This is a genomic window from Blautia sp. DFI.6.71 (assembly GCF_020593585.1).
GTDB lineage: Bacteria > Bacillota > Clostridia > Lachnospirales > Lachnospiraceae > Blautia_A > Blautia_A wexlerae.
Map to the genome: position 1 here is coordinate 1 of NZ_JAJDMJ010000028.1, position 48,765 is coordinate 48,765.

Below are 48,765 nucleotides of genomic sequence, written 5' to 3' on the forward strand. Positions count from 1 at the left end.
TTCTACAGGTATAGAATTTACTCTTGCAAGGTAGAATTTAAAAATTCATTTAACCCCAGAAATGAATGAAATGGAGTTTGAAGATGAATGAAAGAAAATATGTTCGATAAAATTTGGAAAATGTATTGACTTCCGTATATATGTTCTGTATAATACAGCTATCAGAAACGTATCGTTTCTGATAGAAAGGTAAGGTGAAAAGATGCGGCATAAGAGCGAAGAGTTAATGCAGCAGATATTGAATTACGCTGAGAAGTTTTTATTGCTGAATCATCGTTCACCTTATACCAGCGAAATTGCAGATGCGCTCGGTATAGTCAAGAGTACAGTATACAGATACCTCGTTGAGATGAACGAAAGAGGAATGTTGAGCTACCATAACGGGGAGATTGTTACTGAGAGGACGGAGAAGTTATCTCCGGATACAAAACCGGCGGCAGTGCTTGGATCAGTGTCCTGTGGTATGCCGCAGCTTGAGGAGGAATATGTCGAAGAATATGTTTCTCTGCCGGTTTCACTATTTGGGGATGGAGAGTTCTTTATCTTGCGGGCGAATGGAGATTCTATGACTGGAGCAGGAATCAACAGTGGAGATATGGTTGTCATCCGGAAGCAGAATACAGCTTCAGACGGTGATATTGTTGTTGCCCTGGTAGAGAATGAATCAACACTGAAGCGATTTTTTCTTGATACGGAAAGAAGGTGTGTACATTTGCATCCGGAGAATCCGAAGTACCCGGAGATTTACACGCAGAATTGCAGTATTCAAGGTGTTGCTGTTCATGTGATTAAGTCATTGCAAAAGTGATGACAGAGTGACAGCAACAGGTGTAAGTTGCGATGAGATTGTCAGAGCAGATCCCAGTGAAAACAGGATATAACAGGTGGCATGGCTCGATGCTGCGGAATCGCCTGTTATTTACTCATCAACGGTTTTCAATTTCCCTTATCCGTTTGAGTGATAGTATGTGTAGATATTACTTGGAGGATTGATTGATGAGCGAAGAAGATGTATTAGTTGTAACCTGCCCGGTATGTGGCAAAGTAACTCAGAAAAGTATTTTTACCTATTCAGAAGTGAGATGTCAGAGATGCCATAGAGATCTGACGGCATTTGCAGACCTTGGTGTTGTAGTTGGCATTGATATGAATAAGAAGCGTTCTAAGGAAGATGTAGACCGTCTGGAGCGTTATATGACACATCTGGTAGGCGTGATTCGGAACTGTAAGAGTTCTGATTGAATGACAGCATGGATGGTCAGAAGAGAATATTGGATGCAAAGAATGAGAGTATTTATGAACTGTAAGATTGGACGGCAGAATCCTCAGATACAGCGTAGATATTCAAGAGTTTGCTGAACGTGTTGGAGATGGCACAGAATCATCAGGAACCCGGCAAAACATATGCAGCTATCTGTAAAAAGACAGGAACATTGTCTTTTTACAGAAGAAGCATGATGTTTTGCCGTTTTTTTATGTTTAAAAATGGAAATTTATGTGAAAAAACTGTGTATTTGTGGACAAAAAGATTTTAAATGTGTTAAAATTCATTTGCATTAATCGTAACAATTATTTGACTTCACAGACATTTAGAGGTTCGATACTTTTGGTTTATTTCGTTTGATACAGGTGTAGTGTCCTGCCGGAATAAACGGTAAATGTATTTTACACAGACATCATAGGCAGAGGATGACAGAAGTTGTGCCTAATCAAGCCTATGATGCATGGAATGTAAAATCTTTGCTGTTTATTCCGGTTTTTTTGTTCTCAGAAGATTATGTCAGAAAGGGGGTATTGCACGATTTGAAAGAGATACGATCAGAAGAACGGATTGCCTTTGGAAATTCGCTGAGTGAGAAGCGTAGGGAAAGTGGTCTTTCTCAGGAAGAACTTGGACAGATCATTGGCAAAAGTTCTAATGCAATATCCCGATATGAGAATGCGGAGAACACTATGGATGTACATACTTTTGCAAAGACAGTGAATGCCTTGAAAATAAGCCCGTATGAGTTGTTACTGGAATTGGAAGAACCGGAGAGAAATCCAGAAGTCGTATCTCTGATTTTTGAACTGGGGAGGCTGGAACATAAGAAACAGAAAGTGGTACTGGAAACAATGAAAGCGATGATAAACAGCTTGTCCTCGATGGAATAGAAAATTTTATGCCGTTGCAGATTCTTTTTTATAAAGAGTTTGCAGCGGTATTTTTTTGCTTTTTTACAGGTTCCACAGATGTGGGGTGGAAAGCATGAAGATTCCCCACATCTGATGAGGTATAGCAAAAATGTTTATTTTATAATCATTTCATCAACAGCAGACAGGCTGATAAGAACAGGAGGACAGAAGATGACACTGGAAGAAGAACTGAGGTTTCGCCGGATGTGTCCCTATGATGCTTTTGGAGATTACTCGGATGTATTGAAGGAAATTCGTCAGAAAGAGAAGGAGAAAAAGACGGATACCGTATCAGTAACAAATAGAAATAAATAAGGCTGGATAAATATGGTGTAACACTTATGCCATAGGTTTCCATAGAGAAGGCAGCAGGCCGGAACTTCGGTTCCGCTAATAAAAAAAATTAGCGGAATCGGGGTCTATTTAGCTTAGCTGCCTTTCTTTTTGCCACCGATTCTGGCAGGAAAGGTGGCAAATTATGCTGACATTAAGAGAGTTAAAGAAAATGATCCAGACACCGGAGAAGAACGAAAAGATACCTACGGATAAGCTGCTGAAGGAGAGAAAGATTCCTGTAGTTGTTTCTAAGAAGATTGGAAATGGAGAGAGAATGGCACTCGTAGCTGTGTATCAGAATGGGTATGCGATGTATCAGACAGCAGGAAGGGTAACGGTTTTTCCAGTGAGTAGCTGTCGATATGAGTATGAATCGGTAATGAACGGAAAAACAGTCCGGATGGAAGAAAGTTTCTTCGATGAAAAGGAATGGTATCTGAGTCTGCTGATGATCGGGGAGGACCGTATTGTCAGCAATAGTTTAAGTCGTGACCGTAATCATAAGTGTTTTTCTTATCATGCGATTGCAGAAGATTATGGGGAGCTGGAAGACAAACTTACCAAAATAGAGGAACAGGTCAGTCAGGAGCAGATGGTTGAACTGCTGATGAGTGTATTGACGGAAAAGCAAAAGGAGATATTGAAAAAGGTTTACTGGGAACAGAAAACGCATAAGCAGATTGCGAGTATGTATGGAATGAGCAGAAGCAGCGTGTCTGATGCAGTGCATAAAGCATTAATGAAAATATCCAGGAGTTTTGATGAAAATGGAGAACCGAGATGATTTTGAGAAAAAAATAAAAAAAATTCAATTTTTGCCGTCCAAACACCCTCTGAAACTTGCAATTAGTGGAGAGGTAAACATCTGAAAGAAAATCTTTAAGATAATCCCAATCCGGCGAACCTTGATAACTGAATAAAAGGTCAGAAGGGAGCGGATGCTCAGTTACGCATTCTGCGACCAGCAAAAGTTTTCTTCTGATCGGAAAATGCTCAATCCTTATTTTTGTTATGCCCGGTTCGCCGGGCGATGACAGTAGACTATGCGCCGGAACTTTTGCATGATGCAGGCTCCGGCGTATGACTGTGCTGTTATCAGAAGTGATGTTCGCACAAATAATTTAAAACGGAGTGATGCTTATGATTGTATCAGACAGGTGAAAGCCTGTAAATCAGCAACAGAAAAATAAAACAAAGTGAGGTATTGAGAAATGAAAGGATCTTGGAAAAGAGTAATGTCTGGTGTACTGTCTGTTCTTACGATTGCAACCACAGTATTTCAGCCGATTACAACTTATGCAGCGGAACCGGATAATACGGCTTCTTCTTTTGAATCTCAGTATCCGGAACTGGAAACGGTGAAGGATAAACTGGCAGAGGATGAGATTGTGACAGCCAGTGATTATACGGTGGAATATGGTTCTGATTTTGACATTAAAGTTGATTTTTCCGGTATAGAGGGAATCAATGATGCTAAGGTAAAGATAGAATTTTATGAAGCGAAGAATGAAGCTGGTGAGGATTTTGATACAGGCAGGGCAGATACCTATAAAGCAGTTTATAAAGTAGAGCCAGTCAGTGGAAATCCGTCTTATCGTGTCAGCAGAAATGTGACAGTAAGGGAAGCGGAAACGGAAGCCGTAACAATGTCAAATACTTCTGAAAATACTACGGGAGAAGGTAATGCCGGAGGAACGGAGGATATTGGAACTGCAGATGATGAAGAGACGGACAGGCAGACAGAAACAACGACAGACGAAGAAACTGGACTAACAGTTTCTGATGTGATGGAACAGGCTGACGAGGAAGGGATTGACCTTTATTCCTTAGATGAAGGGGAATCAGTTACTTTTATGGCAAGGGTAGCATCTACGACAAGCACCAAGAAAGTAACAGTGACAAGAGGAGCCTGCTATCAGTATTCTGATTATGGTTACGGAAGTTATCTGACTTATCAGTACACTGTAAAGTTTGGAAGTGTTTCTGCTACTGCTTACTGTATTCAGCCGGAAAAATCCAGTCCAGGAAGTGGAACTTATGATATTACCAAGCTGAGTGATGGTAAGAAACTTGCGAAAGTCTGCTATTACGGAACAAAGGCATCCGGTGATGATGGATTTTTTACAGAAGAAAATGGCTATGGAAATCTGAGTACAGGAGCAAGATTTATCCTGGTACATCTGGCAGCATCTTATGCCAACAGTGGAGATTCTGCTTTTTCCGGTGCAAGCAGCAAAGCAAAAACACTTGCTATGAAACTGTATAATTACTGTATTTCGCAGCCAAATATTCCAGATGTTGAGATGAGCTTTTCAGATGCGAATGTGACTGCCTATGTGGATGGCAGCAGCCAGAGAACAAAGGAGATTACTTTTAAGGCAGATGAACTGCAAAGTATCACAATGAAACTTCCAAGTGGAGTAAAGCTTCATAATGTGACAACAGGAAAGACAAGCAAGGCAGGAGAATCCGTAGTGATCAGTGGCGGAACAAAGTTCTATCTGTCTGCACCGCTTACTCAGGTAAGTGATGTAGCAGGAAGCTGGTCCGCTACAATGAAGGGAAGTATCACAAAAGATTATTCTGCTTATAAGATCAGTACTGGTTCTGGTTCACAGGATCTGGCATTGGTGTTTGGCGAAGGTGTCGATGATGAAAAGTATGTGGACTTTAAAGTGACATGGGTACAGTATGCCAGTGTGAAAGTCATTAAAAAGGATTCCAAAGCAAATGCAAAATTGTCCGGAGCTGTATTTGGCTTATACAGTGATGCAGACTGTAAGAACCTGATTACAAAACTGCCTGCAACGGATGCGAATGGAGAAGCATCTGCACAGATCGTTAAGACACAGGATACAGTTTATCTGAAAGAGATTACTGCACCAAGCGGTTATCGTATTAATGCTACAGCCTACAATGTGAAGCTGGAAGTCAGCAAGACGACTACGGTAACTGTTCCGGATGAAGAACAGCTTGGACAGCTTACTGTATATAAAGAGGGTGAAGTTCTCACAGGTGCAGATGTGACAGAAAACGGAACAACATTCCGATATGAAAAACGCCGACAGAAAGGTGCTGTTTATAATGTTTATGCCGGAGCAGATATTACAACTGCTTATGGTACAAAAGTTTACAGTAAAGGTGATCTGGTAAAGGAGAATCTGACAACAGATTCCAATGGTGCTGTGATTCTTAAAAATCTGCATCTTGGTACATATGTTGTAAAGGAAGTACAGGCTCCGTCCGGTTTTTATAATGCAGGGGAAGAAAAGACAGTAAAACTTGCTTATGCAGGACAGAATGTAGAAGTGGTATTTTCTGAAACAACTTTTACGAATGACAGACAGAAAGCAGAAGTTATTGTGACAAAGCAGGATAAGGATACAGAAAATCCTCTGAACGGAGGTATTTTTGGAATTTATGCTGCCAGTGACATTACAAATGTGGACGGTACTGTAGTTGCAAAGAAAGGCACACTGATTGAAAAGGCAACCACTGGAACAGATGGAAAGGCAAAATTCAATGCAGATCTTCCGCTTGGATTTTCCTATGAAGTTAAGGAAGAACAGGCTCCAACAGGATATGTGAGAAATACGGAAGATGTTTACCAGTTTGCTTTTTCATATACAAACGATAAGGAAGCAAAGGTGACATTTAACCATACTTTTAAAAATGAACGTGTGACAGCAAAGATCTCTTTACAGAAGCTGGATGCAGAAACAAAGAAAGCAGTTCCGCAGGGAGATGCGACTCTGGAAAAAGCAGTTTATGGACTGTATGCCAGAGAGAACATTGTCCATCCGGATGGTGCAACCGGTGTGATGTATAAAGCAGGAGATCAGGTGGCAACACTTACTACGGATGAAAATGGACAGGCTTCCGTCAGCGGGCTGTATCTTGGAAGTTATTATGTGAAAGAGATTACACCACCAACCGGTTATCTGGCAGATGAGAATGAATATGACCTTTCCTGTGATTATGAGGGGGATATGACTGCTGAGGTGAAGCGTGAGTGTACTTCGCTGGAACAGGTAATGAAACAGCCATTTCAGATCATCAAAGCAGCCAATAATGGAAAGACCGATGCGGATTTACTGAAAGGGGCAGGATTTAGTGCTTATCTGGTATCTTCTCTGAAGGTGAAAGAAGATGGCAGTTATGATTTTGATTCTGCAAAACCAGTAGTGATCGGAGATAATGGTGCAACGGAAATCTTTACAGATGAAAAAGGATATGCCTGCAGTATTGCAATCCCATATGGAACATATGTAGTGCGTGAAACAACAACACCGCATAATTATACTCCGGTAGATGATTTTACAGTCAGCATTACAGAAAATAATCCAAACACACCGCAGACATGGCGTGTGCTTTTAGATGATGAATTTGAAGCCAAACTGAAAATTATCAAAAAGGATGATGAAACAAAGAAAGCGGTACTCCAGAAAAATACAGAGTTCAAAATCTATAACATGGACACTGGAAAATATGTGGAGCAGGTAACGACTTATCCGACTACTGTGAAGCATAAGTCTTATTTTACAGATGAGGATGGATATTTGATCCTTCCACAAAATCTGAAAATCGGGCATTACCGCATTGAGGAAGTAAATGCACCTTATGGATATACGCTCAATGAGAATTACTATGAGGTTGATGTGGATTCCAATACAGCATATCAGATGGACGGTACTTCCGGGGATGTGATCATCGAGGTTTCCTATGAGAATCATCCGGTAAAGGGTGAATTGAATATTGTGAAAAAAGGTGAAGTTCTTGATGGTTTTAAAGACGATTTTACTTACCAGAGTGAGAATCTGGAAGGTGCAGTCTTTGAGGTTTATGCGGCAGAAGATATTTATACTGCGGATTTCCAGAAAGATGACAATGGAAACCGTATCTTAGAGTATGCTGCCGGAACACTGGTAGGAACGGTTACAACTGATAAAGATGGAAAGGCACAGATTGCGGATCTTCCTCTTGGAACTTATAAAGTTGTCGAAAAGACAGCACCAGATGGTTTTGTGTTAAATGAGGAAGCACAGACAGTTACTTTCTCTTATAAAGACCAGGATACAGCAGTGATCGAGCAGACAGCAGCCTTTGACAATGACCGTCAGAAGGTAGAAGTATCTGTTGTAAAAAAAGATGCAGAAACGGATGCGGTTATTGCTGGTGCAGAGTTTGGTCTGTATGCGAAAGAGGATATTCTGGCACATGAAAATGTGCTTGTGAAAGCAGATACACTTCTTGGAAAAGCAGTTACTGATGAGGATGGCAAGGCAGTCTTTGACCTAGACCTGCCATTTGGCAAATATTATATCAGAGAACTTGCAGCACCGGCAGGTTATGTATCTTCGGATGAAACACTGGATGTCACTGCAGCTTATCAGGGACAGGATGTGAAAGTAATAAAACTTGCATCTGAATTTAAAAATCAGCCAACCAAAATCACAGTGAAAAAATCTGACATTACAACAGGAGTTGAACTTTCCGGAGCAACACTGACAGTTCTCGATAAGGATAAAAATGTAATAGATACATGGAAATCTGTAAAGGGTGAGGAACATCTGATTGAGCGGCTGACTGTGGGTGAAACATATACTCTTCGTGAAGAAATGGCTCCTTATGGTTATCTGAAAGCGGAGGAGATTACCTTTACTGTAGAGGATACTGCTGAAATCCAGAAAGTGGAAATGAAAGATGATGTGCCGACTGGAACTCTGATTATCAATAAGAAGGGTGAATTTCTGGAAAAAGTATCTGCACTTGATTCCGTAGGTGGATGGTTCAGCCATTTATTTGAATATATTTCCGGTTCCCTGAAAGAAGTTACTTTTGAGGTTTATGCACTGGAAGATATTAAAGCTGCGGATGGTGAGAGTGAAGATTATTACAAGAAAGATGATCTGATAGCAACGATCACGACAGATGAAACAGGAGTGGCAAAACTGACAGATCTTCCGCTTGGCAAATATTATGTCAAAGAAAAGGAAACGGCAAACGGCTATGTACTGGATGGTACAGCTCGTGAGATTGACCTGACATACCGGGATCAGGATACTGCCGAGGTAACTTATTCTTCCGACTGGCAGAATAACCGTCAGAAAGCGGAAGTAAAGGTGCTGAAAAAAGAAAAGGATTCTGACAGGGTACTGGAAGGTGCAGTATTCGCTCTTTGCAATAAAGAGGACATTGTAAATGCAAATGGTGATGTCATTCTGAAAGCAGATACCGTTATTGAGGAGCAGGCTACGGACAAAGAGGGAAAACTGACATTTACGGCAGATCTTCCGATTGGTTACACTTACTATGTCAAAGAAACTTCCCCGGCACCGGGATTCGCAACAACGGATCAGGTACAGGAGTTTACTTTTGAATATGATGGTGCAGATAAGGAAACACTGTCTTATGAGTTTACCTTTGAAGATGAACCAACAGTTGTGGAGATTACAAAAACTTCTTTGACTGATGGAAAGGAACTGGAAGGGGCGAAACTGGAAGTGACGGATGAAGATGGCAAGGTGGTAGATTCATGGACTTCCGGAAAAGAGGCTCATATTATTAAAGAGCTTGTTGCAGGAAAGAAGTACACTCTGACGGAGACAAAACCGGCAGATGGTTATGTGACTGCGGAGAGTATTACTTTTACAGTAGAAGATTCTTCTAAAGCACAGAAAATCGAGATGAAAGATGATGTGACGAAAGTGCAGATTTCCAAAACGGATATTTCTGGGAAGGAACTTCCAGGAGCGAAGCTGACCATTCTTGACAAAGACGGAAAGGTCGTAGAAAGCTGGACTTCTGAAGAGAAAGCACACTATATCGAGATGCTTCCGATCGGAGAATATACACTTCGTGAAGAAACAGCACCGGACGGTTATCTGGTGGCAGAGGATGTGAAGTTCACTGTAAAAGATACCGGGGAAATTCAGAAAGTTGTGATGAAGGATGAAGCTAAGCCGACGGAAACGCCAACGGAGACACCAACAGAAACTCCTTCTGAGACACCGGAAACAACGGATACTCCATCCAGTACAATATCTACTGATGCACCCAAAACAGGTGATGACACACCTGTGATGTTCTGGATTCTGCTTGCAGGATTAGGAATGATCGGATTTGGAACATCTGCGGTATATTTACGTAAAAAAAGAAAAAAATAAGTAACTGTAAGGTTTTGAAACAGGATAGGGGCATTTATGGGCAAAAACAGTTCATAAATGCCCTTTTTCATAACAGATGTATCTGTGGAAAGCTGGTAGTGGCAGATTCCCAGAAAAAGAAGAACAGGAGGAACAGATAAAATGAAAACAGTATTGATCGCTGCATCTGTTGCGGTGTTTTTAGTATATGGATTTGTCATGTACTGCTGTATCAAAGTAGGTGCAGAATCGGAGAAAGACTATGACAGACTGACAAAGGGTGAGGGAAAGGAAAATGGCGGTTAAGAATCATTGGAAGCCATGTAAGGGCTGTCCTTATGGCAAATATCATCCCTGCCTTGGATATTGTATTGCAAAAATACTGAAAGAAGTGAAGGAGCATCGGAATACCGGATAAAGACTGCATATTTCCTTACCATTATGGGGAGGAAGCAGAACAATATACTTTTTACCGGATTCCTAAAATTCTATTTACCAGTCCGAAGTTCAGAAAGTTGTCCTGTGAGGCAAAACTGCTGTATGGATTGTTACTCGACCGGATGCAGCTTTCAGTGAAGAACCGATGGCTGGATGCAGATGGAAAGGTTTATATCTATTTTTCCCAGGAACAGATTGCGGAAATGATGGGTTGTGGGCTGAAAAAGGTCGGAAGCCTGCTTGCGGAGCTTGACAGCAGAAAGGGAATCGGACTGATAACAAGGATACGGCAGGGTTTGGGAAAACCGGACAGGATTTATGTACGACGGTGCATCTGTGTAGATTTATCAGAAGGGAATATCCAGACACGTCAAAATGACATTTCTGGATATATCAAAATGGCAGATACAGATATGTCCAAAGTGCCGGGTAATGATACTGATAAGAATAAGACTGAGATAAATGATACTGAGTATCTATCTTTTCTTTCTGCGGATGAGAGTGAAGAAAGCCGCAGGAAACAGATAGAAAGAGAAGCGTATTACAAAATTATCTGTCATAACATCGGGTACGAGTACCTGATAGAAGAATGTGACAGGGAAATGCTGGATGAGATTGTTGCATTGGTGGTGGATGTTATCAGTTCAGACCGGGAATTTATCTGGATTGGCAGAGATAGGAAACCATTTGATGTGGTAAAAAGTCAGTTTTTAAAATTAAATGCAGAACATATCCGGTTTGTGATGAAATGTCTAAGAGAAAACACCAGTAAAGTGGTGAATATCCGGCAGTATCTTCTCACAGTTTTGTATAATGCACCGCTTACGATTAGTAATTATTATTCCGCATTGGTGCAGCATGATATGTATGGTAATGAAGATTGATTCGATATAAAGGAGCAGACGAAAATGAAAGAAAAGGATAAAGTGCTTCAGGCATTATGTGATGGTCTGGGCGAAAATTATAAACTTATGGAGATTGACCTGGAGCTTTGTATTTACAGAAACTTTGGAAATCGCTTTGAAGTAGAAGTCAGTGGAGTACATACAGCCAAGCAAAATAAAAAAGCAACAATCTACCTGTGGTGTATGGATGAAACAGGTGCCCATGGGTACATCATTAAAAAAGTTGGTGAAGTTCCAAGAAACAAAATTGGTAAAACGGTGGAGGAACTGTATGAATATAGTGAGAACCTGATCAGCCAGGGATATGACTGTTATGAGAAAGTACAGGCTTATCTGAAAGAGCTGGTAAAGAAAGAACAGATTAAGAAAGAGGAGGACAACGGTGCAAGATGAAGTAAATGAAAAAACGGTATCCCTGTGTATCCGGGGTGGAAAGATAACTGCCCAGTTGCTTAAAGCTGCCATGAGAAAAGCTCTTGCCCAGATGGAACAGGAGAAAGCAAAACAGAAGCAGCAGAGTAAAGTACAAAAACAGCAGGATGACAAGACGAAGGATAAATCTTATCGAGGAAAACAAACCATGGATAAGCTGATGCGGCAGAATGTACAGCTTTCCAATATTGAAATTACTGATGGGAATATCAAATCTTTTGAACGGGTGGCGAAAAAGTACAGTATTGATTTCAGTCTGAAAAAAGATACGACAGCAAAGCCGCCGAGATATTTTGTTTTCTTCAAAGCAAGGGATGCAGATGTCATGACCGCAGCATTTAAGGAATACACTGGTAAATCTCTCAATAAGACAAAGAAACCGTCTGTAAGGACAAAACTGAAGGATGCGATCACACAGGCGAAGGATAAGAACCGAGAACGGGAGAAAACGAAGCAGAAAGAAAAGGAGCCGACACTATGAACCGATTTCAGAAGATGCGTAAAGTATGCAAGGGGTATCTGGAGAGAATCCCGCCACTGCTTATGCAAGGCTTTCAATGGGGAGCTGACTGGCTGAGAGAAAAAATCTTAGATTTAGGGGAGTATCTGAAAAGAAATTCCCTGCGGATACTGGCATTGAATACTCCTTATGTCATAATCTTTTATCTGGTAGATAAAGAAGCATGGCTGTATCAGTATTGTCAGGGAGATTCATCGGTGGAACGGCTGATGGTGCTGCTTTTGAATTTTCAAATGGCATTTACTTCTGTTCTGCCTAGCATAGAAAAGATGCCACTACTGGCAGGTTTTACCGGGGCATTGGCTGTAAAACTTCTGGTTATGATGAAGATGAAAAATGCCAAAAAGTTCCGACAGGGAGAAGAGTATGGTTCGGCAAGATGGGGAACTGCAAAAGACATTGCACCCTTCATTGATCCAATATTTGAAAACAATATTCTTCTTACTATGACGGAAAGGCTGACCATGAACAGCAGACCAAAGCTGCCGAAATTTGCAAGGAACAAGAACGTGATTGTAATCGGTGGCTCCGGTTCCGGTAAGACAAGATTCTATGTAAAGCCTAATCTGATGCAGATGGGAAAATACATCAGTTATGTCGTGACCGATCCCAAGGGAACGATTATTATTGAGTGCGGCATGATGTTAGTAAGGAATGGATATAAGATAAAAGTGCTGAATACCATCAACTTTTCAAAGAGTATGCACTACAACCCTTTCCATTACATCCGGTCAGAAAAGGATATTTTAAAATTGGTGAATACGATTATGGTAAATACAAAAGGGGAAGGCGAGAAGTCCAGTGAAGATTTCTGGAGTAAAGCGGAACGCCTTTTATACTGTGCTTTGATTGGTTATATCTGGTATGAAGCACCGGAGGAAGAACAGAACTTTGCGACGCTGCTTGAATTTATCAATGCATCGGAAACAAGAGAAGATGATGAGACATTCAAAAATGCAGTAGATATGATGTTTGAAGAACTGGAGAAAGAAGAACCGGAACACTTTGCGGTACGTCAGTATAAAAAATATAAATTAGCCGCCGGCAAAACAGCGAAGTCGATTTTGATCAGCTGTGGAGCCAGACTTGCTCCATTTGATATTGCGGAACTTCGTGAGATCATGAGTTACGATGAAATGGAGCTGGATATGATGGGAGATCAGAGGTCTGCATTGTTTGTTATTATCTCGGATACAGATGATACCTTTAACTTTGTGGTAGCAATGATGTACAGTCAGTTATTCAATTTATTATGCGACAGGGCAGATGATGTACACCATGGCAGACTGCCGTATCATGTAAGAATCCTCTGTGACGAGTTCGCAAATATCGGACAAATTCCGAAGTTCGACAAGCTGATCGCAACCATACGAAGCAGAGAAATATCTGCTTCTATTATACTCCAGTCGCAGTCACAGTTAAAGACCATTTATAAAGATGCTGCAGAAACTATTTTAGGGAATTGTGACACAATGCTGTTCCTTGGTGGAAAAGAAAGTTCCACCTTAAAAGAGATTTCAGAAACACTTGGTAAGGAAACCATTGATTTATATAATACATCGGATACGAGAGGGCAGAGCCGTTCTTACGGGATGAACTATCAGAAAACCGGAAAAGAACTGATGAGCAGGGATGAACTTGCGGTGATGGATGGAAATAAGTGTATCCTCCAGCTAAGAGGTGTCCGTCCGTTTTTCAGTGACAAGTATGATATTACAAAACATAAACGCTATAAGGAACTGTCTGATTACGATAAACGCAATGAATTTGATGTGGAAGCGTACATGAGGCACAGAATGGAAGTAAAACTTACAAGGTCAGAAGAATTTGACCTGTATGTGTTCTCAGGGGACAGCCTTATGGAACAAGAAAATAATGAAAACAAGGAAGCGGAGCATGTAGAAAATCCAACTACATAGCTCTTTTTCTTTGCCCTTTTGGGAGGTGAGAGGATGCACAGGTATGAACGACCGCCCATCAGGGCAGGGCCGGTCAGAATACAGCAGGAATTTATAAGCAAAAAACTTGAGAGGAGATAAAACATATGTCGTTTTTTAATTCAGCAATCAATATTTTACAGACACTTGTAGTAGCAATCGGAGCAGGTCTTGCAGTATGGGGAGTTATTAATCTTCTGGAAGGATACGGCAACGACAATCCTGGGGCTAAGTCACAGGGAATCAAACAGCTTATGGCTGGTGGTGGTGTAGCACTGATCGGAACACAGTTGGTACCGCTGTTATCTGGATTGTTCGGTTAAGTGCAAAAAGAGAGGAGATAACTCATGGATCGTATATTTGAGGCGATTGAAACATGGATGAGGGATCTTCTGACAGGCATGGTAAGTTCCAACCTGACAACAATGTATACCGATGTCAATGAAAAGACAGGTGAGATTGCTGCTCAGGTTGGGCAGACACCACAGGGCTGGAATGGAAACATTTTCAGCATGATACAGAATCTTTCCGATTCGGTAATTGTTCCGATTGCCGGTATGATTATCACTTTTGTACTTTGTTATGAATTGATTTCCATGCTGACAGAAAAAAATAACATGCATGATTTGGACACATGGATGTTCTTTAAATATTTTTTCAAGATGTGGGTGGCGGTCTGGATTGTCAGCCATACATTCACGATTACTATGGCGGTATTTGATGTCGGACAGACGGTGGTAAGCCGGGCGGCAGGGGTCATCAGTTCTGATACAGCGATCAATATAGATACGATGATCAGTACGATGGAAACAGCTATGGAATCTATGGAAATCGGTGAACTTGTCATACTGGCACTGGAAACGATGCTGGTAAGCCTGTGTATGAAGATTATATCTGTATTGATCACAGTTATTTTGTATGGACGAATGATTGAGATTTATCTGTATTCCTCGGTCGGTGCAATACCATTTGCAACGATGTCAAACAGGGAATGGGGACAGATTGGAAACAACTATCTGCGGGGATTATTTGCACTGGCATTTCAGGGATTTTTCATGATGGTTTGTGTGGGAATCTATGCAGTCCTTGTGGCAAATATCCAGATGTCAGATAACGTACATTCCGCATTGTTTGGTGTGATGGCATATACAGTGATTCTGTGTTTCAGTTTGATGAAAACAGGTAATTTTGCAAAAAGTGTATTTAATGCTCATTAGCAGGAAGGGGGAAAATGATGGCTTTTGTATCTGTACCAAAAGATCTGACAAAAGTAAAAAACAAGATTATTTTAAATCTTACCAAAAGACAGCTTATCTGTTTTGGACTTGCAGCAGCAGTGGGGGTACCATTTTATTTTTTAACCAGAGGAGTGATTGGTTCCAGTAATGCTGCAACCGGAATGTGTCTTCTGATGCTTCCGGCATTTGTATTTGCCATGTATGAGAAGGATGGGCTTCCGTTAGAAAAAGTTCTGAAGAATATAATTGTGGTCCGGTTTATCCGGCCATCTGTAAGGAAGTATCAGGTGGAAAATATGTATGAGAAAAAACAGAGGATAGTCAGAAAGAAAGGAGGCAGGGAACGTGTTAAAAAGAAAAAATAAGAAAGAGTTGCCAGAACAGTTGGAGGACAGCTTATATCCGGATGATTACTGGCTGGATATGGAAGATGGGCAGGAAGTTTCAGAACCATTGCCAGATGGAGAAAATCCAGTAAGCGGAAAGTTACGCAAAGAACCGATGGTAACTGGTTATGAAGCACTGGAAAGACAAAGAGGTGTCCGCAGACCCAAAAGGAAGATAACCAGAAGGGAAAAGAAAGCATTAAAACAGGCACAGAAATATGAAGCAAAGCTGCGTAAAGAGCAGGAAAGGGCAGATAAGAAAAGTGAAAAAAGAGAAGCAAAACTTGCTGAAAAAGCAGAAAAAGAAGCCATGCGTCAGGCAAAAAAAGACGCAAAAAAGAGAAAAAGTAAACCGGCTTCCACATCCGGGCAAAAAGCGGCAGGAAACAGGAAACCTGTAAAGACAGGGACAAATAAGACAGCAGTGAAAGCAGATACAGCAAAGGAAAAACAGATTTCAGCACAGCAGTCTATTCCATATCATGAGATGGCAAAGGATGGGATATGCCGGGTGCAGGATAAGTTTTATTCAAAAACGATCCGGTTTTATGACATCAACTATCAGTTGGCACAGAATGAGGATAAGAACGCAATCTTTGAAAACTGGTGTGATTTTTTAAATTACTTTGACAGCACTATTCATTTTCAGTTGTCTTTTATCAATCAGCACAGTAACATGGCGGAATTTGAAAAAGTTATCCTTATCAAGCCACAGGATGATGAATTTGATGAACTGCGTATGGAATTTGCCCAGATGTTAAAGAATCAGCTTTCAAAAGGAAATAACGGATTGCTCCGTACCAAATATATTACATTTGGCATTGAAGCGGACAGCATCCGGGAAGCAAAACCGAAGCTGGAGAGGATTGAATCAGATATTCTCAATAACTTTAAGATTCTTGGAGTTTCGGCTTATCCACTAAATGGAGAAGAAAGACTTCAGATCATGTATGAAACCTTTAATCAGGACAGTAAGGTTCCGTTCCATTTTTCTTATGATGATGTGCTTCGTACAGGACTGAGTACCAAAGATTATGTTGCTCCGACCAGTTTTGTGTTTAAAAATGGCAGGGATTTTCAGATGGGCGGTACGATAGGTGCTGTCTCTTATTTGCAGATTCTTGCACCGGAGCTTACTGACAAGATGCTTGCGGAATTTCTGGAAATGGACTGTAATCTGATGGTTAATCTCCATATACAGTCTATCGACCAAATGAAAGCAATCAAGCTGGTAAAGAGTAAGGTAACAGATATTAACAGGATGAAAATTGAGGAGCAGAAAAAAGCGGTACGTTCCGGATATGATATGGACATTATCCCATCAGACTTAAATACATACGGTGGGGAAGCAAAAAGGCTTCTGGAAGATTTACAGTCCAGAAATGAGAGAATGTTCCTTGTGACGGTATTGTTTTTAAATACTGCACAGACGAAGCAGGAACTTGAAAATGTGGTATTTCAGACTGCGGGAATTGCACAGAAATATAATTGTGCGTTGAAACGTCTGGACTATCAGCAGGAGCCGGGACTGATGAGCTGTCTGCCTCTTGGGATGAATCTGGTTCCGATCAAAAGGGCACTGACTACAACATCCACAGCAATTTTTGTTCCGTTTACCACACAGGAATTATTTATGGGAGGGGAATCTATTTATTATGGATTAAATGCCCTTTCCAATAATCTGATCATGGCAGACAGAAAGAAATTAAAGAATCCGAACGGTCTGATACTTGGTACGCCAGGTTCTGGTAAATCCTTTGCTGCAAAACGTGAAATTGCTAATGCTTTTATTGTGACAAGGGATGATATTATCGTCTGCGATCCAGAAGGGGAATATTACCCACTTGTCCGGGCATTTCATGGACAGGTTATCAGGATTTCGCCAACCAGCCATGATTATATTAATCCGATGGATATTAACCTTGATTATGCAGATGATGATGACCCGTTATCTCTAAAGTCAGATTTTATCCTGTCTTTATGTGAGTTGATCGTGGGAGGTAAAAATGGTCTGGAACCAGTGGAAATGACTATCATTGACCGATGTGTACGGCTGGTCTATCAGGATTATCTTTCTGACCCAGTGCCAGAGAATATGCCAATACTGGAAGATTTATATAATCTTCTCCGAGAACAGAAAGAGCAGGAAGCACAGCGGCTTGCCACTTCCCTTGAAATTTATGTTAATGGTTCTCTGAAAGTATTTAATCACAGAACAAACGTGGAACTGAATAACCGTATGGTTTGCTTTGACATTAAAGACCTTGGAAAACAGTTGAAAAAACTGGGGATGCTCATTGTACAGGATCAGGTCTGGAATAGAGTAACAATCAATCGCTCTGCAAATAAGAGTACCCGATATTATATTGATGAGTTTCATTTGCTGCTGAAAGAAGAACAGACAGCAGCATACAGTGTGGAAATTTGGAAGCGATTCCGTAAGTGGGGCGGTATCCCGACAGGTATTACACAGAATGTCAAGGACTTGCTTGCATCAAGGGAAATTGAAAATATATTTGAAAACTCAGACTTTATCCTGATGCTGAATCAGGCTTCGGGTGACAGACAGATTCTTGCGAAACAGTTAAATATTTCACCGCATCAGCTTTCCTATGTTACCAACAGCGGAGAAGGTGAGGGACTTGTTTTTTATGGAAGTACGATTATTCCATTCAAGGATAAGTTTGATAATTCACTGATGCTGTATGCACTCATGACTTCCAAACCAGATGAAGTAGAAAAGCGGAAGCGTCTTGGAATCGGGGAAAGAGATGAAGAGTAGTTGTAAAAAAGATAGAACAAAACAGAGAAAACGGAGGATTACAGAATGGAAAATAATTGTATGGCAAATCCATGTGAAGGATGCACAGAAGAGGCTTGTGTAGAAATGATGAAAAAACTGCAGGCTGATGAAAAGGTTAAGCAGCTTTTAGAGGCAGGAAAGGATAGCAACGGTGAAGAAGTATTTGGTGAAATGTTGGATGATATGCTTTTCCTGTCAGAAATGATTGACTTACAGCAGGTGCTTTTTTATCTGAGAGAAAAGGAAGGACTGAGTGAAAGGATGCTGGATATGCTTTTGACTTCGATTCTTTCTAATGTAGACGAAATCTCACATAAATGGGAAGTATACAAGGATAAAGCGAATTAAAGGGAAACCGCAGCAAAGGGGATGGTGAAATTGCAGGAACATGAATATAAAGCCAGAGATAAAACCGTCCATAAGATGAGCAGGGATGGTCTTAGGGAAGAAAACCTGCATAACAAGGAAGAAAAACGGATCACCAGTCGTGATGAGGATATAGAAGTTTCCAGAAATCCGAAAAAAGAAGAAGATTTCGGAAAAAATCGACGGGAGCGAATAACGGAAAGTAAAGATATACCGACCAGAAAGAAACCCTTTGATATAACCAGATACAGTATAGATGAAGAACAAAAAGTGAAAATGGAACAAGATCTGGGGAATGGGGATGCGAAGGAAGATATGTCTTTAACGGAAGATTCCGGGCCAGATAAACATGCCGTATTTCGTACAGAAAGTATCCGGGGACAGCCAAGAAGTGAACGTGCTGCTCTGGAAACCGCAGTGGACAGCAGAAAACTTAGACAGAGAAAAATGGTCAGAGATTACGCAGAAAGAGAAAAACGGAAGGAAAAGGAGGCTTCCAGACAACAAAAAACTGCGGAAAAAGAAAATATCCGTTATCGTGAAACATCTCAGGTTACAGAAGAATCACTGGAAGGATTTCAGGATGAGATCAAAGGTAAGGTAAAGCGGGAGCGGATACTGAAAGAACAGAAAAAACAGTCCCGGCTTTCTTTTGGAGATGAAGGGGATGGCATGGTACATGGAGCAGGAACCGGAATCCGCAAATCAGCTTCGGCAGTGAAAAATGCTGCTCTTACTGTGGGACACTGGAAAGCCCATGAAGCAGAAGATGATAACGCTGCTGTGGAAGGGGCACACAGGATGGAACTTGCAGGGGAAAGTCTTGCAAGAAAGTCTATTTATGTCCGGCAGCGACTGAGGGAAAGCAGAAAACAGTCTGCCCGTCTGACAGAAAATATGCTGGATGAAGCAGAAAATAGCAGGCTGATGTTTAATGCTGCTTACGGAAAGCAGGCAAAAAATGCAGTGAAGAGAGAAGCTGACCAGAAGAAAAAATCAGCACTTCAAAAATTACTACAGAAAAAACGATACCAAAAGCAGTACCGGGCGGCAAAAGAAAGTAAAAAAGCCAAAGATGCGGCAATCACATCGGCACAAAGATTTACAGAAAAAACAAAAGATGCAGTCAAAATGGTGGCGGCACAAAACAAAGGAATCTTTGCTACAGTAGCTCTTTTTGGACTGATTTTTGTTCTGATAGCAGCCAGTTTTTCCAGTTGCAGTGCAGTTTTGCAGGGTGGTTCTTCAGCGATCATTTCAACCAGTTATTCCAGTACGGATGAAGATATTTATGCTGCAGAAAATGCGTATAAAGCTCTGGAGGAAGCATTGAACACACAGATCAATCAAATAGAATCCAGGCATCCGGATTATGATGAATACCGTTATCAGATTGATGAGATCGGACACAATCCATATCAGCTTATTTCTTATCTGACAGTGAAATATGGCGGTTTTACTTATGCAGAAGTCGCAGACGAGATAAAAGAAATCTTTCAGCAGCAATATGGAATCAATACACAGTCTACCAGAGAAACCGTAACAGAAACAAAGACTGTCCGGGTTGGAGAATCATTGGGACAGGTTGTTACCAGTGGATATTGCAACTGTTCCATCTGCTGTGGTCAGTGGAGTGGAGGACCGACCGCAAGTGGAGCAATGCCTACCGCAAACCACACGATTGCCGTAGATGCGACAAATCCTTTTGTTCCGATCGGCACTCATGTAGTGATGAATGGCGTGGAATATGTGGTAGAAGATACCGGAGCTTTCGCAAGATATGGTGTGCAGTTTGATGTTTATTATGATAATCATGCGGCGGCATCTGCCCATGGACATCAGACATGGGAGGCTTACATAGCTGACAGCAACGGAAGTCAGGAAGTGGAAGTGACAACAACAAAAGAAGTGAACCGTCTGGATGTTACTATGACCAATCATAATCTGGATACGGTGTTAAGAAGCCGTATGACAGAAGAGGAACAGGAAAGATACGATGCGTATAACCGATATTATGGAAACAGGGATTACCTGTTTGACCTGAATTCCATTCCGACAGGAAGTAGTGGTTTTGGCTATACGATTCCTGGTGAAGCGTTATCTGACCCGCAATTCGCAAAGATGATACGGGAAGCAGAGAAATATCTGGGAGTGCCTTATGTATGGGGTGGTTATTCTCCAAGCGGTTTTGACTGTTCTGGATTTGTAAGCTGGGTAATCAATAATTGTGGAAATGGATGGAACATAGGAAGGTGTACTGCCGATGAACTTCGTTCTCATTGTTCACAGGTATCCCCATCAGAAGCAAAACCGGGAGATCTGATTTTCTTCCAGGGAACTTATAACACAAGCGGAGCGAGTCATGTAGGCATTTATGTTGGCAACAATATGATGATACATTGCGGAAAGCCGGTACAGTATACAAGCATTGCAAGTTCTTACTGGCAGGAACATTTTATGGCATTTGGTCGTCTGCATTAGGAGGTGACAGGGCAGATGAATATGAAGTTAAAAAAAGTTCTGGATGATATTCAGAAAACAGAAGAAAAGATTGCAGAACTGCAGAAGCATCTGAAAAAGCAGAATGATTTAAAACAGCAGATGGAGGACATAGAAATTATCAAATCTTTCCGTTCACTGAAGCTGGACAGCAGGGAACTTCTTGTACTGCTTGATGGGATTCAGAAAGGAACGGCAACGATTCGGCTGGATGAAGAAGGCAGTATTGCAATAGAAGATGCAGGAGAAAAGATAGACGGAAACAAAGAAAATAACAAAGGATCTGATGTACAGATACTGGAAAGAGAGGGCTTAGAACATGAAAAATAAAGTAGTAAAAAAACTGATGATGATTGTAATGGCAGTTGCAATGCTTTCGGGATTTTCGTTTGCAACCGTATATGCAAATGCTGATCCGCCTGCGGAAGAAACAACTACCGAGGTTGTGGCAGAAACATCATCGGAGGCAACCACAGAAGAAAATACGGAGGATACGGGCAGAGTGATCGCAGAAAGTGATTCCTCTGCCTTTTCTACGCCGGGAAATGCACAACTGGTCGATGATAAGGAAAATGATGATACAAAGCAGTTCCTTACCATCCAGACAAAAAAGGGAAATACTTTTTATATGGTAATTGACCGTTCCAGCACATCAGAAAATGTCTATATGATGTCGTTGGTTGATGAAAATGACCTTGCAGAATTCCTGGATGAAACAGAAGACAGTAAGACAGAGAAAGAACAGAAGGTAGTGATTCCGGAAACAACCACAGAAACAACACCTGCTGTGGAAAAAGAAACAGAAGAAACAACACAGAAAAATACAGGCGGTGCAGACATTTGGAAACTCTGTACCATTGTATTAGCAGGGGGACTTGGTATTGGTGCAGTGGTTGTATATCTGAAATATGGTCGTAAAAAAGAAGATGGTTTTGTCAGTGAACAACTTGAATTTACAGACGGACCGTTTATTAATGAAGAACAGGAAAATGAAGATGGACAGGAAGATTAAGATTTTGATTCTCTGAAGTTTAGCACAGAAAAATAAGATACAGGGAAGGGACAGCTAATCTGGCTGTCCTTTTCAGAAAGGACGAAAAATGGCGAGATTTTTAGTGATTGCAGAAAAACCGAGTGTAGCACAAAGTTATGCGAAAAATTTGTCTGCATATAAAAAACAGGACGGGTATATGGAGGGAGAAAACTGCCTTGTGAGCTGGTGCCTTGGACATCTGGCAGAATATGCACGACCGGAAGAATATGATGAAAGATATGCGAAATGGCAGTTTGATGACCTGCCGATCATTCCTGAAAAGTGGAAATTACAGGTGTCAGCAGATAAAAAGAAGCAGTTTTCAGTATTAAAGGATCTGATGAACCGGGAAGATATAGAGTATCTGGTAAATGGCTGTGATGCAGGACGGGAAGGAGAATTGATCTTCCAGAGAGTATACGATCTGTCCGGATGTAGAAAACCAGTCAGACGATTATGGATCAGCTCTATGGAAGATGAAGCAATAAGAAATGGTTTCCATGAGATGAAAGATGCCGGCTTTTACAGCAACCTTTGCATGGCGGCGGTATGCAGGGCACAGGCAGACTGGCTGATTGGAATGAACGCTACCAGAGCTTATACGACAAAGTATTATAAAAAGCTGGTAGTTGGAAGAGTACAGACACCAACTCTTGCCATGCTGACAGAACGGCAGGACAGGATTGAGCATTTTCAGAAAGAAATCTTTTACAGAGTAGAACTGACAGATGGAAAGCTCGTTGCCGTATCAGAGAACATTACCAATAAAGCAGACGCAGAACTTCTGGCAGCATTATGTGACGGTTCTGAGGCAATTATTACAGAGTTAAAAAGAGAACAGAAGAAAGTATCCCCGCCTAAATTATATGATCTGACAAGCCTGCAGAGGGAAGCGAACCGGTATTTTGGATTTACGGCAAAGAAAACGCTTGATCTTTTACAGGAATTATATGAAGAAAAGCTGGTAACGTATCCGAGGACAGACAGCCGCTTTGTTACAGAAGATATGATTGGAACAGTAGAAGAACTGGCAGGTAAAATGCCGTTGATGCTGCCTTTTGTAGAATATGGGCAGTTAGGACATAACATAAAAAGAGTTGTAAATAATGCAAAAGTATCTGATCATCACGCTATTCTTCCGACAAAAGAGGCTGTGGAAAAAGGAATCGTGGATTTGCCAGTGGATAAAAAAAATCTGATGATACTGATTGGACAGCAGGTGCTTCAGGCAGTCGGGGAAGATTATCTGTATGAACAGACAGATGTTACTGTGAAATGCCAGAAAAATGAGTTTACTGCGAGAGGAAAAACAGCGGTGCAGATGGGATTTAAAGACGTGGAAAAAGCCTTTCGCAGTCATTGTGTGAAAATGGAGAAAGAGGATTCAGATAGACAGTTGGAAATCCCATACGGATACCAGAAAGGTATGCAGATTTTCAATGTCAAGGCAGAAACAAGTATCCATTATACTTCTCCACCGAAATCATTCAATGAAGATACGCTTCTTGCAGCAATGGAAACAGCAGGTAATAAAGAATTTGATGAAAAGACAGAGAAAAAAGGGCTTGGAACACCTGCAACGAGAGCCAGCACCATTGAAAAACTGGTGGCATCCGGATATGCACAGCGAAAGGGGAAACAGATTATTCCAACAGCAGAAGGCAGGGAACTCATTCGTGTAATGCCAGAGAATTTAAAATCTGCAGGACTGACAGCCGAATGGGAGAACAGGCTTTTGCTGATGGAACGAGGGGAGCTTAATGGAGAACAGTTCATGGATGATATTGTAGCCATGCTGGAAGAAATCCTGAATGGCTGCAGAAAAATCCCAGAGGAAGAAAGAAATCGTTTTCAGACAGCGAAAGAATTAATCGGGAAATGCCCGGTCTGTGGTTCTGATATTTTTGAGGGGAAAAGGAATTTTTACTGCTCGAACCGCCAGTGTGATTTTGCTCTTTGGAAGGATAACCGATTTTTAGAAGGTATGGAGAAGAAACTGGACAAGAAAATGGCAAAAGAACTTCTGGATAAGGCTTGTACCCATATAAAAGGGTTATATTCCAAAAAGAAAGATGCCAGGTTTGATGCAGATCTTCTGATGACATTGGAAAATGGAAAACCGAAATTTCATTTGGAATTTCCGAAAAGAAAGCATAAAGGATAAAGCAAAAATTAAAGATTGGAGGAAGAGACATGGCAAGAGTACAGGAGATTCGTGGTATGGCAGAATGGTATGCCACTGACATAGCCAGTTCCCCGGCAGACTGGATGAAATATCTGGATACTGCCGCCAGATTATACCGTTATTCCTTTACTGACCAGCTTCTCATTTATGCGCAGCGTCCACAGGCAACTGCATGTGCATCCCTGGAATTGTGGAATGAGAAGATGATGAGATGGGTAAACCGAGGGGCAAAAGGAATTGCTCTGCTGGATGAAACAGGGACAAAAGCAAAAATCCGGTATGTGTTCGATATAAAAGATACCCATATGGTACAGGGCGGCAGATCACCATACCTGTGGCAGCTTCAGGAACATCAGAGGGGAGAAGTGCTTGCACATCTTTCTGATGTTTATAATCTGGAAGAAAAAGATACGGCAGATCTGGCAGATGCGTTGATGTCTGTGGCAAAAGAGATGGTCAATGAAAATCTGGAGGATTATCTGGATGGCTTATCGTATGCAGCAGAAGGAACCTATCTGGAAGACCTGGATGAAGGGACGATTCGGAACGATTTCCGGCAGCTTGCAACGGACAGTGTATATTATATGCTTGCAAGAAGATGCGGACTTGATCCTATGTTGATTCTTGAAGAAGAGGATTTCATGCACATCACCGATTATAACAGGCTTTCCGTATTGACTTTTCTTGGAAATGCTGCAAGCCAGCTCGCTGAGAGTGTACTGATTGATATTGGAAAAACGGTACATAAAATTTCTCTGGAAGAAATAAGGAAAGGTCTTGAAAATTCTGAAGAGAGGAATTATAATAACTTTAATACGTTAATGCGTGAAAATAAAATACAGGACACAGAAGAGAGAATAAATGATATTGAGGATAATGAAGGAGGAACTGACTATGGAACTGACCTATCATCGCAAGGGGGACTACCTATTTCCGAACCTGACCGTAGAGGAGGAAGAAGTGACAATCGGGAAATACGGGATGCTGAGGAGAACGTTTCTGAAGGAACACAAGAACAGCCTTTACCAGAGCCTTTTCCTGACAGGGAAGCTGAACAAGCATCTTATGGAGATCGAGAAAGCGGCTCAGGAGAGAATGGAGAGCCAGATGGAGAAATTGCTGAAGAACAAACCGGCACCGGACAAGGAAGCCGATCCGATGGCATGGACAGCACATATGAACGCACTGACAGCAATAGCAGAAGAGAGCATCTTGACGGAATTGGTATACAGTTAGTTACAGATACAGGAGAAGATGGATTGAGTGAAGCAGAGGAAGAAATCGCCTCTGCTTTATCTTTGCCCGAATTACCAACTGTAAATCAGCAGATCCGAAAGATTGAGGAGCATATGTCTGCCCTGTATGCCGGGGAAATCCCAATTCCGGAAGAAGTTGTGGATGAAATCCTCCGTACCGGAAGTAATAAGAGTAAAAGCCAGTTACGGCTTATCTACAATTTTATGAGTGAACAGTCAGCAGAAGATTATACAGAATTTGTGAAGCGCGAATATGGCATCGGTGGCAAAGGTCTTAAAATTAATGGAAACGAGTATTCTGTGTGGTTTGATGAAACAGGGATGCAGATTGCCGTAGGACATACGGTGAACGATCGACTTTTAGATAAGGCTTTTTTATCATGGGAGGATGTCAGTGGACGTATCCATCAGTTATTAAAACAGGGAGAATACGCACCACAGTCTGTTCTTGATGCAGCAAGGGAAAATGCCTTGCAGGAACACGCACAAGTGCTTGCCTACATGGAAACTGATATTGCGGATGATCTGTCTGAACTGGTATTTTCAGCAGATGATATGAAGATTTTTCATAATGGTTATCCGGAAAAGACAGATGCTCTGGCGGAAAAGCTGGATGATGCAGAGTGGCTTTCCGAATTAAATGAAAGACTGGAAGGTCTGGCTGAAATGTATGACATAGACAAATCCATCATGCGTTTTCATTATTATAAACCAACCCTTGTTTCTGAGCAGTTTCAGAAATTTGCCGAAGAAGTCATTCCCTATCAGGCAAGAGAGGGATTTGCTTGGAAAGAACAGGAAATGTTTATCACGCAGGATGAGATTGATGCTTTTCTTGCAAGAGGTGGAGCTTTTTCAGAAGGAAGGCTTCGCATATATTCTTTTTATCTGCGGCATCAGGATGAACAGGAGAGAACAAATTTTATGAAAGAGCAGTATGGCATTGGAGGACAGAGCCATGCCCTTTCCAGAGCGGACAATTCCTACGCAAATTACAATGGAAAAGGATTACAGCTTTCCAGAGGAAATCCGGGTGCATACCATACAAAAGAAGAACTGAGCTGGCAGAAAGTGGCAAAAAGAGTGGATTATCTCATAAAAAATGACCATTTTCTTCAAGCCGGAGACTACGCTCATATGCCGGAATATGAACGATACCAGATGGCAATGCGGGTGATTAATTTTTATAACAGACTGCCACAGGAAATTGAGCGTCCATTTACGGATGAACTTTTGCATGAGGAAGCAAGAAAACAGGTGCCAAGGATGCTGGCAGATGAAGAAATGGCACAGGAATTGTTACAGAAGATGGATGCAGCTCTTGCAGAACTACCCTTGGATTTTGAAGCCTATGGGACAAATTACAACGAGAAAGCAGAAAGTCTGTCAATACTCCATCAGTATGTAGAGGGAACGTACACTATATTTCCAACCAAGGAACTGGAACAGCCGACCATAGAGTTAAGCGGTCATCAGATGTCCATGTTTGATTATCTGGATACGAAAGTCTATATGGAACCGGATGTTGTAGACATGCAGGATGTAGAGGAAACAGTGGAATTGGTTTTAGACGAAACGGAAGAAGAAACTGGTGAGATTGAACAGTCAGAAATACCGGAAACTCCTGTGGAAACGGCGGAAAAGTCAGCAGGTGCAATAGCTGACCAATGGGAACAGGGTGTTTTTGAATATCAGGGATACCATTTTGAAGCAGTTGGTGTCCTGTCTGATGGACTGGAAGGAAAAGAATTGGTTGCACAGACACGTTCCAATACGGAACTGCATTTGTCAACGTACCATACAGAAGATTTCCCCAAATATTCGTATAATGAATTTTATGCTGTCAGCAATGCCCCGGATGCGGATATATTCCGATGTCTGGAAACAGGAAAAAACTATATTCCGGGAGAAAATGAGCTGTTTGGTTATGAGGGAGAATTTCAACCATATATCAGACAGGAAAAAACAAAGATTGTGACTATGCCACATAACTTCCGTATTGAAGATAATGACCTTGGTGCAGGCGGTCCGAAAGCAAAATATAAAGCGAATATAGAAGCAATCCGTTTATTACAGACTTTGGAGAAAGAAGAACGTTTGGCAACACCAGAAGAACAGGAAGTATTATCCCATTATGTTGGCTGGGGCGGTATCCCGCAGGCATTTGAAGAAAACAACGGAAGCTGGGCAAATGAGTACAGCGAACTGAAAAATACGCTGACTTCAGAAGAGTATAGTGCAGCAAGAGCATCCACCCTAAATGCGTTTTATACTTCTCCGACAGTGATACATAGTATGTATGAAGCATTGGAAAATATGGGATTTACAAAAGGAACCATTCTGGAACCATCCTGTGGAGTAGGAAATTTTATGGGACTTATCCCGGAAAGCATGAGTAAGGCAAAAATGTATGGTGTGGAACTTGACCCGGTATCTGGCAGAATCGCCAGACAGTTATATCAGAAAAACCAGATTGCCATACAGGGATTTGAAACAACACAGTTTCAGGATAGTTTCTTTGACTGTGTGATTGGTAATGTGCCGTTTGGAGCGTACCAGGTAAATGACAAAAGATACGACAGGCATCATTTTCTGATTCATGATTATTTCATTGCAAAATCTCTTGATCTTGTGCGTCCAGGCGGTGTGGTTGCAGTTGTGACTTCCAGTGGAACCATGGATAAACAGAATCCGGCAGTCAGACAATATATTACAAACAGGGCAGAGCTGCTGGGTGCGATCAGGCTTCCCAATAATGCTTTTCAGAGAAATGCAAATACAAATGTTGTATCAGATATTCTGTTTTTTCAGAAAAGGGACAGGGCGGCAATCGAGGAGCCAGAATGGGTAAACCTAAAGACGACAGAGGAAGGCTATTCTGTAAATGCGTATTTTGCAGAGCATCCGGAAATGGTTCTTGGTGAATTTACCACAGAAAGTACCCAGTATGGTAAGCAGGAAGTTACTGTAAAGCCAAAAGAAGGCATTACTCTTGAAGAACAGTTAAAGAAAGCTGTACAGAATATTCATGGAACGATCACAGAAATGGAACTTTCAGATAGCGAGTTAGAGGAACAGGTAGTTTCTATTCCGGCAGATCCAGATGTGAAGAACTTTAGCTTTGCTGTTTTGGATGATGACATTTATTACAGGGAAAATTCTGTGATGAATAAAGTAGAACTTCCAATGGCAACTACAGAACGAGTAAAAGGCATGGTGAAGATTCGTGACGCAACAAATAAATTGTTACAGCGTCAGATGGAAGACTGCGGTGATCAGGAAGTTGAAGAACTTCAAAAAGATTTGAATGAAATTTATGATTCCTTTACTGCAAAATATGGTCTGCTTAGCAGCAATGCAAACAAAAGGGCATTTAGTCAGGACAGTAGCTATTGTCTTCTGACTTCACTGGAATTTCTGGATGAGCAGGGCAACCTCAAAAGAAAAGCAGATATTTTTACAAAAAGGACAATCCGTCATGCTCAGGCAGTTACTTCGGTGGATACCGCCAGTGAAGCATTGGCGGTGTCTATTGGAGAAAAGGCACAGGTTGATCTTGCTTATATGTCACAGCTTACCGGGAAAACAGAAGCAGAACTGACGGAAGAACTGACAGGTGTGATATTTAGAAATCCGCTAAATGAAAAGTGGGAGCCATCTGATGAATATTTGTCTGGAAATGTCCGGGAAAAATTGAAGATTGCCAGAGGATTTGCCGAGAACCGACCGGAATATGCTGTTAATGTACAATATCTGGAACGAGTGCAGCCAAAAGACCTGGATGCCTCAGAAATTGAAGCAAGACTTGGTGCAACATGGATTTCTCCAGATTATGTGACACAGTTTATGGCAGAAACATTCCATACACCAAGATATTATATTGGAAGCCGGATAAAAGTCCAGTATGCTGAAGTAACCGGCCAATGGAATGTTTCGGGAAAGAGTGTGGACAGTTACCAGAATCCGCTTGTTACTTCTACTTATGGAACACAGAGAGCTAATGCGTACAGACTGTTAGAAGATGCATTGAATCTTCGAGATACAAAAATCTATGATACAGTGCAGGATGCGGAAGGGGAACACCGGGAACTGAACCGGAAGGAAACCACGCTGGCACAGCAGAAGCAGGAACTTATAAGGGAAGAATTTAAGTCATGGATTTTCCGGGATATGCACCGCAGGGATGCCCTTTGTCAGATATACAATGAGCGTTTCAATAGTATCCGTCCGAGAGAGTACGATGGCAGTCATATTCAGTTCGAGGGAATGAATCCGGAAATCACGTTGATGCAACATCAGAAAAACGCAGTGGCTCATATTTTATATGGAAATAATACTTTGCTTGCACATTGTGTAGGAGCAGGGAAAACTTTCCAAATGATCGCTGCGGGTATGGAAGCAAAACGTCTTGGACTATCGCAAAAGAATCTTTATGTTGTGCCAAACCATCTGACAGAGCAGTGGGGCAGTGATTTCTTACGTCTGTATCCGGGAGCGAATATTCTGGTAGCAACCAAGAAAGATTTTGAACCGGCAAACCGTAAACGTTTCTGTTCCCGTATAGCAACCGGGGATTATGATGCGGTGATTATCGGGCATACACAATTTGAGAGAATCCCTCTTTCAAGGGAACGTCAGATTGCCATGCTGGAACAACAGATAGAGGATATTACCTTTTCTATTGAAGAAGCTGGCAGGGAAGCAGGACAAAATTACAGTGTAAAACAGATGGAAAAAACAAAAAAATCATTGCAGGCAAAACTGCAGAGATTAAATGACCAGACAAGGAAGGATGATGTAGTAACTTTTGAACAGTTAGGAGTAGACAGGCTTTTTATAGATGAGAGCCACAACTTTAAGAACCTTTTTCTGTATACAAAAATGCGGAATGTTGCAGGTATTTCACAGACGGACGCACAGAAAAGTTCGGATATGTTTATGAAATGCCGCTATATGGATGAACTGACAGGCGGGCGTGGAATTGTTTTTGCGACGGGAACTCCAGTGTCAAATAGTATGACCGAACTTTATACTATCATGCGTTATCTCCAGTATGATACATTGATGCGTATGGGAATGGGACACTTTGATTCCTGGGCGGCAACGTTCGGGGAGACAGTAACCGCAATCGAATTATCACCGGAAGGAACGGGCTATCGTGCAAAAACACGATTTGCCCGTTTTTTCAATCTTCCGGAGTTGATTTCCATTTTTAAAGAAGCTGCAGATATTCAGACTTCTGATATGTTAAATCTTCCAGTGCCAGATGCAGAGTTTATTAATGAGGTATTAAAACCAAGTGAAGAACAGCAGGATATGGTAGCAGCATTTTCAGAACGTGCAGAATCAGTAAGGACAGGAATGGTAAATCCTACAGAGGACAATATGCTCAAGATTACCAATGACGGAAGAAAATGTGCCCTTGACCAGAGATTATTGAATGAGCTTCTTCCAGATGCGGAAAAAAGCAAAGTCAACACCTGCGTAGAAAATGCCTTTCAGGTATGGGAGGAAGGAAAAGAGCAGAAAACAACACAGTTGATTTTTTGTGACTTATCTACTCCAAAAGGGGATGGAACTTTTAATGTCTATGATGATGTACGAAACAAACTGACAGAAAAAGGAATCCCAAAGGAAGAGATTGCATTTATCCATGAGTACAACACAGAAGTAAAAAAAGCAGAATTATTCGCAAAAGTGAGAGCAGGTCAGGTAAGAATCCTGATGGGTTCCACTCCAAAACTCGGTGCAGGTACCAACGTGCAAGACAGGCTCATTGCTCTGCATCATCTGGATTGCCCCTGGAAGCCATCTGATCTGGAGCAGCAGGAGGGACGAATTTTACGACAGGGAAACCTGAATGAGACAGTTAAGATATTCCGCTATGTAACAGAGAATACGTTCGATGCGTACATGTGGCAGATTTTGGAAAATAAACAGAAGTTTATTTCTCAGATTATGACCAGTAAGTCACCAGTCAGGGCGTGTGAAGATGTGGATGATACTGCACTTTCTTATGCAGAGATCAAAGCCCTTGCAACAGGAAATCCTTATATAAAAGAAAAAATGGATCTGGATGTTCAAGTCAGTAAATTAAAGCTCTTGAAGGCTAACCACACCAGTCAGATTTATCGTCTGGAATCAGATATTGCAAAGAATTATCCAGTTCAGATCAGTGCATTGAAAGAGAGGATTGCCGGAATGCAGTCTGATGTCAGTGTGATAAAGAATGTTGATCTGCAGGATAATGACAGCTTTTCTATGAATATAGGGAATGTTGCCTATACAGACAAAAAAGAAGCAGGCGAAGCTATGATAGCTGCCTGTGCAGGATTAAAGGCAGTCACCACAGGAGGAAAAGTCGGAGAGTACCATGGATTTACTTTATCTGCATCATATAACCTGTTTGCAAATTCCTTTGAATTGACCATAAAGGGAAAATGTTCTTACAAAATTGAAATAGGAAAAGACCCTTTGGGAAATATCCAGCGTATTCATAATGCCCTTTCTTCGATTGATAAGAAACTGGCAGAGAGTGAGCAAAAGTTGGAAACAGTACAACAGCAGCTTGCAACAGCACAGGAAGAAGTAAAAAAACCATTTCCAAAAGAAACGGAATTGAATGAGAAAATGGAGCGTTTATCGGAGTTAAATGCGTTGCTCAACATGGATGAAAAAGGGAATGAAACAATTCTGGCAGATGAGGATATTGGTACAGAAAAGATTCCAGACAGGGATTCTTCGAGAAAGGAAGAAGTCCGGGATGCAGACAGGAATCTGCAGGAAACAGCAGACAAGGTTCATAAGCCGTCCATACTGGAACGTCTGAAACAGGAAAAGGCAAGACAGCTTGCACCGGAGCAGACTGGTACACCGAAACCAAAGAAAAATCACGAGCAGGAGTTATAAATAATGTCCCGTCAGAGAACTTTCTGGCAGGATAAATTCAAAATTGGAGGACAAACTATGGCAGAAACAGATAAAAAATTAAAAGAAATCACAGAGCGTCTGGAACAGGGAGTAAAGGAAATTTTTACATCAGAGCGTTATACAGAATATCTGGATACGATGTCAAAATTTCATAATTATAGTTTCAACAATACTCTTCTGATTACGATGCAGAAACCGGATGCGACACTGGTGGCAGGTTATCAGGCATGGCAGAAGAAATTTAACCGTCATGTAAAACGGGGTGAAAAAGGAATCCAGATTATTGCACCGACGCCAGTAAAAGAAAAACAGGAAATAGAAAAGATTGATCCAGATACACAGGAACCAATCATTGGCGAAGATGGACAGCCGGAAACAGAGATTGTAGAAATGGTAATCCCGAGATTTCGGGTAGCGACAGTATTTGATGTCAGCCAGACAGAAGGAGAACCGATTGCAGAACTGGATGTACCGGAGCTGATAGGAAGCGTGCAGTTTTATGATATTTTTATGGAAGCATTGCAGGATATTTCACCGGTACCAGTACGGTTTATGGAAATAGACGGGGAGGCAAAAGGCTATTATCATCAGACAGAAAAATATATTGCGATTAAAACAGGAATGAGTAATCTCCAGTCCATGAAAACCGGTGTCCATGAAGTTGCCCATGCAATTCTGCATGACAATGATGTAATGGATGCAGATGGCATTATAAAAGGAAAGACAGCCAAAGAAGTAGAAGCAGAAAGCATTGCTTATATTGTATGTAGTCATTTTGGACTGGATACTTCGGAATATTCCTTTACTTATATTGCAAGCTGGTGTGAAAGTCAGAACATGAAAACGCTGAAAGCGTCTATGGATACCATCCGAAAAACTTCAGCGGGAATTATTGAAAATATTGAAACAAAGATGCATGAGTTGGAAATGGAAAGACCAATCAGAGAAACATTCCATAGAGAGGATGTCATTCTGCATCTTTTAGGCAGCATGGGTTCAGAATATGCGTATGATCTGGTTGAGAACATGACAGCAGAACAGTTGCGGGAGAATGTGATGGAATATGTCAGTCGGCTGGAGCAGAAAGAAATCTCAGAGGATGAGAAATCTTTGGAAGAATTTTTGGAGGACAGAGGTGCAGCAATCACAGTATTGTATGCAAGTGATGGAGTGGGAGAAAATTATCCGATTCACTTTTTTGATGTAGCGTATGATGCTGATACAGGCATTGCTTATTTTTCAGAGCTGACACCGAAAGAACAGGCAGAAATGCTGGTGGAAAAAGCGGAATTTCCGAGAACAATTTTTACAGAAGAAGAGAAAGCATTTGTAACGGAATATGCAGAAACCTTTCCCAGCCAGATAGAAAGACTGAATGATCTGGTTTGGGATATGCGGGGATCTTATGAGGAAGCCGGTACAAACTTAGTACATGAAGTGATTCAGGCAGCAAGAGCAAACTTTCCAACTAAAGAGCTTCCAGAAGAAAGAGAAAGTACCATGCAGTATGCCCATAGACTGATTGAAGCTGCAGAAACTGCCAGTCATGAGAATTTTACAGAATCCCAAAGAAACCTTATCGTAAATTTTGCTTATAAGATGGATGACCGGGACGAAGTTTTGGGACTGGTAAACCGTATGCTGACAGCGAATCGGGGTGACCGAAGTGAAGTTATGAGAAGTCTTGTGCATGAGACAGAGACACAGATTGATAACTTTCCAGATGGAAGGATTGGTTTTACAGAAATGCACGAAGCAGGAATCCAACTGGAACACATGTATCCTCTTGAAAAAAACAGGGCAGTAGAACTGTATCGAGAAGGTGCAGAAGTTTTTATCTTAAATGGAAATCCAGATCATCCAGAACAGGCAGGACAGATCCTTGCAGAAACAGAAAATGCAATCCTGGGGCATGACGGTATCTTTGGTATTACGGAAACGGAATGGGAAGTACATAAAGAAAGAGAAGCAGCGATTGTCAGACAGGAAAAACTGGAACAGGATAGTGCAGAAAAGATTGATGAAACCTTACTTCTTCATGGAGAAAGCGGTCGTTTTGCAATCTATCAGATGGATACGGGTGGAGAACATACTTATCAGTTTATGGGTTTTGAATCGGCTCAAAAATTAGGCTATAGCATTGATGGAAAAGACTACAGGATGGTGTATGCGGCTCCATGGACACCAACGATCACATTAGATGATATTTTTGAGAGATTTAATATCAACCGCCCCAACGATTTTCATGGACATTCTTTATCGGTAAGCGATGTCATAGTTATAAACCGGACGGCGGAAACAAAGGCTTATTATGTGGATTCTTTCGGCTTTGAGGAACTTCCGGACTTTGTACAGCAGAGAATGGAGATGCTAGAAAATAATCATACCAGAGCCTATCCCCCAGTCTATAAAGGAACACTTGCTCAGGCGATGGAAGAACGGGATGTAGATGCTTATCTGGATTCCAGAAAGTTAAATATTGATTGTAAGAAAGCAATCGAGGAAGCAATCGCATTAAAATTTGACGGGCTGCATTTAGAGGAAGATGCTGCAACGCAAGTGTTAGAGCAGTTTGGAGAAGAGCGTATGACATTTGTTATGGCAAATACGCTTCGGGAACTTTCTTATGATGGCAGATTTTCCAGACAGAACAAAGACTGGGCAGAGCGTATCGAAATCCCGGAAAATATCAATCAGGGAAAGAATCTGAATCAGGATTATGTGATAGAAAGCCACCCAGCGGTGTTAGATGGATTTATTGATATGGCAAGAGCAGAGATCCGTATGCAGAAGATTGAACAGGCATTAGATGAAGCGGAAGTCACCATTACAGCAGATACCAGAGGATTTGAAGCAGATGGACATGCAGGAACCTGGCATACAGTAGATGAAAGAGAGTATGCAGGGGAGAGGTTCTTTTTCATGGAACATGATGAGTATGGTTCAGATGTGGCAGGGATTATCGTATCGGAACATGGTCAGCTTGTTGCAGAAGATCTCTGGAATGGGTATGATGCAGGAGCATTGGAAGCTATTTCAGAATATCAGCAGGAGAAAGGAATTTCTGTGGAAGAACTTATGCCGGAACTGGAACCAGATGAACTGGCATATAAGATTGACGATAGGTATTTTGCAATCCAGAGAACAGAGGAAGGCTATGATTATACCTTTTATGCTTTGAATTACGATGAGATTGACGGAGGTGTCTATGATAATCCTGATGTTTCTATGCGGCAGGCAATGGAAGATATTTTGGAAGATGAAGATATGTCCCTGGAAAATGCAGTTCCCGTTGATTATGAGGATTTGATGGCAGAAGTGGAAGAAGCAGGCGAACGGCAGATGCAGTTGGCACAGTTATTAAAGAATTGTCCTCCAAGTATTTTTGAGGACTATGACCGGGAAAGAGCAGTGGATACCTGTGAGGGAATCGCCATGCAGTTTACTAAGAGTAAAGGGTATCTGACTGTACAGGCAACGGAAGAAGGTTATTTTTATATTTTCTATGATTCTGATTTGCATGAAATTAATGAAAGTGATTACGATAATCCAGATATATCTATTCAGAAAGCTACTTATGAAATCTTAAAAAGTGAAAGAATGGATGATATGGAGTGCGTCAAAGTAGACTATAAAGAATTTGAGGCAATGACCATCCAACATTCCAAAGACTTACTGCAGGCAGGTGAGCTTCGTGCGACTTCTGAGATTGGGAGAGATGAAGTAGCATTAAATGGTCTTAGCAGGGCAGAAGTGGAACGAGGTGTCTTGTATCATGCACAGGGTATTCTGGAAGAAATGGGACTGGAAAATGAAGTAGAGCTGCTTGCTGCAAGGGTGCATGGTTCCAGAAGCAGAGAGGAACTTTACAGAAATGATTCTGACCTTGATGTAGTGCTTTCTTATCGTGGCAATATACGGGAGGATAGTTTCTTTAATGAATTAAATGCTCATGGTATAGCAATGGCAGGTATTAAGGTGGACATCAATCCTATCGCTGAAGAAAGAATTACTCTGGCAGAATATATGAAGGAAGCAGATACTTACCTTGATCAACAGGAAATCAAAAAGCTGGCAGTGGATTTGGATAATTTCAGCTATGAATATGACACTTACGAATATAAAGATACCGTTGAGAACAGGGAAGAACAGGTGGAGAAAATCACAGAGGACATTCTGAATAAGAAAACAGGGTGTTTAAAGGACTGGCTGATTGAAGTATCGGAAGAATCTGATATAGACAGTGATGTGATAACTGCCCGTTCACTGTTTTCCCGTCTGGAAAAAGCAGAAACCCTTTCTATCTTTACCAGACAACCAGAACAGGAACAGCCAGAAGCTACGATTACTTTTTATGTAGCAGAGTGCATGGAGTTCCCGGTCATGGGGGAATACCATAATAATCTCACGCTAGAAGAAGCGATTAAAATTTATGAAAGTATTCCGGCAGAACGAATGCATGGAGGCAAAGGTATTGGCTTTGATCTGCAGGATGGGGATGAAGATTATTCTGGAGAATACGAACTGATGAGCTGGGATAGAGTAGACAGGGAACTGATAGATATGATTCCGCATTATAAGGAAAGCCCATTGGTACAGAAAGCAATCAATGATATGGAAAAATATCTTGTAGATAAAAAGAATAAGCAGGCAGAGATTACGGAAGAATTATCCGAAAAACAATCAGGAAAAAATATAGATGTTGAAAAAAATGCAGAGAAGAAAGTAACAAGAGAACCAGGAAGCATTAAAAAATCTGTTCTGCAGTCTTTAAAAGACTATCAGGCGAGAGTAAAGGCACAGGAAAAAGCACAAGAAAAAAATAATGAACATAAGAAGGGAGATATGGAATTATGATGGATCTGTCTATGAATTTTGATATGGAAGAATGTATAGTAACTGCAATGCTTGATCAGGGCAACCGAATTGATACTATGGAAGCAATCGACCGGGTTATACCATTTCTTGCAGGAGATTCGGAAATGATTATGCTGGTCTGCGAAACAATAAGAAAACTGTTCTGTATGAGCGATGAAGGCTACGAGGTTTTCCTCATGGATTTGGAAGAGTATAAAGAAGATTTAGAGTTGATGGAGGAGAGTGAAGCATGAACACAAGTCAGTGTGCAGTATATCAGGTGAAAGAAGCACCAGAGTACAGAAATGTCCGTTTCCGTTCTTATGCCAAATTAAAAAGTGAAGGAAAAGAGGTCAGGGCAGAAAATTATCAGCAGGTATATATTGGAAGAATCCGGCCGGGGGAAACTCCGGCGGATATAAAAACACGCCTGCAGAAACAGCGACCGAAGAACTTTAAAGGTCACTCCATCGGATGCAGTGATGTCATTGTCCTTACTGATGATGGAAAAACGACCGCCTACTATGTAGATAAAGATGGATTTATCATTGTTTCAGATTTCTTCCAGATGAAAAATTCTTCGGATACAAAGTTGGATGTTGACACAAAGGGATATACTATCGAAGGAAAAAAGGGAACATGGCAAGTCATTGATTACATTTTGATGAATGAAAGAAAATGGTTTCTGATGGAACACGAAGAATACGGACCGAGAGCTGCCTATGTGGTTCTTAGTGATGATGGTGCCGTTGTTATGAATGATAATTATAACGGACTTGATGCCGAGGCAAGAGAAAAGATTCAAAATTTCATAAAACAGCAGGAAGAAAAAGAACAGGAAACACCGCCACAGCAACAAACGTCAACACCAATCGGACAGGAACAGCAGCCACAACAGAAGAAAAAAGAACCAGAGCTGGCAAATTGGCAGAAGGTCATGGATAACGGAGAATATCTTCGCAGTGCGGAGATGGCAGAAGAAGCCAACTACAACATGATTGACGGATTGATGAACAACGTCCGTAAGGTAAAAGACAAAGATAAACCAAGAGAATCCGTACTCGCCAAGCTCCGGCTCAACCAGAAGAAAGTCGCAAAGCAGGGGAAGAAACAGACGCAGCAGAAAGCGATGACGGAGGATATGGAGAGGAAGAAAAAATAGTATTTGACAGAAGTGGTCTTGCTACATATGTGGCAGGGCCATTTTTGTTGAAAAAAAGATGTGAGAGATTATAATGGAATATGTATTATGAAGATGAATTAAAAAAATAACACACTGAGTTTCTGTGAAATGTAAAAATACTTTTATGGAGGGGATAGAGATGCTTTATTTTCGATTCAATGTAGATGTTTATGAAACGATTACATCTAAAGGAGAAAAGTCCGCTGAAGTTACATTGGGAGATATTGAAGATTGTGTTTTTGAAAAATTGCATAATGAAGTTGGAATTGATGGTATTGGCATGACATCAGCGCTATATGACATTATTGAGATTCCAATGAACGCATTTGGTGTAGATGATGAAAATATAAAAAATAGTGATAGCGCATTAAAATATATTTTTACAGAATTTGAAAGATTACCGATAGAAAAATTGGGCAATAGGTCGTTACGAGATTTAGGGATTAAGATAGAGTTTTGCAAAAGAATTAGTAATAGTGAAGTTCAACAAATGATAAAAGAATATATGGAACTAAATAATCTTTCATATATTAAAGAGGATGTGTTGTGGAAGAATTTAAGTAGAGAAGAAAAAATAGAAAAATTTTCTCGATTTTTTTTAGAAATTTCTTCTGAAGGAAAAGAATTAATTATTGTTGATCCTTATTTACTCAAAGATGGAAGAGACGAATATTGTGATATGGTTTCTTCTGTAATTAATAATGCTAAAGCAGAATCTGTTATTATTATGACTGAACATAGAAACTGTACAACACAAAGCTGTGATAAAATTAGAGAAAGAGTTAATTGTAGAATAGAAATTAGGTATACTAATGATTTTCATGATAGATTCTGGATTTCAGGTCGAAAAAAAGGATTTTATACAGGAACATCGTTTAATGGAATTGGTAATAAAATTTCTCTCATTAATTTATTATCAGAAAATGATGTGGCTGAAATTGTGGAGGAATTACACAAACATTCTCTTATCTAATTGTATTAATTTTGAAGATAAACCGTAAAAATTGTGATGAAAAAATATCAGAAATTTGATTGATATATTTATGGTATCAGGTAAATATAATAGTAACAAAAGGCAACTTGAGTGTCTGTCAAGCGTTGAAGTAAGGTATTATGTCAGAGGGCAGTGCCTTATTAGCTTTATAAGGGTTTAGCATTTACCACAATCTGGCTAGAGGATAAAAGTTCTTAAAAGAAAATGCTATGAGGCTCTGCACTTGGCAGAGCCTTTTTTTGGCATTTTCACATAAGAAAAGAGCTTACAGATGGTTCAGAAAATGTATTATATGATAGGCAAAAAATATAAAAGTAATGATATATAAAGAGACTGTTTCAGAGTTGAATATGAAACGCTACCCTTTGCGAAATAATAAGGAAAATATATACTTTATAAATCCTGCTCTTTCTTAATTCCCAGTCCACGCTCAGGCTTCTTCCCAAGAATCATATCAATATTAGCATCTACAGTCTTCAGTTCCCGTTCCTGATCACGATGGCTGTAAAAATCGGATCGTTGTACTTCACGCAGTTCTGTGAGCCGGTCTTTTTCCTGATAGAGTGATTTCATGGAAGGAAGTTTCTGTCCATTGGATTTTTCTTTCAGAACACGCAAAGCAGTTTCGTAAAGAGAGAGTTCCGCTTTATGCTCCTCATAAAATTTATTACGATTGCGGCTTTTGCGGTACTGGGCATAGAGGTCTTTGTAGGCAAGGTACTGTCCTGTAAAATGAATCTGTTCGTTGACATTTTTGAGTTGTTGTTCGGTATCTTTCATCTTTTTACGGGCAAGGCTGGTTTGGCTTTCTGCATTTGTAAGAGCAGCATTAAAATCTGCTCTGGTGTCATACCCATGTTCCTGTATATAGGCAACAGTCTGAGCCATCTGTTTTAGATTCGTCAGTTTTACTTTTTGAGCATAGGCTTCGCTCTGCTGTGCTTTGATACAGGTCTGTAAATCTATCACAAGCCGGAGATCCGATTTTATGAAAATGAATGGAACAGAAATCTGAGATGAATCGAAAGAAAGTGCCTGCTGTAAATTGGTAGCGGTATCCGAAACAGGTTGTTCCTGGACATTCTTTTTCTTTTTTGAGAGAGATTTTGTATTTTCCATAAATGTTTTCATGAGAAAATCTTCTTCATATCTGGTTCCAAGATTTCTGCCAGTAACATATTTTTTACGGTCAGGGTGAAGGTAACTGTAACGTCCTCGACTAATTTTGAAAATAATACGATACTTTTCTTCAAGGATTTTTGAAAATTCTTCCGGAGATTTTGCGATACCTGCAGCATTGTCAATCGCATCCCGGAGAAATTGCTTCTCTGTCTGGTATTTCGTTTCTTTTGGGGTAATCCCATCTTCACGCATCTTCTGGTTGAGCTTATCAAGTTTTTCCTGTCCCCGGCGTTGTGCCCAGTATTCTTTTTCTGTGATTTTTCTTTCAGCAGGAGTGAGCAGATCAACTTGATGCAATCCCTCTTTTTGGCACATATCCATAACTTCTTGTTTTAAATGGGCAAGGTAGGCTGTGCTTAGATGATGCTTATAGCCAGCTTTTGATTCACAGGCATATTCCATGAATGGTTCTTCTGGTACATCATATTTCCGGATACTGTTGATTACGATGTGAATATGGATGTTGCCGCTTTCGTTGTGTCCATTTGTATGTGTACAGATTAAAGCCTGGTGACCGGGAAAGTTTTTCTTTGCAAAAGTTAAGCCAAGCTGCTGTGCCCGTTCACCGGTCAATCCACATTCATCCCTATCTTTCGGGTCAAAACTGATAATGTAGTGATGAGATTTAATCTCGTTGAAGTTCTGATTTTTATGGTAATAGCTGTTCAGTTCCTGACATTCAGAAGCAAAAGTAAATGGATCACAGTTTAGTCCATCCAGATAATACTCATCCCGGAGAATCATGTGTCCGTTTTCATCCAAGACAGGTTTTTGGGTATATTCGTTGTGTTGAAAAATAAGATACCGTTCAGATTCTCCATAGTCTGCATTTTTACTTGCGATATGTTTAATCACTGCCACGAAAATCACCTGCCATCTTCATTACTTCATATTTCATTTCATAAATATCCCGTATACATTTCTTTATTTCCCCACGCATTTCTGCCGATATGATTCCACCTTGGTTAAAATATCGGGCAATCTGATTGAGGTTGCTACCAATCTTGCCAAATTCTCCGATCAGTTTTTTTATTTCCGGAACATCAGCAACAAGTTCATATTTGATTGTTACCTGCTGATTGTCCAGAGCATTTCGTATAAATTCAGCCATGCTCATGTTGACGGCACTGGCTCGCTCCTGTAAAAGTTCATACTCCGTATCGTTCATGCGAATATGGATGCTGTTACTGCGGACGGTCTGTTCGTCTTTTTTCGGTCTTGTCATATTCTTTTCCTTTCTGCTGTACGGTTCCGAATACAGGAAGAAACATTCACAGAAGTCTGTGATGACAAAGGATGAAAATTCATCCTGCTGTGACCATGTACATGGGAACCAATACGTCTGCTTTTGATAGTAGCCGAGGGTATGGGGAAACGGAATCCCCATCAAGTTGCAAGTGACCGATGAGCCTGTAAGGGTTATTGGGCTACGTTGCGAAACTTGCTCTAAGAGAGAAATCCCCTCACTAATAGTCAGTTTGAAGCTATGAAATGACGGTGAAAAATAAAAAAAGTTAAAAAAGTGCCGACCAAACACCCTCTGAAACTTGCAATTAGTAGAAGACAAAAAAATGGAGGTTGGAAAATGACGCAGAAAAGATTACCAACAGCGGCTCAATTAAAGGAAATGGCACAGATAGATATTCATACTGTAGAGAAAGAATCCCTTGTATCAGCAGAAGATGTGCAGATTCATACAGAACTTTCAGATAGGGAAAGACTGGAAGATTATATCCGGCAGATTAAAAATCCGTATTGTTATCTGTCAAATGGGGTGATAGTAAAGATTAGTTTTGCAGGCAGAGATACTTTGGAAGAATGTCTGAGCAGATGCATCATGTCAGAAAAAAAATTATAAAAATAAAAAAAGATGTGGCAAAGAACCAGAAGTTATGTTAATATGGATGTGGGTCAAAATTTAAAGAGTATTCAAAGAGCCATGAATTTTCTGGTTTACAGCTATAAGGCTAGTAGATTAGGAGGTTGATGGCTTTATGTATTTTAAAAGTCAAAATTCATATTTAGCTGCGGTATATCTGCGACTTTCCAGAGATGATGGAGATAAAGTGGAAAGTGACAGTATCCGCAATCAAAGAAGTCTGCTTCGTGACTTCGCAAATCAGCATAATGATATAACACTGGTCAAAGAGTATATTGACGATGGATATAGTGGTGCAAATTTTGAGCGTCCGGGTTTTCAGAAGATGCTTGAAGATGCAAAGGAACATAAGATTAACTGTATCATCGTAAAAGACCTTTCCAGACTGGGACGAAACTACATTGAAACAGGGCGGTATTTGGAAAAAATATTTCCGGTGCTTGGTATTCGTTTTATAGCAGTGAACGATCATTACGACAGTGCTGATACGGAGAACGATGCAGATCAAATCATAGTTCCTTTTAAGAATCTTATAAATGATGCTTATTGCAGGGACATCTCAATTAAAATCCGAAGTCAGTTTGATGTGAAAAGAAAGCGGGGACAGTTTATCAGTAACTATGCCTGCTATGGGTATAAAAAAGATCCGGACAACAAAAACCATCTGGTCATAGACGAGTATGCCGCAGAGATTGTGCGGACAATTTTTAATATGAAGCTGGATGGATTCAGCGCACAGAATATTGCGGCTGATTTGTCAGACATGGGTGTGTTGATACCAACCGAATACAAGCGTTCATGTGGAATCAATTATAACAATGGTTTCAGAGCAGGAAAGAATCCGAAGTGGGATGCCGGAACAGTTCTCAGAATCTTGAAAAATGAACTTTATACCGGAACGATGGTGCAGGGAAAGACGAGAAAGATTAACTACAAAGTCAAAGCGTGTCAGATGATAGAACCGGAGAACTGGATTAGAGTAGAAGGGACACATGAGCCGATCATTTCCAGAGAAGTTTTTGAAACTGTACAAAGGCTGATGGCATTAGATACAAGAACATCACCAGAGGAAGAAAGCATTTATGTGTTTTCCGGTCTGCTCCGATGTGGAGACTGTGGGCAAAATATGGTACGCCGGAGTGTAAAGAAAAAAGGAAAACGCTACTTCTATTACCATTGTTCAACTTATAAACGTGGAGAAGGATGCAGCTCGCATAATATCAGTGATATTAAATTGAAGAAGATAGTTCTGGAAGCAGTCAGAAATCAGATTGCCTTGATTGTCAGAGCGGACAATATCCTTTCTCAGATTGAAGACATTCCTCAGCAGCAATTTGGAGTGAAGATGCTTGATACACAGATAAAAACGCTTTATAAAGAAATGCAGAAATATGAAGAACTAAAAAATAATCTTTATGAAGACATGACAGATGGAATCATTTCAAGGGAAGAATACCGGGATATTAAACAGACATTTTCAAAAAAAATCGAGACGGCGAAAAACACAAGGCATGAGCTGGAAGAAAAGAGAAAAAGAATGCTGTCCAATGAAATGTGTACACAGCAATGGGTAGAAGAATTTAAGAAGTATCATAATATCGAATCTCTGAATCGGAAAGTAATAGCAATATTGATTGACAGAATTATTGTATATGGCACTGATAGGATAGAAATTCATTTTAACTATGAAGATGAAATCGCAGAATTTGTAGAGTGTGCAGCAATGCATGAGAATGAAACGGAAAGAAAGGCTGGGAGCTTATGAGATGTGCGAGTTATACGAGGATGGTTTCCTGTATGGAGAAGGGAGAAATTCCGAATGATATTATCAGTCAGCAGAATGAGAGAATACAGGAATATATAAAACAGAGAAAATGGAAGCTGGTAAAAAAATATTCTGACAGGAAAAAAGAAGAATTTGAAGAAACTGCATATCTTCAGATGAAGCAGGATGCTATGGGAAGACAGTTTGACTGCTTAGTGATAGATTCTATGTTTCGCTGTGGAAGAAATTCTAATGTAGCGGCAGAGCTTTTTAAAAGTATGTTTCTTCCGGCCGGATTACAGATTGCAGTGGTGGAAGACGATTTTTGTTCTTTGGATGTGACGGAACAGGAAGCTGTTGTGTATCTGGACAGGAAAGCAAAAGAGTATAAAGATAAATTGGTAACAGAGGACATGAGAAAGTTCAATGAAACCAAGAAATATTATAAATATGGTTTTCGATATAAGGATGGGAAGATGGAACTTGAAATAGATCCGGAACCTGCAGAAATAGTAAGAAGAATCTTTCGTTTGTCAAGTGAGGGACAGTCTTGCTCAGAAATAGCTAAAATCCTTACCGAAGAAAAAATAGAATCCTCTGGAAATTATGTTAACAAGTTGTGGGGAAGAAAAATTAAAGATGAACATGCTGCATGGAAACGGGATCAGATAAAAAGAATCTTATATAACCGTCAGTATATCGGTGAATGGGAACGGACGATAGATGGAAAGAAGCAAATGTTCTCCTGCCCAATGGTGGTGGATATGGAACTTTTTCAGAAAGCACAAAAATCACTTACTCACAGGAGCATTAATAAAAAAAATCTGGGTCTTGGGAAATTAAATCCGTTTTCCGGTAGAATTTTTGATAAAGAATCCGGCATACCGTTAAAATTATATCCACATCAGAGATTGAAGATAAGAGTATTTCGCCTGAGTTATCCAAAGCCGGCAGAAATATCTTATGAGAGAGGTAATATTTCTTTTGAGGAAGTGTATCAGGCTGTTTATGAAATTCTCGTAAATGAAAATCAGATCGCCAGAAAAATTACAGGGATGATTGGAAGCCAGATGTGGGAAGAAGAAAAGGTTAAAAAGATTCAGAAAGTAAAAGCATCTGCTCAAAAAGTTTTTCAGAAAATGCTTTCTGTAGAAGAAAAGAACCTGCCACTTTACAACCAGATGATAGCAGGAGAGATTTCAGAAGATGAATATGAGATGCAAAAAGAGATTAATGTGCAGGAATTTATGGAGTGCGATGAAAAACTGGAATTTTATCTGGAAGAAATCAAAAAGATAGAAAAGTGTTTCAGCAAAAATAATCCATGGATAGAAATGTTTTCTGAAATGGTGATTCCGGAAGAGATTACCAGACCAGATGTAAAGAGATGGATAGACAGGGTGGAATCTTTTCGATATGAAAAAATAGAGGTACAGTTTAAAAACCGGGAATGGAAAGAAATGTTACCTGAAGAATGGTTTGAGGAGGCATAAGATGGCACGAAAGAGCAGAAGAAATAATAACATTATTGAAAAGAAGCAGGAGATGATGACACCGGAAATCATAACAGGACCGCAGTTGGAGACAGGTGTCTATGCCAGACTTTCTGTAGAAAAAGATAATGAAGAAACGATACAGACACAGATAGAGATGCTTCATCAATATGTTGAAGAACATGGAGAATATCATCTGGTAGATACTTATGTAGATAATGGTTATACAGGAACAGATTTTGACAGACCAGGATTTATCAGAATGATGGAAGATGTGCGGACAGGAAAGATTCAGTGTATTATCGTAAAGGATTTGTCCCGCTTTGGAAGAAACTTTATAGAAACAGGCTATTATATAGAAACAATTTTTCCATGCTTGAATGTCAGGCTCATTTCTATTAATGATGAATTTGACAGCAGCAGGGAAGAAGATAGAAACAGCATCGTGATGCCAGTAAAAAATATGATAAATGAAATGTATGCGAAAGATGCTTCCAAGAAAAAAGTGCTGGCTTTTGAGATGCAAAGTAAAAGAGGGGATGCCACGATAGCAAGGAGCATATATGGATACACCGTTGATAAAAAGGAAAATCAGTTAAAAGTCAATCCAGAAACAGCTCCGATAGTGCGGGTAATTTTCAGATGGTATCAGATGGGACGAGGAACAGGAGCTATAGTAAAACGTTTAAAAATGCTTGATATTATGACACCTCATGCATATAAGGCAACCCATGAACTTGATATGGTTATACCAGATACAGATCGTTGGACAGGGGACAGAGTAAAAACAATTCTTGTGAATCAGGCATATATCGGTACAACTATTTATGGAAAAAGAAAAAGAGCAAAATACAGAAATATGCCGGAACATCACACAGACCCGAAAGACTGGGTTATCCATGAAAATACACATGAGTCGATCATTGCCAGACCAGATTTTGATGAAGTTCAGAGAATATGGAATCGGGCAAGTGAAAAATATAAAGAATCTGTGGAGCGTGGACTGGCGAGACAGAGGGATATAGTAGATAGCTTTCCTCAGAAAGTCAAGTGCATGGAGTGTGGAATGACTATGACCTATATGCGTTATACCAACTTTGGTCAGTCCCATGGTATAAGAAAAGGTTTTTATTATTGTAAAGAATATGATGGAAAACCGGGATATTGCAGACAGAAAGTGCATGAAGATCTGTTAAAGATTATAGTTATGGATCAGATTCATAACATGATACAGGCAATGTGTGACCGGAAGGTGCTTCTTGAAAAAATGAAAGAAGGAAGTTATGACAAGGGTGAGCTGGTATCTTTGCGTGTGAGAATACAGAATATGCAATTTAAACTGATGAAAGCAGAGGAAACCAGTGCAACTTTATATGAAAATTTTGCAACAGGCTTGCTGGATGAACAGGAATACCAGATGTTACGGGAACATTATACGGAAGAAAAAGAAAAACTGGAAACTGGAATACGTGAAGCACAGACAAGGAAACGAGTTGTAGAAAAAAGTATAGAAGAATTTTTAGAAATAGAAAAGAATTTGGAAAAATATCTGGATGAGCGTTCTTTTAATCAAAAGATGATAGATGAACTGGTAGAAAAGATTTATGTCAGTTCAAAGGGAATGATTGAAATACAAATGAAATGCTCAGATGTATTCCAGAAGATAACGGAAATATTGGAGTGATGATTTATGAAGCTGGCATTTTATTTAAGACTGTCACTGGCAGATGGTGATCTTGGTAAAAATAATAAGGATGAGAGCAATAGTATTGAAAACCAGAGATTGATTTTACAGAATTTTGTAGAATCTATGGATGAACTGGATGGGGATGTTACAGAATATGTTGATGATGGGCATACTGGAACGAACTTTAACCGTCCAGCATTTCAGGCAATGGTGGAAGATGCAAAACGTGGGAAGATAGAGGTTATTCTTGTAAAAGATTTATCCAGAATCGGAAGAGATTATATTGGTGTGGGAGATTATCTGGAACAGATATTTCCCATCTTAGGTGTACGTGTGATTGCAGTCAATTCCCAGTATGACAGTAATAACTATATTGGAAATACGATGGGTCTGGAGATGAGCATCAGTAACCTTATCAATACCTTATATAGCAGGGATTTGTCAAAAAAATTTAAAAGCTGCGTCCAGACAAAGTGGAAAAAAGGTATTTCTACTTATGGTCGTGTCCCATTTGGGTATAAAAAAGGAGAGGGACAGCAGTGGGAAATAGACCCGGAACCTGCAAAGATCATACGGCTGGTCTTTGAACTGGCTTTGCAGGATTATAGCACATTAATGATTGCAAATGAATTAAATGAAAGAGGTATTCCGACACCGGGAAAGTTCCGAAAGCAGAGAAAAGAAAATATTGTCTGGAACAGAAAAGTAGCAGATGAAGAATGGCTGTGGGATGCAAGGATGGTTTGGATGACGTTGCGTAATTACACTTATACGGGGGCATTGGTGCAAGGAAAGACGAGCAATATCCGGGTAGGAAGCACTGAACGGCGAAGAACCAAAAAACATCAGCAATTTATTACAGAAAATCACCACAAGGGAATTGTGACACATGAAGAATTTGAAGATGCACAGAGCGTTATAGGAAAACAGAAAGAACGGGGGTTTGTCCAGGATTCTGGTTTCTCACTAAAAGGAAAAGTAACCTGTGGAAATTGCAAATTAAAAATGATGTATAACTATGGGGCAGTACCAGTTGTGTACTGTGCCCATACATCAGCAGCAGGAAAAATGTCTACCTGCGATAAGACTAGTACTGCATCCGGTTAGTTTCTAAACTATAACCGGATACAACCTGGCCAAT

At 40.5% G+C, this 48,765-nt stretch carries 33 protein-coding genes; 31 read left to right on the plus strand and 2 right to left on the minus strand.

Features of this window, described 5'->3' with window-relative positions; translation table 11 throughout:
- Positions 1 to 226: 226 nt before the first annotated feature.
- The 26 genes from lexA to LJE12_RS12310 all read left to right on the plus strand — a co-directional run bounded on the left by lexA (position 227) and on the right by LJE12_RS12310 (position 39,597).
- Positions 227 to 808 carry a transcriptional repressor LexA gene (gene lexA / locus LJE12_RS12185; protein WP_331466150.1) on the plus strand — a complete coding sequence of 194 codons (582 nt, stop codon included), beginning with the start codon at positions 227 to 229 and terminating at the stop codon, positions 806 to 808.
- A gap of 188 nt (positions 809 to 996) precedes the next feature.
- The gene (locus tag LJE12_RS12190) at positions 997 to 1,242 is read left to right on the plus strand and encodes a hypothetical protein (protein ID WP_069989235.1); all 246 of its coding nucleotides are present in this window, start codon (positions 997 to 999) and stop codon (positions 1,240 to 1,242) included.
- Between the two features lie 561 nt (positions 1,243 to 1,803).
- Complete coding sequence (locus LJE12_RS12195) at positions 1,804 to 2,154, plus strand: helix-turn-helix domain-containing protein (protein ID WP_069989234.1); 351 nt, start codon at positions 1,804 to 1,806, stop codon at positions 2,152 to 2,154.
- Positions 2,155 to 2,346: 192 nt separating this feature from the next.
- The gene (locus LJE12_RS12200; protein WP_162840613.1) at positions 2,347 to 2,490 is read left to right on the plus strand and encodes a hypothetical protein; all 144 of its coding nucleotides are present in this window, start codon (positions 2,347 to 2,349) and stop codon (positions 2,488 to 2,490) included.
- A 163-nt stretch (positions 2,491 to 2,653) separates the two neighbouring features.
- Positions 2,654 to 3,295, plus strand: a complete 642-nt coding sequence (locus tag LJE12_RS12205; protein WP_227226981.1) for a sigma-70 family RNA polymerase sigma factor — start codon at positions 2,654 to 2,656, stop codon at positions 3,293 to 3,295.
- Between the two features lie 427 nt (positions 3,296 to 3,722).
- Entirely contained in the window at positions 3,723 to 9,677 is a 5,955-nt protein-coding gene (locus LJE12_RS12210) for an LPXTG cell wall anchor domain-containing protein (protein ID WP_227226982.1), read from the plus strand.
- Positions 9,678 to 9,818: 141 nt separating this feature from the next.
- Complete coding sequence (locus LJE12_RS12215) at positions 9,819 to 9,962, plus strand: hypothetical protein (protein ID WP_162840612.1); 144 nt, start codon at positions 9,819 to 9,821, stop codon at positions 9,960 to 9,962.
- A complete protein-coding gene (locus LJE12_RS20030) occupies positions 9,952 to 10,074 on the plus strand; it encodes a hypothetical protein (RefSeq protein ID WP_255610833.1) in 123 nt (40 codons plus the stop codon). The genes LJE12_RS12215 and LJE12_RS20030 overlap by 11 nt, the downstream gene beginning before the upstream one ends.
- Before the next feature lie 58 nt (positions 10,075 to 10,132).
- Entirely contained in the window at positions 10,133 to 10,978 is an 846-nt protein-coding gene (locus tag LJE12_RS20285; RefSeq protein WP_227226996.1) for a DUF6017 domain-containing protein, read from the plus strand.
- A 24-nt stretch (positions 10,979 to 11,002) separates the two neighbouring features.
- Positions 11,003 to 11,392: a hypothetical protein gene (locus LJE12_RS12225; RefSeq protein WP_069989230.1), complete on the plus strand. Its 390-nt coding sequence runs from the start codon at positions 11,003 to 11,005 to the stop codon at positions 11,390 to 11,392.
- Complete coding sequence (locus LJE12_RS12230) at positions 11,382 to 11,912, plus strand: PcfB family protein (RefSeq protein WP_227226983.1); 531 nt, start codon at positions 11,382 to 11,384, stop codon at positions 11,910 to 11,912. The genes LJE12_RS12225 and LJE12_RS12230 overlap by 11 nt, the downstream gene beginning before the upstream one ends.
- Positions 11,909 to 13,870, plus strand: coding sequence for a VirD4-like conjugal transfer protein, CD1115 family (locus LJE12_RS12235; RefSeq protein ID WP_227226984.1), 1,962 nt, complete (start codon positions 11,909 to 11,911; stop codon positions 13,868 to 13,870). Before LJE12_RS12230 ends, LJE12_RS12235 begins: the two co-directional genes overlap by 4 nt.
- Before the next feature lie 125 nt (positions 13,871 to 13,995).
- Positions 13,996 to 14,211, plus strand: a complete 216-nt coding sequence (locus LJE12_RS12240; protein WP_069989215.1) for a Maff2 family mobile element protein — start codon at positions 13,996 to 13,998, stop codon at positions 14,209 to 14,211.
- 24 nt (positions 14,212 to 14,235) lie between these two features.
- Positions 14,236 to 15,105, plus strand: a complete 870-nt coding sequence (locus tag LJE12_RS12245) for a VirB6/TrbL-like conjugal transfer protein, CD1112 family (protein WP_069989214.1) — start codon at positions 14,236 to 14,238, stop codon at positions 15,103 to 15,105.
- A 17-nt stretch (positions 15,106 to 15,122) separates the two neighbouring features.
- Positions 15,123 to 15,491, plus strand: coding sequence for a PrgI family protein (locus LJE12_RS12250; RefSeq protein ID WP_069989213.1), 369 nt, complete (start codon positions 15,123 to 15,125; stop codon positions 15,489 to 15,491).
- 331 nt (positions 15,492 to 15,822) lie between these two features.
- Complete coding sequence (locus tag LJE12_RS12255; RefSeq protein WP_420314570.1) at positions 15,823 to 18,294, plus strand: VirB4-like conjugal transfer ATPase, CD1110 family; 2,472 nt, start codon at positions 15,823 to 15,825, stop codon at positions 18,292 to 18,294.
- A gap of 45 nt (positions 18,295 to 18,339) precedes the next feature.
- Positions 18,340 to 18,663 (plus strand): hypothetical protein, encoded by a 324-nt coding sequence (locus LJE12_RS12260; protein WP_069989211.1) that lies wholly within the window; start codon positions 18,340 to 18,342, stop codon positions 18,661 to 18,663.
- 30 nt (positions 18,664 to 18,693) lie between these two features.
- On the plus strand, positions 18,694 to 21,162 hold the full coding sequence (locus tag LJE12_RS12265; protein WP_227226986.1) for a C40 family peptidase: 2,469 nt from the start codon (positions 18,694 to 18,696) through the stop codon (positions 21,160 to 21,162).
- A 15-nt stretch (positions 21,163 to 21,177) separates the two neighbouring features.
- Positions 21,178 to 21,510, plus strand: a complete 333-nt coding sequence (locus tag LJE12_RS12270; protein ID WP_227226987.1) for a DUF4315 family protein — start codon at positions 21,178 to 21,180, stop codon at positions 21,508 to 21,510.
- Complete coding sequence (locus LJE12_RS12275) at positions 21,500 to 22,192, plus strand: CD1107 family mobile element protein (protein ID WP_227226988.1); 693 nt, start codon at positions 21,500 to 21,502, stop codon at positions 22,190 to 22,192. The genes LJE12_RS12270 and LJE12_RS12275 overlap by 11 nt, the downstream gene beginning before the upstream one ends.
- An 88-nt stretch (positions 22,193 to 22,280) precedes the next feature.
- Entirely contained in the window at positions 22,281 to 24,377 is a 2,097-nt protein-coding gene (locus LJE12_RS12280) for a DNA topoisomerase 3 (RefSeq protein WP_227226989.1), read from the plus strand.
- Positions 24,378 to 24,406: 29 nt separating this feature from the next.
- Positions 24,407 to 32,563, plus strand: coding sequence for an Eco57I restriction-modification methylase domain-containing protein (locus LJE12_RS21105; protein WP_331466152.1), 8,157 nt, complete (start codon positions 24,407 to 24,409; stop codon positions 32,561 to 32,563).
- 57 nt (positions 32,564 to 32,620) lie between these two features.
- A complete protein-coding gene (locus LJE12_RS12295; RefSeq protein WP_227226990.1) occupies positions 32,621 to 37,441 on the plus strand; it encodes a DUF3849 domain-containing protein in 4,821 nt (1,606 codons plus the stop codon).
- Complete coding sequence (locus LJE12_RS12300; RefSeq protein ID WP_069989203.1) at positions 37,438 to 37,695, plus strand: transposon-transfer assisting family protein; 258 nt, start codon at positions 37,438 to 37,440, stop codon at positions 37,693 to 37,695. Before LJE12_RS12295 ends, LJE12_RS12300 begins: the two co-directional genes overlap by 4 nt.
- Positions 37,692 to 38,603 (plus strand): YodL domain-containing protein, encoded by a 912-nt coding sequence (locus LJE12_RS12305; protein ID WP_227226991.1) that lies wholly within the window; start codon positions 37,692 to 37,694, stop codon positions 38,601 to 38,603. The genes LJE12_RS12300 and LJE12_RS12305 overlap by 4 nt, the downstream gene beginning before the upstream one ends.
- A 160-nt stretch (positions 38,604 to 38,763) precedes the next feature.
- Positions 38,764 to 39,597 (plus strand): hypothetical protein, encoded by an 834-nt coding sequence (locus tag LJE12_RS12310; RefSeq protein WP_227226992.1) that lies wholly within the window; start codon positions 38,764 to 38,766, stop codon positions 39,595 to 39,597.
- Between the two features lie 414 nt (positions 39,598 to 40,011).
- Here LJE12_RS12310 and LJE12_RS12315 read toward each other — a convergent pair whose 3' ends face one another.
- The gene (locus tag LJE12_RS12315) at positions 40,012 to 41,661 is read right to left on the minus strand and encodes a relaxase/mobilization nuclease domain-containing protein (protein WP_227226993.1); all 1,650 of its coding nucleotides are present in this window, start codon (positions 41,659 to 41,661) and stop codon (positions 40,012 to 40,014) included.
- Positions 41,648 to 42,025 (minus strand): plasmid mobilization protein, encoded by a 378-nt coding sequence (locus LJE12_RS12320; protein ID WP_069989199.1) that lies wholly within the window; start codon positions 42,023 to 42,025, stop codon positions 41,648 to 41,650. The genes LJE12_RS12315 and LJE12_RS12320 overlap by 14 nt, the downstream gene beginning before the upstream one ends.
- A gap of 360 nt (positions 42,026 to 42,385) precedes the next feature.
- Between LJE12_RS12320 and LJE12_RS12325 the strand changes: the two genes are divergently transcribed.
- The 5 genes from LJE12_RS12325 to LJE12_RS12345 all read left to right on the plus strand — a co-directional run bounded on the left by LJE12_RS12325 (position 42,386) and on the right by LJE12_RS12345 (position 48,731).
- The gene (locus LJE12_RS12325; RefSeq protein ID WP_227086827.1) at positions 42,386 to 42,658 is read left to right on the plus strand and encodes a DUF6870 family protein; all 273 of its coding nucleotides are present in this window, start codon (positions 42,386 to 42,388) and stop codon (positions 42,656 to 42,658) included.
- 136 nt (positions 42,659 to 42,794) lie between these two features.
- The gene (locus LJE12_RS12330) at positions 42,795 to 44,444 is read left to right on the plus strand and encodes a recombinase family protein (RefSeq protein WP_069989197.1); all 1,650 of its coding nucleotides are present in this window, start codon (positions 42,795 to 42,797) and stop codon (positions 44,442 to 44,444) included.
- A 20-nt stretch (positions 44,445 to 44,464) separates the two neighbouring features.
- Positions 44,465 to 45,937: a recombinase family protein gene (locus tag LJE12_RS12335; RefSeq protein WP_227086860.1), complete on the plus strand. Its 1,473-nt coding sequence runs from the start codon at positions 44,465 to 44,467 to the stop codon at positions 45,935 to 45,937.
- A gap of 1 nt (position 45,938) precedes the next feature.
- On the plus strand, positions 45,939 to 47,621 hold the full coding sequence (locus LJE12_RS12340) for a recombinase family protein (protein WP_227226994.1): 1,683 nt from the start codon (positions 45,939 to 45,941) through the stop codon (positions 47,619 to 47,621).
- 6 nt (positions 47,622 to 47,627) lie between these two features.
- A complete protein-coding gene (locus LJE12_RS12345) occupies positions 47,628 to 48,731 on the plus strand; it encodes a recombinase family protein (protein ID WP_227226995.1) in 1,104 nt (367 codons plus the stop codon).
- The last annotated feature ends 34 nt before the right edge of the window (positions 48,732 to 48,765 follow it).

Excerpts from the sequence above, each read along its gene's own strand:
- lexA (WP_331466150.1), top strand. The coding sequence starts at position 227 with ATGCAGCAGATATTGAATTACGCTGAGAAGTTTTTATTGCTGAATCAT.
- LJE12_RS12190 (WP_069989235.1), top strand. The coding sequence starts at position 997 with ATGAGCGAAGAAGATGTATTAGTTGTAACCTGCCCGGTATGTGGCAAA.
- LJE12_RS12200 (WP_162840613.1), top strand. The coding sequence starts at position 2,347 with ATGACACTGGAAGAAGAACTGAGGTTTCGCCGGATGTGTCCCTATGAT.
- LJE12_RS12205 (WP_227226981.1), top strand. The coding sequence starts at position 2,654 with ATGCTGACATTAAGAGAGTTAAAGAAAATGATCCAGACACCGGAGAAG.
- LJE12_RS12210 (WP_227226982.1), top strand. The coding sequence starts at position 3,723 with ATGAAAGGATCTTGGAAAAGAGTAATGTCTGGTGTACTGTCTGTTCTT.
- LJE12_RS12215 (WP_162840612.1), top strand. The coding sequence starts at position 9,819 with ATGAAAACAGTATTGATCGCTGCATCTGTTGCGGTGTTTTTAGTATAT.
- LJE12_RS20030 (WP_255610833.1), top strand. The coding sequence starts at position 9,952 with ATGGCGGTTAAGAATCATTGGAAGCCATGTAAGGGCTGTCCTTATGGC.
- LJE12_RS12225 (WP_069989230.1), top strand. The coding sequence starts at position 11,003 with ATGAAAGAAAAGGATAAAGTGCTTCAGGCATTATGTGATGGTCTGGGC.
- LJE12_RS12235 (WP_227226984.1), top strand. The coding sequence starts at position 11,909 with ATGAACCGATTTCAGAAGATGCGTAAAGTATGCAAGGGGTATCTGGAG.
- LJE12_RS12240 (WP_069989215.1), top strand. The coding sequence starts at position 13,996 with ATGTCGTTTTTTAATTCAGCAATCAATATTTTACAGACACTTGTAGTA.
- LJE12_RS12245 (WP_069989214.1), top strand. The coding sequence starts at position 14,236 with ATGGATCGTATATTTGAGGCGATTGAAACATGGATGAGGGATCTTCTG.
- LJE12_RS12250 (WP_069989213.1), top strand. The coding sequence starts at position 15,123 with ATGGCTTTTGTATCTGTACCAAAAGATCTGACAAAAGTAAAAAACAAG.
- LJE12_RS12255 (WP_420314570.1), top strand. The coding sequence starts at position 15,823 with ATGCGTCAGGCAAAAAAAGACGCAAAAAAGAGAAAAAGTAAACCGGCT.
- LJE12_RS12260 (WP_069989211.1), top strand. The coding sequence starts at position 18,340 with ATGGAAAATAATTGTATGGCAAATCCATGTGAAGGATGCACAGAAGAG.
- LJE12_RS12270 (WP_227226987.1), top strand. The coding sequence starts at position 21,178 with ATGAATATGAAGTTAAAAAAAGTTCTGGATGATATTCAGAAAACAGAA.
- LJE12_RS12275 (WP_227226988.1), top strand. The coding sequence starts at position 21,500 with ATGAAAAATAAAGTAGTAAAAAAACTGATGATGATTGTAATGGCAGTT.
- LJE12_RS12280 (WP_227226989.1), top strand. The coding sequence starts at position 22,281 with ATGGCGAGATTTTTAGTGATTGCAGAAAAACCGAGTGTAGCACAAAGT.
- LJE12_RS21105 (WP_331466152.1), top strand. The coding sequence starts at position 24,407 with ATGGCAAGAGTACAGGAGATTCGTGGTATGGCAGAATGGTATGCCACT.
- LJE12_RS12295 (WP_227226990.1), top strand. The coding sequence starts at position 32,621 with ATGGCAGAAACAGATAAAAAATTAAAAGAAATCACAGAGCGTCTGGAA.
- LJE12_RS12300 (WP_069989203.1), top strand. The coding sequence starts at position 37,438 with ATGATGGATCTGTCTATGAATTTTGATATGGAAGAATGTATAGTAACT.
- LJE12_RS12305 (WP_227226991.1), top strand. The coding sequence starts at position 37,692 with ATGAACACAAGTCAGTGTGCAGTATATCAGGTGAAAGAAGCACCAGAG.
- LJE12_RS12310 (WP_227226992.1), top strand. The coding sequence starts at position 38,764 with ATGCTTTATTTTCGATTCAATGTAGATGTTTATGAAACGATTACATCT.
- LJE12_RS12320 (WP_069989199.1), bottom strand. The coding sequence starts at position 42,025 with ATGACAAGACCGAAAAAAGACGAACAGACCGTCCGCAGTAACAGCATC.
- LJE12_RS12325 (WP_227086827.1), top strand. The coding sequence starts at position 42,386 with ATGACGCAGAAAAGATTACCAACAGCGGCTCAATTAAAGGAAATGGCA.
- LJE12_RS12330 (WP_069989197.1), top strand. The coding sequence starts at position 42,795 with ATGTATTTTAAAAGTCAAAATTCATATTTAGCTGCGGTATATCTGCGA.
- LJE12_RS12335 (WP_227086860.1), top strand. The coding sequence starts at position 44,465 with ATGGTTTCCTGTATGGAGAAGGGAGAAATTCCGAATGATATTATCAGT.
- LJE12_RS12340 (WP_227226994.1), top strand. The coding sequence starts at position 45,939 with ATGGCACGAAAGAGCAGAAGAAATAATAACATTATTGAAAAGAAGCAG.
- LJE12_RS12345 (WP_227226995.1), top strand. The coding sequence starts at position 47,628 with ATGAAGCTGGCATTTTATTTAAGACTGTCACTGGCAGATGGTGATCTT.